This is a genomic window from Luteibacter flocculans (assembly GCF_023612255.1).
In the GTDB taxonomy this organism is placed as follows: Bacteria; Pseudomonadota; Gammaproteobacteria; order Xanthomonadales; family Rhodanobacteraceae; genus Luteibacter; species Luteibacter flocculans.
Genome location: NZ_CP063231.1, coordinates 2573726 through 2631396 on the forward strand (window position 1 = coordinate 2573726; position 57671 = coordinate 2631396).

The 57671-nt window shown below is 64.5% G+C and carries 46 protein-coding genes and 1 tRNA gene (2 of these 47 running past the window's edge); 16 read left to right on the top strand and 31 right to left on the bottom strand.

The annotated features are described in order from the left end of the window. On the bottom strand, window positions 1-423 hold the 5' portion of the coding sequence (gene nusA / locus IM816_RS10895; RefSeq protein WP_072321299.1) for a transcription termination factor NusA. It extends 1092 nt beyond the left edge of the window; the window shows 423 of its 1515 coding nt (coding positions 1-423); the start codon lies at window positions 421-423; the stop codon falls past the left edge of the window. A gap of 45 nt (window positions 424-468) precedes the next feature. Beyond that, a complete protein-coding gene (locus tag IM816_RS10900; protein WP_250338102.1) occupies window positions 469-984 on the bottom strand; it encodes a ribosome maturation factor RimP in 516 nt (171 codons plus the stop codon). Between the two features lie 380 nt (window positions 985-1364). Between IM816_RS10900 and IM816_RS10905 the strand changes: the two genes are divergently transcribed. Continuing rightward, window positions 1365-2009: a GIY-YIG nuclease family protein gene (locus tag IM816_RS10905; RefSeq protein WP_250338103.1), complete on the top strand. Its 645-nt coding sequence runs from the start codon at window positions 1365-1367 to the stop codon at window positions 2007-2009. On the opposite strand, the gene IM816_RS10910 is transcribed toward IM816_RS10905, so the two are convergent. From IM816_RS10910 to IM816_RS10920, 3 genes are all read right to left on the bottom strand, one after another. Then, complete coding sequence (locus IM816_RS10910) at window positions 2006-2539, bottom strand: 2'-5' RNA ligase family protein (protein WP_250338104.1); 534 nt, start codon at window positions 2537-2539, stop codon at window positions 2006-2008. The genes IM816_RS10905 and IM816_RS10910 overlap by 4 nt on opposite strands. Window positions 2540-2581: 42 nt before the next feature. After that, on the bottom strand, window positions 2582-7717 hold the full coding sequence (locus IM816_RS10915) for an RHS repeat domain-containing protein (protein ID WP_250338105.1): 5136 nt from the start codon (window positions 7715-7717) through the stop codon (window positions 2582-2584). Window positions 7718-7974: 257 nt separating this feature from the next. Then, window positions 7975-10476, bottom strand: a complete 2502-nt coding sequence (locus IM816_RS10920; RefSeq protein WP_250338106.1) for a protease pro-enzyme activation domain-containing protein — start codon at window positions 10474-10476, stop codon at window positions 7975-7977. Between IM816_RS10920 and IM816_RS10925 the strand changes: the two genes are divergently transcribed. Beyond that, a complete protein-coding gene (locus IM816_RS10925; protein WP_250338107.1) occupies window positions 10475-10762 on the top strand; it encodes a hypothetical protein in 288 nt (95 codons plus the stop codon). The two genes, IM816_RS10920 and IM816_RS10925, sit on opposite strands and share 2 nt — an antisense overlap. A 68-nt stretch (window positions 10763-10830) precedes the next feature. Here IM816_RS10925 and IM816_RS10930 read toward each other — a convergent pair whose 3' ends face one another. Continuing rightward, a complete protein-coding gene (locus IM816_RS10930) occupies window positions 10831-11709 on the bottom strand; it encodes an AraC family transcriptional regulator (protein WP_250338108.1) in 879 nt (292 codons plus the stop codon). A gap of 162 nt (window positions 11710-11871) precedes the next feature. Between IM816_RS10930 and IM816_RS10935 the strand changes: the two genes are divergently transcribed. Then, window positions 11872-13722 (top strand): glycoside hydrolase family 35 protein, encoded by a 1851-nt coding sequence (locus IM816_RS10935; RefSeq protein WP_250338109.1) that lies wholly within the window; start codon window positions 11872-11874, stop codon window positions 13720-13722. A gap of 9 nt (window positions 13723-13731) precedes the next feature. On the opposite strand, the gene IM816_RS10940 is transcribed toward IM816_RS10935, so the two are convergent. The 5 genes from IM816_RS10940 to grxC form a co-directional block, all read right to left on the bottom strand. Continuing rightward, the gene (locus tag IM816_RS10940; protein ID WP_072321305.1) at window positions 13732-14193 is read right to left on the bottom strand and encodes a YccF domain-containing protein; all 462 of its coding nucleotides are present in this window, start codon (window positions 14191-14193) and stop codon (window positions 13732-13734) included. A gap of 150 nt (window positions 14194-14343) precedes the next feature. Further along, window positions 14344-14420: transfer RNA gene (locus IM816_RS10945), tRNA-Met, on the bottom strand. A 97-nt stretch (window positions 14421-14517) separates the two neighbouring features. Beyond that, entirely contained in the window at window positions 14518-15540 is a 1023-nt protein-coding gene (locus IM816_RS10950; protein WP_072321306.1) for an isocitrate dehydrogenase, read from the bottom strand. A gap of 131 nt (window positions 15541-15671) precedes the next feature. Then, a complete protein-coding gene (locus tag IM816_RS10955; RefSeq protein WP_072321307.1) occupies window positions 15672-16061 on the bottom strand; it encodes a carboxymuconolactone decarboxylase family protein in 390 nt (129 codons plus the stop codon). Then, on the bottom strand, window positions 16061-16330 hold the full coding sequence (grxC, locus tag IM816_RS10960; protein WP_072321308.1) for a glutaredoxin 3: 270 nt from the start codon (window positions 16328-16330) through the stop codon (window positions 16061-16063). The genes IM816_RS10955 and grxC overlap by 1 nt, the downstream gene beginning before the upstream one ends. A gap of 161 nt (window positions 16331-16491) precedes the next feature. Here grxC and IM816_RS10965 point away from each other — a divergent pair, with 161 nt between their 5' ends. From IM816_RS10965 to IM816_RS11005, 9 genes are all read left to right on the top strand, one after another. Beyond that, window positions 16492-18108, top strand: coding sequence for a M48 family metalloprotease (locus IM816_RS10965; RefSeq protein WP_250338110.1), 1617 nt, complete (start codon window positions 16492-16494; stop codon window positions 18106-18108). A 107-nt stretch (window positions 18109-18215) separates the two neighbouring features. Then, on the top strand, window positions 18216-18905 hold the full coding sequence (phoB, locus tag IM816_RS10970; RefSeq protein WP_166698972.1) for a phosphate regulon transcriptional regulator PhoB: 690 nt from the start codon (window positions 18216-18218) through the stop codon (window positions 18903-18905). 76 nt (window positions 18906-18981) lie between these two features. Further along, on the top strand, window positions 18982-20259 hold the full coding sequence (gene phoR, locus IM816_RS10975) for a phosphate regulon sensor histidine kinase PhoR (RefSeq protein WP_425602574.1): 1278 nt from the start codon (window positions 18982-18984) through the stop codon (window positions 20257-20259). 86 nt (window positions 20260-20345) lie between these two features. Next, the gene (gene ppk1, locus IM816_RS10980; RefSeq protein ID WP_250338111.1) at window positions 20346-22442 is read left to right on the top strand and encodes a polyphosphate kinase 1; all 2097 of its coding nucleotides are present in this window, start codon (window positions 20346-20348) and stop codon (window positions 22440-22442) included. Continuing rightward, window positions 22439-23584: an MGDG synthase family glycosyltransferase gene (locus tag IM816_RS10985; protein ID WP_250338112.1), complete on the top strand. Its 1146-nt coding sequence runs from the start codon at window positions 22439-22441 to the stop codon at window positions 23582-23584. Before ppk1 ends, IM816_RS10985 begins: the two co-directional genes overlap by 4 nt. Beyond that, on the top strand, window positions 23581-24087 hold the full coding sequence (locus IM816_RS10990; protein WP_072321312.1) for a hypothetical protein: 507 nt from the start codon (window positions 23581-23583) through the stop codon (window positions 24085-24087). The genes IM816_RS10985 and IM816_RS10990 overlap by 4 nt, the downstream gene beginning before the upstream one ends. Window positions 24088-24258: 171 nt before the next feature. Next, complete coding sequence (locus IM816_RS10995) at window positions 24259-25776, top strand: Ppx/GppA phosphatase family protein (RefSeq protein WP_072321313.1); 1518 nt, start codon at window positions 24259-24261, stop codon at window positions 25774-25776. 72 nt (window positions 25777-25848) lie between these two features. Continuing rightward, complete coding sequence (locus IM816_RS11000; RefSeq protein WP_250338113.1) at window positions 25849-26574, top strand: peptidylprolyl isomerase; 726 nt, start codon at window positions 25849-25851, stop codon at window positions 26572-26574. Beyond that, complete coding sequence (locus IM816_RS11005) at window positions 26571-27308, top strand: UDP-2,3-diacylglucosamine diphosphatase (RefSeq protein ID WP_250338114.1); 738 nt, start codon at window positions 26571-26573, stop codon at window positions 27306-27308. The genes IM816_RS11000 and IM816_RS11005 overlap by 4 nt, the downstream gene beginning before the upstream one ends. A gap of 227 nt (window positions 27309-27535) precedes the next feature. On the opposite strand, the gene IM816_RS11010 is transcribed toward IM816_RS11005, so the two are convergent. The 5 genes from IM816_RS11010 to folC form a co-directional block, all read right to left on the bottom strand. Then, window positions 27536-28336 carry a ferritin-like domain-containing protein gene (locus tag IM816_RS11010; protein ID WP_250338115.1) on the bottom strand — a complete coding sequence of 267 codons (801 nt, stop codon included), beginning with the start codon at window positions 28334-28336 and terminating at the stop codon, window positions 27536-27538. A 37-nt stretch (window positions 28337-28373) separates the two neighbouring features. Beyond that, entirely contained in the window at window positions 28374-29852 is a 1479-nt protein-coding gene (purF, locus tag IM816_RS11015) for an amidophosphoribosyltransferase (protein ID WP_250338116.1), read from the bottom strand. A 12-nt stretch (window positions 29853-29864) separates the two neighbouring features. Further along, window positions 29865-30500, bottom strand: a complete 636-nt coding sequence (locus tag IM816_RS11020; RefSeq protein WP_250338117.1) for a CvpA family protein — start codon at window positions 30498-30500, stop codon at window positions 29865-29867. Between the two features lie 34 nt (window positions 30501-30534). Beyond that, window positions 30535-31572: an SPOR domain-containing protein gene (locus tag IM816_RS11025; RefSeq protein WP_250338118.1), complete on the bottom strand. Its 1038-nt coding sequence runs from the start codon at window positions 31570-31572 to the stop codon at window positions 30535-30537. 87 nt (window positions 31573-31659) lie between these two features. Beyond that, complete coding sequence (folC, locus tag IM816_RS11030) at window positions 31660-32937, bottom strand: bifunctional tetrahydrofolate synthase/dihydrofolate synthase (protein ID WP_250338119.1); 1278 nt, start codon at window positions 32935-32937, stop codon at window positions 31660-31662. Window positions 32938-33009: 72 nt separating this feature from the next. Between folC and IM816_RS11035 the strand changes: the two genes are divergently transcribed. After that, a complete protein-coding gene (locus tag IM816_RS11035; protein ID WP_250338120.1) occupies window positions 33010-34167 on the top strand; it encodes a sterol desaturase family protein in 1158 nt (385 codons plus the stop codon). Window positions 34168-34211: 44 nt separating this feature from the next. On the opposite strand, the gene IM816_RS11040 is transcribed toward IM816_RS11035, so the two are convergent. The 7 genes from IM816_RS11040 to IM816_RS11070 all read right to left on the bottom strand — a co-directional run bounded on the left by IM816_RS11040 (window position 34212) and on the right by IM816_RS11070 (window position 43174). After that, complete coding sequence (locus IM816_RS11040) at window positions 34212-35519, bottom strand: adenylosuccinate synthase (RefSeq protein WP_072321321.1); 1308 nt, start codon at window positions 35517-35519, stop codon at window positions 34212-34214. 50 nt (window positions 35520-35569) lie between these two features. Further along, on the bottom strand, window positions 35570-36439 hold the full coding sequence (hflC, locus tag IM816_RS11045) for a protease modulator HflC (RefSeq protein ID WP_072321322.1): 870 nt from the start codon (window positions 36437-36439) through the stop codon (window positions 35570-35572). Beyond that, the gene (hflK, locus tag IM816_RS11050) at window positions 36436-37569 is read right to left on the bottom strand and encodes an FtsH protease activity modulator HflK (protein WP_250338121.1); all 1134 of its coding nucleotides are present in this window, start codon (window positions 37567-37569) and stop codon (window positions 36436-36438) included. The genes hflC and hflK overlap by 4 nt, the downstream gene beginning before the upstream one ends. Window positions 37570-37734: 165 nt before the next feature. Beyond that, on the bottom strand, window positions 37735-39042 hold the full coding sequence (gene hflX / locus IM816_RS11055) for a ribosome rescue GTPase HflX (protein ID WP_250338122.1): 1308 nt from the start codon (window positions 39040-39042) through the stop codon (window positions 37735-37737). A gap of 91 nt (window positions 39043-39133) precedes the next feature. Next, on the bottom strand, window positions 39134-39394 hold the full coding sequence (hfq, locus tag IM816_RS11060; RefSeq protein ID WP_072321325.1) for an RNA chaperone Hfq: 261 nt from the start codon (window positions 39392-39394) through the stop codon (window positions 39134-39136). A 114-nt stretch (window positions 39395-39508) separates the two neighbouring features. After that, complete coding sequence (gene miaA, locus IM816_RS11065; RefSeq protein ID WP_250338123.1) at window positions 39509-40462, bottom strand: tRNA (adenosine(37)-N6)-dimethylallyltransferase MiaA; 954 nt, start codon at window positions 40460-40462, stop codon at window positions 39509-39511. Between the two features lie 558 nt (window positions 40463-41020). After that, window positions 41021-43174 (bottom strand): S46 family peptidase, encoded by a 2154-nt coding sequence (locus tag IM816_RS11070; protein WP_250338124.1) that lies wholly within the window; start codon window positions 43172-43174, stop codon window positions 41021-41023. 161 nt (window positions 43175-43335) lie between these two features. Here IM816_RS11070 and tdh point away from each other — a divergent pair, with 161 nt between their 5' ends. The 3 genes from tdh to kbl all read left to right on the top strand — a co-directional run bounded on the left by tdh (window position 43336) and on the right by kbl (window position 49316). Then, window positions 43336-44370: an L-threonine 3-dehydrogenase gene (gene tdh / locus IM816_RS11075; RefSeq protein WP_177257376.1), complete on the top strand. Its 1035-nt coding sequence runs from the start codon at window positions 43336-43338 to the stop codon at window positions 44368-44370. A gap of 83 nt (window positions 44371-44453) precedes the next feature. Continuing rightward, window positions 44454-48044 carry a DUF748 domain-containing protein gene (locus tag IM816_RS11080; protein WP_250338125.1) on the top strand — a complete coding sequence of 1197 codons (3591 nt, stop codon included), beginning with the start codon at window positions 44454-44456 and terminating at the stop codon, window positions 48042-48044. A gap of 72 nt (window positions 48045-48116) precedes the next feature. Next, window positions 48117-49316, top strand: coding sequence for a glycine C-acetyltransferase (gene kbl, locus IM816_RS11085; protein WP_250338126.1), 1200 nt, complete (start codon window positions 48117-48119; stop codon window positions 49314-49316). Between the two features lie 70 nt (window positions 49317-49386). On the opposite strand, the gene IM816_RS11090 is transcribed toward kbl, so the two are convergent. The 8 genes from IM816_RS11090 to nuoH form a co-directional block, all read right to left on the bottom strand. After that, complete coding sequence (locus tag IM816_RS11090) at window positions 49387-50151, bottom strand: pseudouridine synthase (protein ID WP_250340745.1); 765 nt, start codon at window positions 50149-50151, stop codon at window positions 49387-49389. Between the two features lie 853 nt (window positions 50152-51004). Further along, complete coding sequence (nuoN, locus tag IM816_RS11095; RefSeq protein ID WP_250338127.1) at window positions 51005-52465, bottom strand: NADH-quinone oxidoreductase subunit NuoN; 1461 nt, start codon at window positions 52463-52465, stop codon at window positions 51005-51007. Between the two features lie 13 nt (window positions 52466-52478). Further along, a complete protein-coding gene (locus IM816_RS11100; RefSeq protein ID WP_072321330.1) occupies window positions 52479-53990 on the bottom strand; it encodes an NADH-quinone oxidoreductase subunit M in 1512 nt (503 codons plus the stop codon). Between the two features lie 14 nt (window positions 53991-54004). Further along, on the bottom strand, window positions 54005-56050 hold the full coding sequence (nuoL, locus tag IM816_RS11105) for an NADH-quinone oxidoreductase subunit L (RefSeq protein ID WP_250338128.1): 2046 nt from the start codon (window positions 56048-56050) through the stop codon (window positions 54005-54007). A gap of 4 nt (window positions 56051-56054) precedes the next feature. Beyond that, complete coding sequence (nuoK, locus tag IM816_RS11110) at window positions 56055-56360, bottom strand: NADH-quinone oxidoreductase subunit NuoK (protein WP_072321332.1); 306 nt, start codon at window positions 56358-56360, stop codon at window positions 56055-56057. Further along, complete coding sequence (locus IM816_RS11115) at window positions 56357-57010, bottom strand: NADH-quinone oxidoreductase subunit J (protein ID WP_072321333.1); 654 nt, start codon at window positions 57008-57010, stop codon at window positions 56357-56359. Before IM816_RS11115 ends, nuoK begins: the two co-directional genes overlap by 4 nt. A gap of 19 nt (window positions 57011-57029) precedes the next feature. Next, complete coding sequence (gene nuoI, locus IM816_RS11120; RefSeq protein ID WP_072321334.1) at window positions 57030-57521, bottom strand: NADH-quinone oxidoreductase subunit NuoI; 492 nt, start codon at window positions 57519-57521, stop codon at window positions 57030-57032. A gap of 6 nt (window positions 57522-57527) precedes the next feature. Continuing rightward, window positions 57528-57671 carry the 3' end of an NADH-quinone oxidoreductase subunit NuoH gene (gene nuoH / locus IM816_RS11125; RefSeq protein ID WP_250338129.1) on the bottom strand. The gene runs 879 nt beyond the window's last position, so only the last 144 of its 1023 coding nucleotides appear in the window; the start codon falls outside the window, past its right edge; its stop codon occupies window positions 57528-57530.

Genomic DNA, 57671 nt, shown 5'->3' on the forward strand with positions numbered 1-57671 from the left:
GACGCGATCGCGGAACGCATCGACCACCTGCTGGCGCTCGGCTTCGCGAACGCGCTGCACGATCACCTGCTTCGCCGCCTGCGCTGCGATGCGGCCGAACTCGGCGTTCTCGATCTGGTGTTCGATCCAGCCGCCAACCTCGGCGACTTCGTCTTCGCCGGCTTCGTCCTGCGCGTCCATCAGGCGGATCTGGTAGGACGGATCCTCCATCTCGCCGTCGTCGGCAATGATTTCCCAGCGACGGAAGGTCTCGTAGTCGCCGCTGTTGCGGTCGATCTCGACCCGGATATCGGGATCCTCATCGGGGTAGCGCTTCTTGGCGGCCGAGGCCAGCGCCGCTTCCATGGCTTCGAAAATGACTTCGCGCGGCACGCCTTTTTCATTGGCGACCGCGTCGACTACCAGCAAAAGTTCTTTGCTCATTGCCGCTACTCCCGTAAGGATGCCCCGTGGCATCCCATCGTTACGTTATTTGGGTTTCTTTCCGCCCAGCGTGGGCTTCGGCTGCGGCGCATAGCCGAGGGCCACCCAGTCGGGAACCACGCGGGCGCTTTCGACGTCCGCATGCTCGAATTCGAATCTGCCTGCCTCGCCCTCGACCACGATGCGCTCGCCGTCGACTTCGACGACGTTGCCCTTGAGGCGTCGGCGCCCATCGATCGGGGCCTTCAGCAGCACCTTGACCTCCTGGCCATGCACGCGAGCGAACTGCTCCGCCGTGAACAGGGGGCGGTCGATACCGGGAGAGGAAACTTCCAGTACATAGTTGCCCGGGATCGGGTCTTCAACGTCCAGGAACGCCGAGAACTCACGGCTCGCGGCTTCGCAGTCGTCGACCGTGACCTCGCGCTCGCCACCCTGCACGTCGAGATAGACGCGCAAGGTGCTTTGCCCGCCGGACGGGAGAAACTCGATACCCAGTACCTCGAGGCCGAGATCGGCCACGATGGCGGAGAATCGTTGTGAAAGTGCGTTGGTATCCACGTTACCTGCGGTTTTTCCAGTCGCCAGAAACAAAAAAAGGGCGCGAACGGCCCATTCCTTTCGTCGCCGATGTATCCCGACACTTTCCTCCAACGGGCTTGTGCAATGCCTTGATGGCGCTCACAAAGTGCCGCAGAACGCCTCCGTGCGCCCAACAAAAAAGCCTCACGAGGAGGCTTTCTTGTAAAAAGAAAGTTCCTGAAGCGCGCTGCATCGGCCGAGACCGTGGTGAACGCCACTTAAGATTCACGGATTCTATCGCGTTTTTCTTCGTTCGCGCAAGGCGGAGGCCGATCCCATTGCACTGCCCAGGCTAACCCGCGACCGCGCGGCGTGGGTCCGTCCACATGCCTGAGACAGGCGCCGCGGATACTTTCCGCATGTCCGACGACACACCCTACCCCCGATTCGCCAGCCGAGGCCGGGCCTTCGTCTATGTATTGCCATGCCAGGACGAGGATCTGCTCAAACTCGGCTTCTCGCGCGATCCGTTTACCCGCTTCAGCACCCTCCATCGCCGTTTTTACACATTCTTCGATCTCGACCGCGGCCTGCTCGTGGATACCGACAGGGTCGTGACGGCGCGGCGCATCGAGCGGACATTGATCGAGGCTTTTCGCGCCGACCGGGCCATGGCACCCCTGGTCGTGCCCACAGCGGCCGGCGGGCACACCGAGTGGTATCGCGGTGCCTACGACCGGGTGCACCTTCTCCTGAACGAATTGGCCGGGGTGGACGGCTTTCCGCTGCACGAGGGCCTGCGCCCGTGGCTGCGGAGTCACCTGATGGCCCGCGCCGACCTGCTGCACGACTGGTCGCTGCGCATCGTCGAGACCCTCGACTGGGCCAGGCACAACGCGCCCGACGATCCCGGCGCTGCTCGCCTCACCCGCGCCCTGCTCGATACCTGGACACTGTTCGAGGCGGCCGGCCTGGACATTCGCTCGCTCGTTCCGGGGTCGGTCAGTCAGTGGTACGACCACGGGGATCACCGACGTCTCTTTGGCCGGTCCGGCCTCGCTTAGGCCGGACTCCCGTGGCGGCCTAGTTCCGCGACGAGCCGCGTTCTCCAGCCGTCAGGGCCGCGCTCCATCGCATGCACCTGCCGCACCTCGCAGGACACAGGGCCGTGGGCATGCAAACGCTCTTGCACGGTAGCCGCGATCGCGTCTCGATCACGGCGCACATCGCGCGCCACGGAAACATGCGGCACGTAGTCGGGAAATTCGCGGTCCCGGCGCGGCGATTCGGGGAACGCAAGACGAAGCGCCGCGGCCAGCGAGGCGATAGCCTCCACGGGAGACGGAGCGAGCCACACTGTGGACGGAAACATACGCACCGCGTCCAGATGGAATGACAAAGGCTGGCGCACCGCCGCGACCGTGCGCAATCGTTCCTCGATAGCCGGCGTGATGTGTTCGCTGTCGAGAAAGGGATAAACCAGGGTGATGTGCGCGCCAAGGCCTTTCTTTGCCGCTGGATCGAGGCGCGCACGCAGGTCGCCGACGAGAGGTTCGGCCTCGGAGACCATGAGTGCCAGCAGCGTGCGGCTCATGCGAAGAGCCTATACCGCTGCGGGCACTCATGCCTATGGTCCTTACCGGAACCTGAGCCGACTCGTCCGACTCCGCATCCTCCCAGCAAGCGATGTACCCAGATCGTACTGACCACCGAGCGATTGTACGGGGACGCCAACCGTGCCATCGGCGTCAGCTAAAGCCTTGGCGGTCGCTTGATCGTCGAAAACACCTGCGCTGCCTAGGGCACTGCCAACTCCGTCGATCATTGCCCCGACGACCTCGCTGCCATAAGGCTTCAAGCTCACGAGCAACCTGGCGTTCGCCGAAGTCGCTGCGCCCGCGGCTGGAGCTGCCGCCCACAGCGATGAACGAGAGGGCTGCGATTTCTTGGTAACCGAATCCTCACCGAGGCTAGGTAAAGAGCCAAGAGTCAGCTCTACGGTGGCGCGACCTACGTCGCCTGAGAGTACCTGGGTGCGAGCCGTCTTGGCGGCATTGCGAGCCGCAACTGTCGTCGTGTCCTTGGCAACGCTCTGCGTCCAGCGATTCCCATTCCGCGTGAGCGCGCCCACCTTACCCAGGCCAGCCCGCAAGCCTGCCGCCGCGGAGCCCACGCTCATGCCGAACGCTATCCAGTTCAACGTCGAGGCCGTCGCGGGATCGCTGTCGCTCACGATGATCGCGGCGATCCCGATGCCCGCCGACGCGACGGCGAGCGTGACCGCAATACTCACCAACACGAGCGAGGTTCCTCCGGTGAAGACTGTGCCTGCGACGCCCACGACACCCCAGGCAAGCGCCTCTCCAATCTTGACGGTTTTATTCAGCCAATCGGGACCACGTTGCTGAATCCGTGCCATCAGCATTCCTACAGGGGTATAGGAATGCACTGTGTTGATCGCATCACCTGCCCATTGAAGTGCAGACTTCAACCAACCGAAGGCATGGCCACTGGGGTCTTGGTAGTTGATGGGATCCCCTGCGCAGTAACCATAGGGATGCATGCCGCCCACTCCGTAAGGGCTCTCACTATCGGGGGCATTGAACTGCATATGACCGGGCGCATACCAACGATAACCCTGCCCAAGCGGGTAGCGATCCGTTGCGCCATCCACGTCCCGATACGCGCCCTGGAAGCCTAACAGCGAATCTGTCTCATCCGAACTGTGCTCGCCATAGGCGGTATAAGCATGATGCTTGAATGTCTTCGCCGTGCGGTCGTACGTCACCAGTACCGTGCCATCTGTATCGCACAATTCAAACAACGTGCGATCCACGCTTCCAAGCTTCACCCGTTGGATTGAGCAGGCCGCACTACCTGCGTAAAAGTAACGCCCTGCATCCCCCTGGCCGTGTTCGCCCCGCAGGTCCATGCCATCGAAGACTAGTTGACGTTGATCCGTCGCCGCTCCGCTACTTGCCAGCCGGTCCATGCCGTCATAGGTGTAATAGCGTGACCCGGCTCGAATCAGCCGCCCCATCCAGTCGTAATCATAGGTCTTGCCCTGCGCATCGCGCGTCAAGCGCCCGCATGCGTCGTACGTAAGCTCCACGGACCGCTTGCCACCGACCATGTAGTCGTCGTGATCATGCGTAACGCCGACCAGGCGACATCCGCTCGCATCGTAGCTGTATTTGCTGCTGCAGGTAGCGGTGCCGAAGCGGGTCACGCACATAACTACATTACCGAGTCCGTCATAAGTAAACGCCTGCGAGTCGATCGGCTTCCCCTTGGGATTCAGCGGCTTCCACAGACCGGCCGTTGTGCATCCGCCCAATCGATCAAACTTATCGTAAGTAAACGTCTTCGACGCCAACTCCTTCACACCATTCGTCAAACGCATGGAAAGCAACCGGCTACGTGCGTCGTACTCGCGCTTCAACGTCAACACGGTGGTGCCGGGCAACGTAAACGTACGGCTAACCTCGCGGTACATCGCGTCGTACGCATAAGCTACCTGCGCCTTTTCGCCAGCATAGGAGACTTCCTCCAACGACAACATGCTTGCAGCGTTGTATGCGTGCGTAGTCTTGATGTCGGTACCACGTTGAGTCGACGTGCGCTGGCCCGCGGCGTTATATGTATAGGTCACTTGCCCGCCGGTCGCATCGACCTCGCTAAGAATGCGTCCACCGAGAGACCGAACTGCCCGGATTTCGCGCACAGAACCCGATGCCAGGGTTACCTTCTCGGTCGTCGGCCATTCGTTCAGGTCATGGTTGAATGCGAGCTCGGTGGCACCTTCTTTCACCGTCGATTGCCTTGTCGCACCATGGACGTAACTGAGCGACCTGCTCTTGCTGCCATTCCCGTCTGAACCGCTAACCTTAGACGTTCGGTATCCAAGCTCCTTGATGTAGTCATACGTCAAACGGGTCCCGTCCGCCCTCGTGATGGTTCTTGGCGCCGGCGCAACCCCTTCGTAGGTCATGCGTTCTCGAACTCCCGCACGGGTGATTGAGGTCACACGTCCCCATACATCCAGCTCACGCTCGCTGATCCGGAGTACATAATCGGCACTTGGATTGGGGCTTTTCGGGAAGCCCGTGTCCTGAAAGTCGATCGACTTGCCAGCGCTGAAGCGGTCCCAATCTTCCCCTGCATCGAAGAAGGCCACTGAAACGGGCTCGGGATTTAAAAAGTCACCGGCGCGATATTCATAAGCAACAATGTGCTCAAGCCTCTTGCTCGATGGTTTCAGCTCGCCGTCCCACCACTCGCGCTTTGACACGTCGCCGCCACCCGTGATCGGGAAGGGTGCGGCCGAAATGGGACATTTTTCACGAAGTCTCCGGCGAACCGCTGTTACACGGCCAAGGCCATCGTATTCGGTAGCTACTTCTTCGCCCCCGTCGTCATGACCCGTCACCACACCGGATAACCTACCTTCGCTATACGAATAGGCCTCGCCCATAAAGGCACGCCCTTCGGCATCAAGCCATCGGATACAGGCGACCTGGTCGTCAGGTCGATAGAACGTACGCTTGCGATGCTTGTCTGTCTGCTTTCCTTCCCACTCATCACGCACCAGGAAGATAGGATCGAACTCGTCGAACTCGACGCGGCCGTCGCTGTAGGTTCGGCGTGATTCTTCATTCCAGTCGTCGTACCCGAAGGAGCATACTTCTTTAATCGCCACCTTACCTGCAGCATCAAACGACGTTATCGTCGCCCTCCGCCCCAATTCGTCGTACTCCACTGACGACACTGTGTTCCATGCGCCCCCCTCATAGACTTCTTCCTTGATAATATTGTCCCTGCCGTCTGACTCCGCCGCACGCTTGCGGCCGTCAGCTTCAGTTATCTCCATGCGACCGAGAACCGGATACGTATAATTAGTGACTTCGCTATACGCCGTCCCCTTGCACGCCGTTCGGCTGGATAGCCTCCCCGCACGGTCGAAGGCATAAATAGTGGTGTTCCCACACGCATCGACCTCGCTCAAGCATCGCCCGCTGAGGATGCTTACGGACTTGGAGGTTGAACGCGATTCGCCTCCGCGACTGCAAGTCGTGGTAATCGTCATCGACGTTCCATTCAAACTGTATTCGTAGGCCGTAGATGAAACGTCACTTCCCAGCGAGTAACCTACTTCTAGGCCCTGAACAACCTGCTTCACGAGGCCTCTTCGATACCCATCAGAAAAGTAATCAGTCTCCTGACATATGGCTGAGTCGCCAGCACACAACTTGGTCCTTACATAGACCACCTTTTTTCTATTGAGACCGTCAACCGCCGAATGTCTGCTCTCGCGCCCGACCTGACGCATAGTTAGGTCGGCATTCAATTTCTTCACGTCGTCTTCGACAGGCATACTCTTGCCCGAAGACAGATAATCGTCGGCCAACGTTCTCTCCTCGACCAGGTAGGCATCGAGAAAGTCACCTTCCGGCGCATAGTCGAAGTATGTTTTATTACATTTCGAATGAATGAACTTTAGCGTCGATCCTTCGAAATAGCTATTTGAGTACTCCGTTCGACTCACCCCGGATCGAGAGAAACAAGTCTCTGTCGTCCTGGCCGAACAAGGTCCTGGAGCCTCCGGAAATTGATTTTTTTTCGTGCTGTAGAAGCCCACCGAAGTGGATTTAAACTTCCTTTCGAGCGTACTCACGCCCCGGGTGGTTGTCTCGCTGACCATTGTGTAACTGCTGTCGTACACGTACACGGTCTTTCTTCCACCCGAAGTCGCCACCTCTGTGACCGTCGTGGTGTATGCCGCGCTGGGATCTTTCTCGTTCTGGCTGTAGGCATATGTTGTAACCATGGGCTTTCCGCCAGCGCGCGGCGTAACCGTATAACGACTAACGCATGGCAGATAGTTCAACTTGGAATCCTCTTCGAACGTCCGCGTTTCCGGCACGTACTCCACCTGTTCGGTTAGACCGTCGAACGTACGGATGCTGTTGAGAAGCCATCCGCAAACATCGTCATCGATGTAGGTGAGTTCACAGTTGAACGCCTCCCCCTCAGGTGGAGTGATTGCCCTAAGCGCAACGTTTTCGATGGTCAATACATAAGTAAGCTCATCGTCCGACCCGAACCAGAAGGTAATCAGAACAAGGGATGGCGCCCAGTCCGGCTCGTATTCCAAGGAAACGAGTTGGCGAGCCGCTTCCGCCCTGACAGGTGCAGGGTCGGCAGCGTGCACAGGCATGTCGTTACGGATGCCAGTGAGACGAATCTGATACTCGACCGCGTAGTCAACCCCCTGGGGAACGACTATCCAGGACAGCGCAACGTAGCGGCATCCGTCGGTCGTCAATCGTACCGGTACCCATATGCCGCTTTTGGGCTGCGACCGGAGCGTCTCTACCCGACCATCCTTGTATTCAACCTCAATTGCCCCATCGCTCTTCCACCGCACGATCACCGATGCAGTCTTCAGATCTTTTTTGGATTCAACGCTAAGCACCTCCCCTGTATGCAGGGTCAGCTTTCCGCTCTTCTCGTGATATGTAGTGAACGCAAACGACCAACCATCGCCAAGGGCGGAAGCATTGTTGACGACCGGGCTATAGAACAGACTCATGTCGATCGCGGGCCCAAACCCGAGATTGCCTACTATCCTGGGCAACGGAACGCACGCCTCGAATAGGCCGGTGCGCGGCTGCACGTTGTTTCGCTTCTCCGTTAGACTGTTGAAAATCGCGTCACTCTCGTAGTCGCACGGATCTTTCCCCATCTGGTTGTGAGACTCACCGAAATGCATGACCGTCCTCCTTGGCTTCCCCTCACTGCAACGACAGTGAGTTGGCTGTGAGCCAGCATGCGCCGCGGCGGCGTCGACCGATCCAGTCCATTCGGTGTAGGTGCATCTCGCAACACTTGAACAATCGAAGCACCACCCTATCGCGTGCCGAATAACCACTACCGCAATAGAGCAAATGCTGAGAACGCCCTTCTTGGCAGCTGAACAAAAAAAGGGCCGCCCCCGCGGGGGCGGCCCTTTCCTTCTCACCTCAGTTTTCAGTTCGTCCAGGTGGCCTTCAAGGTCACGCCGGAGAACGCGCTATAGCCGTTGAGCATCACGTAGTAGGTACCCGTCTGCGGCGACGATGCCGTGCAGCTCTCGGTGTTACCCGTGACATACGGTCGGCAGTCATAGCTGGACGTGGTCGGCTGCGCGCCGAACTTCACATACAGGTCGGCGTCACCGGTGCCACCCGAGATCGCGATCTTCAGGTTGGTCGCGCCGGAGGGAACCGCCACGGTGTAGTAGAGCTTTCCGTTCTTGGCGGCCGACAGTCCGGTGACGGCTACGCCGTTCTGCAGCACGTTGCCGCCACCACCGGACGAGCTCACCGTCACCGACGAGGTCTTCGTGTTGGTGGCACCCGCGTTGTCGGTCACCGTTTCGCTGACGCTATAGGTACCGGCGGACGTGTACGTATGGCTGGGATTGGTGGCCGTGGACGTTGCACCGTCGCCAAAGTTCCACGAGCGCGAGGCGATGCTGCCGTCGCTGTCGGACGAACTGTCGGTGAAGGTGGCCGTGAGGCCACTGGTGACGACGCTGAAGTTCGCCACCGGCGCAGCGTTCGTACCGCCGCCACCGCCCCCGCTGACCCAGTTCGCCTGGGCGTAAGTGTTGAGCTTGCCGATGTCGAAGCTGCCGAAACCGGTCGCTTCGTCGAAGCCGGTCGTCGCCGTATAGCCGTGGTTCTGATAGCCGTTATTGCCCGACGTCACGTCATGCAGCAGCGAGGTCTGCGTCGGGAACGCCTGGTAGAACTTCGACGCCGGGAAACCGATGGCGTTGTTTGCCGCCGATTCGATGCGCGCGAAGGCACCCACGAACAGAGGCGATGCGAGGCTGGTACCACCCACCTGCTCGGTGGTGCCATTGACGACGATCAGCGCACCGGACGACGAGGCCGCGTCGAACGCAACGTCGGGACCGACACGTTTCGTCGAGCTGGTGACTGACGACTGCCACGATGGCGCCGTCTCGTAGAGGCTGGTGCCACCGCCGGTCGCCCACAGGCGCTGGTTGTTGTCGCCCTGGCTGGGGGCGATGGCGGACAGACCTTCGTTCCAGACCGTCTCACCCGTCCACGACGTGCCGCTGGTGGAGAGCTGCGTGCCGCCCACCTGGATCACGTACGGCGAACTGGCAGGCTCGCTCACGGAGTAATGCGTGAGATCGATCTTCACCGTGCCCGCCGAGTTGGCGACGTAGCCCGGCGACCCGGAGGTCGGATCGGACGACCACTGATAGACGCCCGCGTCGCCGGCAGCTACCGAGAAGGTCTGCCCCTGTGCCACGGCCTGCTGGAAGATCGCGTCGTCGGCAGCCTGCGTACCCGACTGCTCGGCAGCCGTTTCGTCTTCGCCCAGCGACACGTTGATGAGCTTCGCCACGTTGTCCGTCACGGCACGGTTGAAGGTCGCCGTGATGCCCGCGTTGGTGATGCCGCTGGAGCTGGAGTCACCATTGGCCGAGGTATAGAAGATCAGCTGCTTCACGGCGCCAGCGATACCGACGATATCCTGACTGTCCAGCGACCACTCACCGTTCGAGTCGGGATCGTTGGCGAACGTACCGCTGCCGACCTTGGTAATGGTGGAGTTCACCGTCGGCAGGCCTGCGCTGGCAGTGAAACTGTTGAGGTCGGTCACCGTCTGCGTGATCGAACCCCAGGTGATGATGCCCACTGCGGTGTTGCTCGCGGTTGGTACGCTGCTGCCGCCATAGATCGCCGCGAAGTCCTGCGGATGGTGCGCAGCGACCGCGGACGCGGCCTGCGTACTGCTGGCGGGGCCGGGCACGGTGACGTCCTCCGGCTTGTACACGTGGTGCAGCGGATGCTTCACCGACACGTTCTGCAAGCCGAGCACGGCATTGACGGAATCGCCCAATGCGGCAGGCACAAGGGCCGGCGCGTCGTTGGCGAAGAACTCGCGCCCATTGGCGTTGAAGCGCTTGATGGACGTATGGAAACCGTTGACCGCGGCACCTGCGTTGCCGTCTGCGGAGACAAGCAGGCGGTTCGGCGCTACGTCGATGTTGGTGAAGCCCGCCTGCTGCAGATGCGCGACGACCGCGTCGACCTGTGCCTGAGTGGGCCCGAAGCGCGCGCTGAACTGCTCAGGGGTGAGGAACTTGCCGTAGAGCGGGTTGCCCGGCGTCGTAACGGCAGCAAGGAAAGCCTGCAACTGGTCGGGATTGCGCAGTTTCAGACTGACCGCGACATGTAGGGGATGATCGGCCGGCATCGCCGTGACCGCGGCGGCATCGATGTGTGGCGAACCTGTCATATTCAACGCATAGCCTGACGCCGTCGGCGTGGCTGCCGTGGACGACGTGGCAAGTGCCTGCGTTGCCGCGACGGGAAGCATGGCCGCCTGAGTATGCGTGGACACCCAGGCGTCCGCCGCGTGTGCGGAGAGCGACGACATCGCCAGTGCGATGGCCGCGGTCAGTACCGTCTTGCGAGTGATCCCTGAAGCAAAAGCATCGATCTTCATGATTGATCCTTCCATTAGCCCGTGGATTGCCGCCGCCGAAGCGGAAGCGCTGACACTGCAAGCGCAACGTAAGGAAACGCGTTCCCGCCGTCCGAGCGATGCTCGGTCGTTGATTTCGCAGGAAATTACGATGCCCCCATCGTTACGCCTCTTTGCTCCCCCTGTTCATCGAGGAAGCAATGCGCGTGCTTTCGTCAGGCTTTCATCGAAGTTAAACGCGGCGCGAGCAATCCCAAGATCTGCGACGTATGCCGCAAAAGCGCACAATCCTTTATCAATGGATTGACGATCGCGCGCGAATTCACCGCCGGATGGCAGACGACGGGTTCGCAAGTTGTTGCGCACGCATCAGACTCAGCGCTGCGGCGAGAGCGGCAGGAAGATATCGGTGATCGCTTCGTGTTCGGGCACATCGGGGAAAAACGCGATGCGTTGCAGGAACAACGGCGCATCGCGAGGCTCCTCGCCGCTGACCGACAACCAATCACCATAAAGAAACCGAATGGCGTCGCCGAGCAACGCATCCGACCCCGTATGCCGGAGCACCGCGCAGCGACCGCCTTCCAATAGCGCGGCATCAACACCCTCACCGTCACCCGGTGGCTCGATGCATGACACGCAGAGGTCGATGCGATAGTCCTCTGGCCGCGTGGTATCCGGATCGTAGTAGAGCACATTCCAAGTCGCGCTCTTTGCAGGCGAGAGACCATGCGCCTTGCGCCATGCAATGAATCGACGGATCGATTCGCCTACACGTTCCGGTGGCCCCACATGGGAAAGGCAGGCCACCGCGGTCGCGGGAAAATCGACGATGCGCACGTCGTCCATCCGCTGTGTCTCGGGCATGTGGAATCTCCTTACGTCGTCGAGTTCGTGCCAGGCGGTGGCCCAGACGCGCCAGTCGGGCGCCTCGCGAAACGCCGAGGGCGATTGCCCGAGCCGTTGTCGAAAGGCGCGGGAAAACGCTTCTGCGCTGTCGTAACCGGCGTCCAGTGCGATCTCCAGCAGGGAGACGTCCGAACGAAACGCCGCCTGCCACGCAGCGCGCTTGAAACGCGTGAGCTGCACGTAGCGGTGCAAGGACACACCAGTCAGCGCGGCAAAGCGGCGATGGAAATGATGGCGCGAATAGAACGCCACGTCGGCCAAGGCATCGAGCGAGAGGTCGCCGTCGAGGTGGCGGTCGATGTGGTCGAGCACGCGGCGGAAACGTTGTGAGGTCGGGTCGGTCATGGGACGAGAGCCTAACGGGAGCACTGCGCGGATGCCTGATCGATCTTGCGTTTATCGGCTGCCAGAACGCGGCAGGGCGGCCTTTCATCGTGTGACGCAATCGGCTTGCGACAGTCACGCCGGGCTCTGTACCTTCGGTGGCTACCCCAAGTGGAGGCTGCCGTGAATCGCCTGAGCGTGCTCCTGTCGACCTGCATGGCTGCGTCGGCCGCCCTCTTCTCTGTGCCGGCACTCGCTGCCACGCCACCGCATTTCGCCATCCAGGGGGATCAATTTCTCCTCGACGGCAAGCCATACGTCATTCGCTCCGGGGAGATGCACTACCCGCGCATCCCACGCGCGGACTGGCGCGATCGCCTGCGCAAGGCACGCGCCATGGGACTCAACACCATCACCACCTACGCCTTCTGGAACGTCAGCGAGCCCGAACCGGGCAAGTTCGATTTCAGCGGTAACAACGACATCGCCGCCTTCGTGCGAACGGCCCAGGAAGAAGGCCTCAACGTCATCGTGAGGCCCGGCCCGTTCGTCTGTGCGGAATGGGAGTTTGGTGGTTTCCCGGCATGGCTGCTACGTACGCCGGGCCTTCGAGTGCGTTCGTACGACCCGCGCTTCCTGGCCGCCAGCGCAGCATGGTTCAAGCGCCTCGGTCAGGAATTGGCGCCACTGATGAGCACGCGCGGCGGCCCCATCCTGATGATGCAGGTGGAGAACGAGTACGGTTACGTCGGCAACGATCGCGACTACATGGAAGCGATTCGCAAGCAGATGATCGACGCCGGCTTCGACGTTCCCCTGTTCATGTCGAACGGTCCCGGACCGACCTGGATGAGCCGCGGATCCCTGCCCGGCCTCGTCTCCGTCATCAACTTCACCGGCGACGCGAAGAAGACCGAGCGCGCCTTCCTGCGCTCGGCGCCCATGATGCACGACATGCCGAAGATGGCCGGCGAATACTGGAGCGGCTGGTACGACCGCTGGAGCGAGCCGCACAAGACGCGCAGCACCGAGGAAGTCACCAGCGCTGTCGGCTGGATGCTCGATCGCGGCATCTCGTTCAACCTGTACATGATCGACGGCGGCACCAACTTCGGCTGGATGAACGGCGCGAACAACGACGACGCCAAGTACCTGCCTGTCACCACGAGCTACGACTACGACTCGCCCATCGACGAGGCGGGCCGACTCACGCCGAAATACGGGGCGCTGCGCAAGGTGATTCAAGCGCATCTACCCAAAAGCGAACCGCTCCCCGAACCGCCGGCGTCCTCGCCGACCATGGCGATACCGCGCTTCGAGTTGCACGAGGCCATATCGCTGCTCGACGCGCTCCCGTCGCTGTCCAAGCCGCAGACCAGCCTCGTGCCGCACGGCATGGAAGCGTTCGGGCAGAACTACGGACTGATCCTTTATCGCAAGCGCCTGGATGCCGATACCAAGGGCACACTGGACGTCAGCGACGTGCACGACTACGCCACCGTGCTTGCGGATGGCCGCCCCCTAGGCACGCTGGATCGCGTGAAGCAGGAACACGCGATGCCGGTCGATCTTCCCGCGGGCAGCACGCTCGACCTGCTGGTGGAGAACATGGGCCGCATCAATATCGGCCCGGGCATGGAGGACGACAACAAGGGGATCACGTCCGCGGTGCAGGTCGATGGCATGGACATCACCGGATGGACGGTCTATCCCCTACCCCTCGACGATCTCTCCGGCCTGGTCTTCAAAGCCGACGCCGCGCCGGATGATCCGGCTTTCTGGCGCGGCAGCTTCGAGATCGCCAACGTTGCCGGCACCTTTCTCGACATGCGCGACTGGCACAAGGGCAACGTGTGGATCAACGGCCACCATCTCGGCCGATTCTGGAACATCGGCCCGCAGCAGACCCTCTATGTGCCGGCGTCGTGGTTGCGCAAAGGTCGCAACGACGTGGTCGTGCTGGAGATGCAGCCCGGCGGCTCGCATGCGATCGTCGGGCTCAAAGACCCCGTGTTCGGCACCGCGGCGCAGTAAGCGTCCGCGTCAGGCGATCCCGCGCGACCTTAGCACCGCCGCTTCCGCGTTCATCCGTCGCGACGCGGAGGCGACGTCGGTGCTGACGATCGTCTTGCCGATCGGCGCCAGCGCAATACCCGCCAGCTTCAGATGCTGCACGCCGAACGGAATGCCGATGATCGTCACGCAGCACGCGATGGCGGAACACACGTGCCCAATCGCCAGCCAGATCCCGGCGAACACGAACCAGACGATGTTACCGATCGTGCCCAGCGGACTGGTGCCGATGTCGCCCCGCCCTGAAAGCTCACGGCGATCGATCGCTTCCTTGCCGAACGGAAAGAACGCGAACTGGCCGATGACGAAGCACGAACGCGCCCAGGGAATGCCGACGATGGTGACGAGTGCCACCAGCCCCGCCAACCACCAGCCGAGGCCCATGACCAACCCACCGAATACAAACCAGATGATGTTCCCGATCGCTCTCATGTATCGCTCCTTGTCTTGGTAGTGCCAAAGCTAGAGGGGCGCGGGTCCGGCAAACAGTGCCGAACGTTGGGCGACCAAGCCCCGGCGCCAAGCAAGCGCCCAACAAAAAACGGCGCGATCTACGAGAGATCGCGCCGTTAAAGTTGAAACTGGTAGCGGGGGCAGGATTCGAACCTGCGACCTTCGGGTTATGAGCCCGACGAGCTGCCAGACTGCTCCACCCCGCATCAGAGTCAGCAAGTATATGGACGTGGCCAGATTCTTGCAAGCACTTTTGTGACGATACGTGGAAAAAATGATTCACATATCGTTTGCAACGAAGGATCAGGCCGTAGTGCGAATGCGCTCGACGATGGCGTCACCGAACGTGTCGGTGGTGCCGGTGCCGCCCACGTCCGGCGTGGTGCGGTCGCGGGCGTCCATCACGTCGCGGATGGCGCTGCGCAGACGGGTCGCCTTCGCCACCATGTCGAGGTGGTCGAGCATGTCGGCAGCGGCAAGCAGCAGCGCGCAGGGGTTGGCCTTCTTCTGACCGGCGATGTCCGGTGCGGAACCGTGCACGGCTTCGAAAATGGCCGCGTCCTTGCCGATGTTGGCGCCCGGCGCGAGGCCGAGACCGCCGACGAGACCGGCGCAGAGGTCGGAAAGGATGTCGCCGAACAGGTTGGTGGTGACGATCACGTCGAACTGGTACGGGTTCATCACCAGCTGCATGCAGGCGTTGTCGACGATCATCTCGCTGAATTCGAGGTCGACGTAGTCCTTGGCGACTTCACGCGCCACGTCGAGGAACAGGCCCGACGAGGTCTTCATGATGTTGGCCTTGTGCACGGCCGTGACCTTCTTGCGGCCCTTCTTGCGCGCCATTTCGAACCCGTAGCGGCAGATGCGCTCCATGCCCGGGCGGGTGTTGCGGATGACCGAGACGGCCACCTCGTTCTCGCCCTCACCCTCGCGCGTCTGGCCTTCGGCCATGTACGCGCCCATGGTGTTCTCGCGCACCGTGATGATGTCGATATTCTCGTAGCGCGCCTTGGTACCCGGGAAGCTGATCGCCGGGCGGACGTTGGCGTAGAGATCGAACTTGCGGCGCAGCGTGACGTTGATCGAAGTGAAGCCACCGCCGATCGGCGTGGTCAGCGGGCCCTTCAAGGCCACCTTGTGCTTCTCGATGGCGTCGAGCGTGGCCTGGGGAAGCAGGTCGCCGTGCTTTTCGAGCGCCACCACCCCCGCATCCACGTAGTCGTAGGTAAGGCCGCAGTCGAGCGCGTCGAGAACGCGGATCGTTGCGTCCATGATCTCGGGGCCGATGCCGTCGCCGGGGATCACGGCAATGGTCTTGCTCATGGGGAAAACTCCTGAAGGGAAGCGGGACGCGGTGCGCGCCGAAAGACGCGCGAGGGGAAGAAAATCGCCCAATTATCGGCGATCCGGCCCACTTCCTTCAAGGTTTGCGCCGCCGCAGCGGCGCGGGCGACTCACGCGGCGGGATGATCCGCGCACGCGGCAGCGTCGGCCGGGGCGTCGGCTTCCAGCGAATCGAGGAAGTCCACGGCGCGGCGCAGGTGCGGGATCACGATCGATCCGCCCACCACGAGCCCGACGCTGAACACCTCGAAGAACTCGTCGCGCTGCACGCCCGCTTCCTTGCACTGGGCCACGTGGTAGCTGATGCAATCGTCGCAGCGGAGCACCATGGAGGCCACCAGGCCCAGCATTTCCTTCGTCTTTACGTCCAGCGCGCCGGGACGGTAGGTCTGCGTGTCGAGCGCGAAAAAGCGCTTCACGACCTGGTTGTCCTCGCTCAGGATGCGCTCGTTCATCCGCTTGCGGAATGCGGTGAACTCCTCCACGCGATCGCCGGCCATCAGTGCGTCGCCTCGAGGATCTCGGCAAGACGCCCGCTGCGGTCGGCCGCGGCGAGGTCGTCGAAGCCGCCCACGTGGGTGCCGTTGATGAAGATCTGCGGCACGGTGCGGCGGCCACCGCTCTTCTCCAGCATGACGTCGCGCTGGGTGGGATCGGTGTCGATGCGCACCTCGTTCCAAGCCAGGCCCTTGGCCTTCAGGAGGTTCTTGGCAGCGACGCAGTAAGGGCAGACGGCGGTGGAATAGATGGTGATGTCGGGTGTGGACATGGCGGAGATCTCGGAGAGGCCGAATGGCGGGAAGATGACGGCCGAAAGCGAATTTTACAAGGAGGTGACGAACCCCGCTCGGTGTTCGCGGTCGAAGCCATCCCAACGCGTTCCGCGTGGAAGGCATCTCTTCATTTGGTGATGGTATCGTCCCTCGACCTATGCGCCCGTCCCTCCCCCGTCTCGCCGTCCTCGCCGCCGCCACCCTCGCGACCCTGGTCGCCGGGGCCCAGGACGCCATTCGCCTGCCAGAACTGGGCAGTTCCGCCAATGCCTTGATCAGCCCGCGCGAAGCCGACGAGTACGGCGCGATGATGCTGCGCCAGATGCACGCGCTCGACCTGACGGTCGACGACGCCCTGCTCGACCAGTACATCAACGACCTGGGCTACCGTCTCGTCGCCGCCAGCGACCGCCCGAAGGACCATTTTTCCTTCTTCATCGTCCGCGACACCCAGATCAACGCGTTCGCCGCACCCGGTGGCTACATCGGCGTCAATGCCGGCCTGATCAACATCACGGAAAGCGAAAGCGAGCTGGCGGGCGTGATCGCCCACGAAATCGGCCACATCACCCAGAATCACCTTTATCGGGCCTTCGAAGATTCGAAGAAGAACGCCCCGCTCATGGCCCTGGTGCTGCTCGGTGCCATCGCCGCTGGCGCGGGCGGCGGTGCGGGCGATGCCGCCCCCGCGGTGCTGATGGGCGGTCAGGGCCTGCTGCTCCAGCGGCAGATCAATTTCACCCGCAAGGACGAAATCGAAGCCGACCGCGTGGGCATCCAGACGCTCGCCAACGCCGGCTACGATCCGGACGCCATGGCCGACTTCTTCGGCCGCATGCAGGACACCATGCGCGTGGGCGAAGGCGAGGAAGCCCTGCCCGCCCTGCTCCAGACCCACCCGGTGACCCTCGCGCGCATCAGCGATGCCAAGGCGCGGGCCCGCGTGCTCGAAGAACGTCAGGCGAACAAGCCGCGCCTCTCCACGATCGACAAGGCCACCTGGGAGAAAAGCACCGCGCCCGTCCTGTTCGTGAAGGATCCCACCGCCCTGGTCGGCACGGCCGGCAAGGTGGCGAAGGACAGCGTCGGCGACACCTATGCCCTGATGCGCGAGCGGGTACGGGTGCTCTCGGGCGACGCCCAGCGCCTGGCGACCTATTACGCCACCAATCTCAAGCGCAAGGATTTCGACACCGCGGCCAACCGCTATGGCTACGCCCTGACCCTCATCCGCACCGGCCACGGTGCACAGGCGGTGGAGCAGCTCCAGCCGCTCCTGGCGAGCCAGCCGGGGAACGTGGTGGTCCGCCTTGCTTTGGCGGATGCCTACGAGGACGCTGGCCGGCACGGCGACGCCATGGCCATCTACAAGGCCCTGCACGACAACTCGCCGCGCAATCGCGCAGTGGCGCTGGGCTATGCCAAGGCCCTGGCCAACAGCGGCCGTGCGGAGGATGCCCGCACCGCGGCCACGATGCTGCGCCCCATGCTCGACGACAGCGACGACCCGGAAATCTTCCGCACCTTCGCCCGCGCCAGCGAGCGCTCGGGCGATTCGGTCCGTGCCGCGGAAGCCTACGCGGACAGCGCGTATCTCTCCGGCCGCCCGTTCGATGCGATGGAGCAACTGCGCCGGCTGCTCAAGCGCGACGATCTCGATTATTACCAGCGCTCGCGCATCCAGGCCCGCATCAGCGACCTGACCCCGCTGCTGATGGAACTGCGCAAGCGCCGCATCACGACCGACGACAATCCGGACGGCCGCAGCCAGTAATCGGGCCCGGACGCCGGCTTCCGGCACGCCATTGTGACGATTGTCATTGCCGTGTAACACGGCAGGGCTGCAATATGACGGTCACAGGCCATCCGAGCGGTCCCAGCGTGCACAAACGCATTCTCATCGTGGAAGACGAAGCTTCGATTCGCGACATGGTCGCCTTCGCGCTTCGCAAGGCGGGTATGGACGCGGCGCATGCCGCCGACGCCCGTGCCGCGCAAATGGCCATCTCCGAGCGCGTGCCGGACCTGATCCTGCTCGACTGGATGCTTCCGGGCACCAGCGGGCTCGAACTGGCCCGTCGTCTGCGCCGCGAGGAACTCTCGCGCGAGATTCCCATCATCATGCTCACCGCGCGCGGCGAGGAGATGGATCGCGTCAACGGCCTGGAGGCCGGCGTCGACGACTACGTCATCAAGCCGTTCTCCACCCGCGAGCTCATCGCCCGCATCAAGGCCGTGCTTCGCCGCAGCCAGGGCGACGACGGCTCCGGCGTGGTCGAACTCGGCGGCCTGCGTATCGACGGCCCGGCGCACCGCGTGTTCGCGGGCGAAGACGCGGTGCCGATCGGCCCCACCGAATACCGCCTGCTGTTCTTCTTCATGACCCACCCCGAGCGGGTCTACTCGCGCGCACAGCTGCTCGACCATGTCTGGGGCGGCAGCGTCTACGTCGAAGAGCGGACTGTGGACGTGCACATCCGACGCCTGCGCAAGACGCTGGAGCCATGGAAGCTCGACGACATGGTGCAGACCGTTCGTGGCGCGGGCTACCGGTTCTCGTCCAACACCTAGTTATTGGCGGGCCAGTAGGTATCGGCGGGCCAGCCGCGCTATGGTGCGACTCACCAGACCGTTACCGGCCGTGTCCATGCCTGATCGTTTTCTTTCCACCTGGCGGTTGCCCGCCGCGTGCGCCGCACTGCTCCTGGCAGGCGGCGGCGTGGGTGCGCTCGCCGGCACGCCTTGGCTTGGCGTGACGATCGTCGCGCTGGCGGAAATCGTCGTCCTGCTGTCGCTGTTCCGTCACAAGTCGGGGCCAATGTTGCAATCGTCCGCCACGCCCCACCCTGAGCATGACCGTCTGATGACTCGCACCCGCCGAATCGCATCCCGCCTGCGCGACCTGCGCAGTGCGGCCGGGACCCTTCCCGACGCCGTGGTCCTGCTCGACCACTCGCTGCACGTGCGCTGGTTCAACCATGCCGCGGAAGAACTCCTGGGCCTGAAGCGGCCGCGGGATCGCGGGCGGACGCTGGCAGACCTGCTGCGCAACACGGAACTCGCGGACTGGCTGGCCGATGGGGCCCGCGAACCGCTGAACGATGTGACGGCCCCGGGCCATCCCAATCGCCACGTCACGGCCACGCTGCTGCCCTTCGGTAGTCGGCAGCGGCTGCTTCTGGCGCGCGACACCAGCCATCTCACGCGGCTGGAGCAGATCCGTCGCGACTTCGTCGCCAACGTGTCGCATGAACTGCGCACACCGCTGACGGTGATCCACGGCTACCTTGAACTGCTTGATCCCGAAGACGTGCCCGAGCTCGCGCCCGTACTCGACGAGATGCGCGCGCAGTCAAAGCGCATGGGCCAGATCGTGGAAGACCTGCTGACGCTGTCGCGTCTCGAAACGCAGGAGCACGTGGCCGACGAGCAAGTACAGATGGCCCCGCTGCTGGCCAGCCTGCGCAAGGAAGCCGAGGCGCTCAGCCAGGGCCGGCACACCGTCTCGCTCGACATCGCCACCTCCTACGACCTGCTCGGATCGCCCAAGGATCTGCACAGCGCCTTCTCCAACCTCGTGAGCAATGCCGTGCGCTACACGCCGACGGGCGGACGCATTGCCATCCGCTGGGCCGAGGCCGAGGATGGCGCGCAGTTCTCCGTGCAGGATTCCGGCTTCGGCATCCCCGCTGCGCACATCGCTCGTCTGACCGAGCGCTTCTATCGCGTTTCGTCCAGCCGCTCGCGCGACTCGGGCGGTACGGGCCTGGGCCTGTCGATCGTGAAGCACGTGCTCAACCTGCATCAGGCGCGTCTTTCGATCGAAAGCGAACCGGGCAAGGGCTCCACCTTTGCCTGCATTTTCAGCAGCGAGCGCTTGCTCGACGGCACGCGGTTGCAGGAAGTGGCCGGGCTGCATCCTTGACAGCGGCCGCGCCGCGCCAGCCGATGCAGCACAGGTTGCTGCATCGCCGCTTTTCGGCATGATCACGGATGAGCCACCATCGCGCCATGAACGGACCCCCGGAACGCATGATCCAGCCTATCGACCTCGGTGCCCCCGAGCTCTACATCAACCGTGAACTGGCCGCGCTGGAATTCAACTTCCGCGTGCTGGCGCAGGCACGCGATCCCGATGTTCCGGTGCTTGAGCGGCTGCGCTACCTGACCATCGTCAGCAACAATCTCGACGAATACTTCGAGGTGCGCGTGGCGGTGCTCAAGCACAAGCATGCGCTGGGCGCGGCCATACCGGGCGCCGATGGTCTTTCATCCACCGAGATCCTCACGTGCATCCGCGAACGCGCGCTGGAGCTGTTCTCCGAGTTGTTCGCCATCTGGCGCAACGAACTGCTTCCTGCGCTGGCTGAGGAGGACATCCGCTTCCTGACGCGTGACGACTGGAGCGACAAGCAGCGCCGCTGGCTGCAAGGGTATTTCCAGAACGAGATCATGCCGGTGCTGTCACCGCTCGGTCTCGATCCCGCCCATCCGTTCCCGCGCATCCTCAACAAGACACTGAACCTGGCCGTGGTGCTGAAGGGCCGCGACGCCTTCGGTCGCGAAGGTCACATGGCCCTGGTCCGCGCGCCACGTTCGCTGCCGCGCATCATTCACCTGCCTGCCGAAGTGTCCGGCGGCGAAGGCGACTTCGTCTTCCTCGCCGAAGTACTCCAGGCCTTCGCCGACGAGATCTTCCCTGGCTTTCAGGTGTGCGCGGCGTACCAGTTCCGCGTCACGCGCAACAGCGAGCTGACCGTCGAGGAAGCGGACGTGGAAAACCTGGCCCGCGCCTTGAGCGAAGAGCTGGCGGGCCGTGGCTATGCGCGACCGGTGCGCCTTGAGGTGGGCGAGGACTGTCCGCGCGCGATCACGGAGATGTTGATCGCGAACTTCCAACTCGAGGAAACGGACGTCTATCGCTGCGAGGGCCCGGTGAACATCATCCGGGCGGGCGTCATCTACGATCAGCTCGATCGGCCCGAACTCAAGTTCCCGCGTTTCACGCCGCGCCTGCCGCCCGTCTTCGAGAAAGGCACGAACGAGTTCGACGTACTTGGAACGCGCGACGTACTGCTGCACCATCCTTACGAATCGTTCGTTTCCGTGGTGGAGCTGCTGCGCCGGGCGTCGCAGGATCCGGGCGTGCTGGCGATCAAGCAGACCCTGTATCGCGCGGGCAAGGATTCGCCACTGGTCGACATCCTGGTCGAGGCCGCCCGCAACGGCAAGGACGTGACCGTGGTCGTCGAGCTGCGCGCGCGCTTCGACGAGGAAGCGAACATCGGGCTTGCGAACCGTTTGCAGGAAGCCGGCGTGCAGGTGGTCTATGGCGTGGTGGGCTACAAGACGCACGCCAAGATGCTGTTGATCGTTCGTCGCGAGAACGGCGGGCTGCGCCGCTACGTGCATCTGTCCACCGGCAACTACCATCAGGGCAACAGCCGCGGCTATACCGATATCGGCCTGATGACGGCCGATCCGGAGATTGGCGAGGACATCCACAAGGTGTTCCAGCAACTCTCGGGCCTGGGCCCGATGATCCAGCTCAAGCGTCTTCTGCATTCGCCGTTCACGCTCTACTCCAGCGTGATGGGCAAGATCGAGCGGGAAACCGAGCATGCGCGCAACGGCCGCCCCGGGCGCATCGTCGCCAAGCTCAACGCACTGAATGAGGCCCACGTGGTGGAGGCGCTGTATCGTGCCTCGATGGCGGGCGTGCAGATCGACCTCATCATCCGCGGCGCATGCACGTTGCGCCCCGGCATCCCCGGAATCTCCGAGAACATCCGCGTACGCTCCATCGTCGGACGTTTCCTCGAGCACAGCCGCGTCTACTGGTTCGGCAACGACGGCGAACCGGAACTGTATTGCGCCAGCGCCGACTGGATGGAACGCAACCTCATGCGTCGTATCGAGATCGGCGTGCCGATCCTCGATCCCGCCCTGGCGAAGCGCGTGTACGACGAAACGCTGGACAACTACCTCCGCGACAACACACAGGCCTGGCTTCTGGGCAGCGACGGACGCTATACGCGCAGCCACCCGGCCAAGGGCGAGGCACCGCACAACGCGCAGCAGGCGCTGCTCGTGGCCTACAGCGGATGACGCGGCGGATTCTCCTGCTGTCTGTGTCGGCCGGCGCAGGGCATGTGCGCGCCGCGGAGGCACTCGATGCGACAGTGGGTGCGCTCGCCGCGCAGGGTGCCGACATCGAGGTTCGGCATCTCGACGTGATGGACTATGTGCCGTCGAGCTTCCGGCGCATCTATGCCGACTTCTATCTGCGCCTCATCACGCGGCATCCGCAGTTGTGGGGCATGCTCTACCGGATCACCGACGACACCCGGCCCGAAGCCGTGACCCAGCGCATGCGCCGCACGATCGAGCGGCTGCATACGCGGCGGTTGCGCGCCGCTATCGCGCAATTCGCGCCGGATGCGATCGTCTGCACGCATTTCCTGCCCGCCGAAATGCTCATGCGCCAGATCCGCAAGGGACGCATCAGCACGCCCGTCTGGTTGCAGGTGACCGATTTCGATCTGCATCGGATGTGGGTCATTCCGGAAATGACCGGCTATTTCGCGGCGAGCCCGGAGATTGCGCACCGCATGCGTACCGTGGGGCTGCCCGCCTCCCGCGTGCATACGACAGGTATCCCTGTGATGCCTGCGTTTGCCGAGACGCACGACCGACGTGCGCTCGCCGCGACGTTCGGCCTGGACCCCGCCCAACCGACCTATCTGGTCATGGGTGGCGGCGCAGGCGTCGGCGCGCTCGATGTGTTGGCCGAAAAGCTGCTCGCCACCGGCGAAGGGTTCCAACTCGTCGTGCTGGCTGGCCGCAACGCCGCTGCGCTCGAACGCCTGCGCGCGCTCGCCGCCACGCGCTTCCCCGGTCGGCTGTTCCCGCACGGCTTTACCGCCCACGTGGATCGGCTGATGGCGTGCTGCGATCTGGTGATTACCAAACCCGGCGGCCTAACGACGTCCGAATGCCTCGCGATGGGCCTGCCGATGATCGTGAACGCGCCCATTCCCGGCCAGGAAGAACGCAACGCCGACTACCTGCTGGAACAGGGCGCCGCGTGGAAGGCGATCGATGCCGTGGCGCTGGCGTGGCGCGTGGGCGAACTGCGCGCGCAGCCCGCGCGGCTCGCCGCCATGGCGGCGAATGCGCGGGCGATCGGCCGGCCGCATGCGGCCCGCGACGTGATCGATACCGTGCTCGCGCATCTGGACGGTGCATGAGTCATTCCCCGCGTCGTCGTGTCGCCGCCGTTGTGTCGACCGCCCTGTATACGCTCCTGCTCGCCTTTTTCTTCGCCCACGTCGAAATCGAGATCGAGGGGTCGCACGGATGGGCCACGAGCCTGCCGACCTGGCGCATCGAACATCACTGGCTGCTCGACCTGCTTTGGGGTGGCCGTCCGATGACGGGCTATCACGCCTGGGTCTTTCCGTTCATCGCGCTGGCCTTTCATTTCCCCATGGTCTTCCGGGGCTTCTGGAGCTGGCGTGCGCAGGTTCGTGTTCTGGCCTGCGTGATGCTGTTCTGGGTGGCCGAGGACGGCCTCTGGTTCGTGCTCAATCCCGCATTCGGCCTCGCCCGGTTCACTCCAGAAAACGTGCCGTGGCATCGCCACTGGTGGGGACCGGCGCCCACCGATTACTGGGTGTTCGGCTTTCTTTGCATCGTCCTGTTCGTGCTTTCGGCGTTGCCGAAGTCTCGTCCCGTCTCAGGTCCTTCCTGAGTCGCCATCTTGTGGGAGCCGCCATGGCGGCGAGAAGCCCACGAAGCGGTGTAGCCGAATCACTCCAGGCACGCGAAGATGAAACGGTGAGGCAAGTTTCCCTCGCCGCTATAGCGGCTCCCACCCAAAGCGCGCCTACCCTCACCCATCCAGCCATGCCAGAATTCGCCGATGGCACCGACCGCTAAATCCCAGATCAACGAAGGCGAACTGCTCGCCGCCGTGGACCTCGGCTCCAACAGCTTCCACATGGTGGTTGCGCGCTACGAACACGGCGAGCCACGTGTCATCGACCGCCTGCGCGATCCCGTACGCATGGCGGTGGGCCTGCGCCCCGATGGCACGCTGGACGCCACCCATCGTTCTGCAGCCCTCGCCAGCCTGGCCCGCTTCGGCCAGCGCATCGCGGGCATTCCCGCGCTGCATGTTCGTGCGGTGGCGACCAATACCGTGCGCCGGCTCGCATCGCCGCATGCGTTCCTGTCGGCTGCCGAGGCCGCCCTGGGCCATCCGGTGGAAATCGTCTCCGGTCGCGAAGAAGGTCGCCTCATCTTTCTTGGCGCTTCGCACGATCTCCCAGCGTCGCGCGATCCCCGCCTGGTGATCGACATCGGCGGCGGCAGTACCGAATTCATCATCGGACGCGGCACCGCGCCGATCCTCACCGAGAGCGTGCAGGTCGGTTGTATCGCGTCCACGATGCGCTTTTTCCCGGGCGGAAAGATCACCCGCAAACGCTGGCTGCGTGCCCGTCGAGAGATCGGCGTGCTGCTGCAGCAGTTCTCCGAGGATTACCGCGAAGCCGGTTGGGCCGATGCCTACGGGTCTTCCGGCACCGCCAAGTCCATCGGTTCCGTGGTGCGCGCGATGAAGCTGTCCGACGACGGCATCACGCCGGATGCGCTGGCGGCAGTGCGCGAGGCCTTGATCGAACAAGGCGCCTCGGGTGCCCTGAAATTGCCCGGCCTGGCCGAGGATCGCGCGGAAGTCTTTGCCGGCGGCGTCGCCATCTTCGAAGCCGCCTTCGAGGCGCTCGGCATCGAACGCATGCGCGTGTCGGAAAGCTCGATGCGCGAAGGTCTGCTCTGGGATCTCATCGGGCGTTCGGCCGGTACCGATCCGCGCATGGCGAGCATCGATTCTCTTGCCAGCCGCTACGGCGTCGATCGCGCACAGGCGCGGCGCGTGGAAACCACGGCGCTGTCGATCTTCGACCAGTTGGCCAAGGTCTGGAAGCTGGACGACGACGCGCGCGAGTGGCTCTCCTGGGCCGCGCGCGTGCACGAACTCGGTCTCGCCATCGCGCATAGCCAGCATCAGCGCCATGGCGCGTACATCCTGCGTCATGCCGACCTCGCCGGTTTCTCGCGGCAGGAACAGCAACTGCTGGCGGCCATCGTCGAATCGCACCGGCGCAAGCCCGAGAAGTCGGTGATCTCGGCGTTGCCCGTGCGCTATCGCGTCCTGGCAAGGCACATCATCGCCATCCTGCGGCTGGGCGTGTTGTTCCGTCGCGCGCGCCGCGCTGAGGCACTGCCGCGCATCCGCGCGGTGGCCACGCGCCAGCGCCTGCGGCTGTCCCTGCCCGCGGACTGGCTCGACCAGCATCCGCTGACGGAGGCCGACCTCGATCAGGAACGCGAGCCACTGGCCGAGCTGGGTCTGGAACTGGAGATCGTTACCGAGTGAAGGGCTGACGACGACCGGCGGGCAAAGGGGGGTATCATGGCGAGATCGATTCACCGTCACGACCGGTCACCCATGCTCAGAGCCGTACTCGCCAGCGCCCTACTCGCCCTGCCCGCCGCCGCGATGGCGCAGCAGCCGACCAAGCCAACGGCACCGCCTCCGTCTTCGGTGGAGCACCCGCGGGTCAACATGCACACCAGCCAGGGCGACTTCACGCTGGAGCTGTTTCCGGAAAAGGCGCCCAAGAGCGTCGCCAATTTCCTCCAGTACGTGCGCGACGGCTTCTACGACGGCACGGTGTTCCATCGCGTGGTCAACGGCTACATGGTCCAGGGTGGTCTCTACAGCCGCGACCTAACCCAGCGCCGCACCCGCGCCGCCATTCCCAGCGAAGCCGACAACGGCCTGTCGAACCTGCGTGGCACCGTCGCCGTGGCGCGCGGCACCGACCCGAACTCCGGCACCTCGCAGTTCTTCGTGAACCTCGTCGACAATCGCCGGCTCGACTACGTCAGCAACCAGAGCAGCCTGACCTGGGGCTTTGCCGTGTTCGGCCGGGTCGTGTCAGGCATGGATACCATCGACAAGATCGCGGCGTTGCCGACACGGGCCCAGGGTCCGTTCGTGGGCGACGTGCCCAATCCGCTCGTCATCATCGAATCTGCCAGCGTCGTCGGCGAGGAGAAGGCTGCGGCGCCCGCCGCCGCACCGGCGAAGAGCACGGCGGAACCGGCCAAGACCAGCGGGCCGCCGAAGAAGACCGACAAGAAAACCGAGTCCGCGAAGAAGCCCGCATGACCACGCTGTTCATCGCGGATCTGCACCTCGACGACGCCCGGCCCGACATCACCGCACTGTTCGAACGGTTCCTCGCCTCATCCGAGGCCCGATCGGCCAAGGCGTTCTACATCCTCGGCGATCTGGTCGAAGCATGGATCGGGGACGACGACGACGCCGAACTGCCTGCACGCATCGCCGCGGCGACGCGTGCACTGCGCGATGCCGGTGTGCCGGTGTACTTCATGGTCGGCAACCGCGACTTCCTGCTCGGCGAAGCCTTCGCCGAGCGCGCCGGTATGACGCTGCTCGACGACGGTACCGTGCATGAGATCGAAGGCGCGCCCACGCTGCTGATGCACGGCGACGTGCTCTGCACGGACGACGCCGAATACCAGGCCGTGCGCGCGCAGGTGCGCACGGCCGCATGGAAGGCGCAGATTCTCGCCATGCCGCTGGAAGCGCGCCGTGCATTCGCCGCCAAGGCGCGCAGCGACAGCAAATCGCGCACGGGTCAGACCGACGAGACGATCATGGACGTGAACCAGGGCGCCGTCGAAAACGCCATGCGTACTGCTGGCGTGCGGCGGCTCGTCCACGGTCACACGCATCGCCCTGCCGTCCACGATTTCGCGCTCGACGGGCAGCCCGCCCAGCGCATCGTGCTCGGTGACTGGTACGACCATGGTTCGGTATTGCGCATCGACGGGCCATCGGTCGAACTACGCGGCCTGACGGTGCCGATGCCCTTGTAGGAGCGTCATGGCGGCGAGGCAAGCCCCCATCGCCAGCAGGCTGGCTCCCACCGGCACGTTTCCATCGATTGGTGGGAGCCACTCTAGTGGCGATAAGCCAACGAAGCGGTGTAGCGGTGAGGTAAACCCATCGCCACCAGGGTGGCTCCCACCAGCAAGCCGCCCCTCGCCGCCATGACGCCTCCTAGAGGCAGACGAATACAAGCCGGATCAGAGGCTCAACCACCTCAGCCCAGCGTACCCAGCCAGACCAGTTCGGACTCGGAGAAACCCGCCTCGCGGCGCGCGTCGAGATTGAACGGGCCACGCAGCGATCCGTTCATGTAATCGGTCAGCAATTGCGCGAAGGTCGCTTCCGGCTCGATGCCGTCGCGGGCGCAGCACCAGTGAAACCAACGCGTACCCGCCGCCACGTGAGCCACCTCTTCGCGCAGGATCACGTCAAGGATCGCCACCGTGCGATCGTCGCCCTGGTGGCGCAGGCGCTCCATCATGCCCGGCGTAACGTCGAGCCCGCGCGCTTCCAGCACGCGAGGCACGAGCGCCATGCGCGCGGTGTCGCTGTGCGCCGTCTTTTCCGCCATTTCCCACAGGCCGTTGTGCGCGTCGAAATCGCCATAGGCATGGCCGAGCTCGGCGAGCCGCCCCGTCAACATCGTGAAATGCCGCGCCTCGTCGTTGGCGCACGACGCCCAGTCGCGATAGTAGGCGTCAGGCTTGCCGCGGAAGCGATAGACCGCATCCCAGGCGAGGTCGATGGCGTTGAACTCGATGTGCGCGATGGCATGCACGAGCGCCGCGCGGCCTTCGGCCGTACCGAGCCCGCGTTGGGCCAGTTGCCGTGCCGGCACGAGGCGTGGACGCGACGGACGTCCAGGCGGCCCGATCGGCGCAGCCGGTGGCGACGACGCATCGGGCGTGAGCGTGCCGGCCTCCAACGCGGACCATGCCTCAAAGGTCAGACGCACCTTCTCGGCCGGGTCGGTGGCTTGGAGGCAACGGTGGGCGGCAGCGTGCAGGTCGTTCATGCAGTGTGGCGGCACGCTTGGCGTGCCGCCCAGGTGGCTACGCGCTGCGGCGTTCGTTCTTCGCTGCGTCGGAGCGCATCGCTTCCTGCTGTTCGAGGAAGGCCGCTTCCACGCCGGTCACGTACTCGCCCGAGAAGCACGACGTATCGAACTTCGTTAGGTCTTCGTTGCCGTCGGCCACGGCCCAGATCAGATCGTCCAGATCCTGGTAGATCAGCCAATCCGCGCCGAGCGCCTTCTCCACTTCTTCCACCGTACGGCCGGCCGCGATCAACTCCGAGGCGGCAGGCATATCGATGCCGTAGATGTTGGGGAAGCGCACCGGCGGCGCCGCCGAAGCGAAGTACACGTTCTTCGCACCCGCGTCGCGAGCCATCTGGATGATCTGCTTCGATGTGGTGCCGCGAACGATGGAATCGTCCACCAGCAGCACGTTCTTCTTGCGGAACTCGAGATCGATGGCGTTGAGCTTGCGGCGCACGGATTTCACCCGCTCGCCCTGCCCCGGCATGATGAAGGTACGGCCGATGTAGCGATTCTTGACGAGCCCCTCGCGCATCGGCACGCCCAGTGCCTGGGCCAGCGAACTGGCGGCAGTGCGCGACGTGTCGGGAATGGGAATCACGGCGTCGATGCCGTGATCGGGGCCGCGCTCGCGCAGGATCTTCTCGGCCAGCTTTTCGCCCATGCGCAGGCGCGCCTTGTACACCGAGACGTCTTCGATCATCGAATCGGGACGCGCGAGATAAACGTATTCGAAGATGCACGGCGCATGCACGGCGCCTTCCGCGCAGCGCTGCGCATGCAGCTCGCCACCGTCGGTAATGATGACTGCCTCGCCCGGCTCGATGTCGCGCACGCGCTTGAAGCCCAGCACGTCCAGCGCCACCGACTCGGAGGCGACGGCGTACTCGCGGCCTTCCGGCGTCACGCGCTCGCCGAGCACCAGCGGACGGATGCCGTTGGGGTCGCGGAAGGCGATCAAGCCGTAGCCGAGCACGAGGGCGATGCACGCGTAGCCGCCCCGCGCGCGCCCATGCACACGCGATATGGCCTTGAACACATGCTCGGGCGTGAGGTCGCCGCGATCGTCCACCTGCAGTTCGTGCGCCAGCACGTTGAGCAGCACTTCGGAGTCGGAGTCGGTGTCGATGTGGCGGCGATCGTCCTCGAACATCGCCTTGCGCAGGGCCTCGGTATTCACGAGGTTGCCGTTGTGGGCAAAGGCAATGCCGTAGGGCGAGTTGACGTAGAAGGGCTGCGCTTCTTCCGTACCTTCGGAGCCTGCCGTGGGATAGCGGCAGTGACCGATACCGATGCGCCCACGCAGCTTGCTCACGCCCGCCGAGTTGAAGACGTCGCGGACCAGGCCATTGCCCTTGTGCAGGCGCAGGCGTGCGCCGTCCACGGTGGCGATGCCAGCGGCGTCCTGCCCACGATGTTGCAGGACGGTCAGGCCGTCATACAGGGCCGATGCCACTTCCGTGGTACCGACGATGCCGATGATTCCGCACATGGGTGTTGCCTTCTACAAAGGGGCCGCCGTGGACGCGGCGGCAGGGTGAGCATTCGGATGTTGCGAGGGCTGCGCGGGCGTCGCCAGGTCGCGCAGTTTCATCAAATCGTCCCGACTGGGCAATGACACATCAGGCATCTTCATGTTTCGCAGCGCCTCGGGCGGGTGCATGTAGCTGCGCACATTCGATGGCACCTGCTGACCCAGCCATGCCGCCGGAGCGGCGAACTGCGGCAGCATGGCGGACTCCCGCCATAACGGCTCGTTCGGCAACGGCGTGAAGTTCAGCAGGAACACCACGCCACTCACGATGAGCACGCCGCGCGCCAGACCGAACAACATGCCGAACAGGCGATCCATGCCGCCCATACCGGTGCTCGACACCAGGCGCGAAATAATGAACCGAAACACCGCACCGACCAGCAGCACGGTGATGAAGCAAAGACCGTAGCCAATGGCCATGCGCGCCGTCGGCAGCGATACGCTGCCTTCGAGGTAGGTCGCCACGACCGGACCGAACAACCACGCGATCCAGAACGCCGCCACCCAGATCACCAGCGAAAGCACTTCGGAAATGAGGCCGCGTGCCAGGCCGATCAAGACCGAGAGGAACAGTACGGCGAGGATGACGTAATCGGCCCAGTTCACGTGCTACTCCGGCTGCGCGAGCGGTGGCGGGCCGTTACGGCGCCGTGACGACGACGCCGTCGAGACCGACCTTGGCCTTGATCTGGTCCTTGAGGCGCACTGCGTCGTCGCGCTGCGTCTGCGGCCCGGCGCGCACGCGCCAGAGCTTGCCGCTGCCCGCGGCGACGCTGTCCACATACCCCGGAATGCCCGCGGCGCGCAGCTTGTCGCGCAAGCGCGTGGCATCGGCCTCGCTGCTGACGGCGGCGACCTGCACGGCGAAACCGCCTGCGCGGGGGGCGGCGGCGGGCACCGCAGGGCTGGCGGCAGGCGTCGCCGCCGGGGCGGTCGCCGGACGCGGCGCGGGCGCCACGTCGGCGGCCTGCGTCTCCGGTTTGGACGACAGGCTGGCCGGCGCACCCGGCACCGCGGCGACGATCTTCAACCGGGCCGCTTCGGCTGCCGCACGCGTCTCGAAGGGGCCAGCGGTGACTCGGGTGAGCGACTTGCCGGCCTGCGTGGTGGCGGCCGTGCTGACCGGGTAGCCCAGCGCCTTCACCTTCTGAACCAGGGCGTCCGCCTTGGCGTGATCGGCGTAGGCACTGAGGTTGATGCTGTAGCTGCCGCGCGCAGCGGTACCTGCCGGCAGCGCGGGAGCGGGAGGCGTCGCGGCGGGCACGGTGGCCGGCGCCGGCTTGGCGGCAGGCTTCGTAGCCGCGGCCACGGCGGGCTTGTTGGCGGCAGCAGGCGTGGCGAAGTCTTCCGGCAACGCATCGGCCGGCTTGCGGGTTGCAATGTCCACCGAAGCCAGGCGATTGCCATTGCCCGGCGTGACGACGGCGGCCGGCGCGGAGGCTGGCGTCGCGGGCGGCGTGGCGGGCGTGCTTCCGGCGGCCACGCCGTTCGCGGGCGGCGTGCCGGCGGGGGCGACGTCCAGCGTGCGTGACTGCAGTTCGCGATCCGGTGCCGGCGGAATGGCGAGGCTGACCGTCTGGTCGGCATCGGTCTTCGGCGGCGTGCTGGGGAACATCATCGGCAGGAACAGGACCGCCAGCGCGATCAGGACGGCGGCACCCAGCAGGCGTGTTTTCAAGGAAGGCTCCATACGACCGGCGCTATGCGAATCACAGCGATTATAACCGGCAATGGGCCCGCCCCGGAGGATGGCGCGAGGCGGCGTTCACATGGCTCGGGACAAGGCAGCCGCAGCCACGAAGAACGAACCGAACAGCAGCACCGTGTCGTTCTCGTCAGCCGCCTCGCGCGCCGCCGCCCAGGCCGTGCCGACGTCCGCATACGTCGAGGCGGGTGCGGCAGGCAGCACGGCGGCAAGCGTCGCTGCGAGAGCGTCCGCTGCGAGGCCACGCGGCGTGTCTCGATCCAGGCCTGCGATGAACCAGCGATCGATGCGGGCCCCCATGGCCTCGACCACGCCCGCGACGTCCTTGTCCGCCAGGGCGCCATAGACAGCCAGCACGCGGCCCGACGAAGGCCGCGCGTCGAGCCATGCCGCCAGCGCGCGTGCAGCCTGCGGGTTGTGGCCGACATCGACGAGGGTGAGCGGACGATCTCCGATGCGTTGCAGGCGGCCTGAAACGCGCACGTCCAACAGCGCGGTACGCAGCGCCGAAGGCGACACGTCGACCCGCGTGCCGAGGGCATGGATCGCGGCGAGCGCCGTGGCGGCATTGGCGAGCTGCACGGGAGCGGCAAGCGCCGGCAACGGAAGCGTGATCGCGGTGCCGTCGCGATGGCCCCACGACCACTCCCCCGCCGTGGATGCGTTCGCGGACTGCGCCCAGAACGCTTCGCCTGCCCGAACGATGTCGGCCCCGATGCGACGCAGCGCGTCGAGCAAACCCTGCGGCGGCGCCAGCTCGCCGACAATCACGGGACGACCGCCCCTCGCGATACCCGCCTTCTCGCGACCGATGCTGTCGCGATCGTTGCCCAGCCAGTCCTGGTGGTCCAGGTCCACGGTGGTCACGACCGCGACGTCCGCATCGACGATATTCACCGCATCGAGCCGACCGCCGAGCCCCACCTCGAGGATGGCCACGTCGACCGACGCACGGGCGATGAGATCGATCGCGGCCAGCGTGCCGAATTCGAAATACGTCTGCGGGATGGCCCCGCGCGCGGCCTCGATCCGTTCGAAGGAGGCCACCAGCGCCTCGTCGGAGACGTCGTTACCGTCGATGCGAATGCGCTCGTTGTAGCGAAGCAGATGTGGGGAGGTATAGCAGCCGGTACGGTAGCCGGCGGCGCGCAACATGCCTTCCAGCAGCGCCACGGTGGAACCCTTGCCGTTCGTACCGCCGACGGTGAGCACGATGGGGGCCGGTCGCGGCGCGCCCATGGCTTCCCACACCGCGCGGACGCGATCGAGGCCCAGCGCGATGTCGCGCGGATGCGTGCTTTCCTGGTAAGCGAGCCATTCGGCGAGTGTGCGGGTCATGCCAGTTTCTTTGCGTACGAGGGGGCGGAGATTGGCACGCCGGAAAGCCCGACGAAAGAGGCGCGACGCTTAATGGTGCGACCGGTCGCACGCATGGCGACCATGGCGAAGGTAGACGGCATGTTCCCGGGTTGGGCCCACCTTGTCGATTGGACGAGCGCACACGCGATCGTTCCGTTTCTCGGGCTGCTGCATCTGACGGGCCTGGCGGGGGATCCTCGCGAGATCGCCGAGGCCATCCTCATTTCGATCCTGCAGGTGCTGATCATCGCCTGCCTGTTCCGTCCGCTGGAGTCGTTGATGCCGGCGGAACGCTGGACCGATCGACGGCTGACGCGCGTGGATTGGCAATACACGCTGATGATGCTGCTGGGCATCTTTCCGATGTTCAGCTACCTCGTGCTGACCCCGATCAGCCATCTGTTCGGCGGCGATGACGATGGCACGACCACGGCGTCGGGCATCGCCTTGTGGATACCCGGCTTGAACGGCCATCCGCTGTTGCTGTTCCTGGTCTACTACGCCATCTACGACCTCGTGTACTACTGGATGCATCGTCTGCAGCACGCCTTGCCGTGGTGGTGGGCGCTGCACAGCATGCATCACAGCACGCGGCAGATGAGCTGCTGGACCAACGATCGCGGCAGCCTCGTGGATGGTTTCCTGCAATCGATGGTGCTGGCGGCGGTGGGCCTGTTCATCGGCGTGGCGCCGACCGAATTCGCCTGGCTGATGCTGCTCGGCGAACTGGTGCAGAACTTCTCGCACGCCAACGTGCGGGTGCGCTTCGGGCCGGTGCTCGACCGCGTCCTCGTCTCGCCCGTGTTTCATCGCCTGCACCACATGCGTGTCGATCCCGACCGCCCGACGCTGCACGACTGCAACTACGGGCAGGTCTTTGCGATCTGGGACACGCTTTTCGGCACGGCACTGCATGGCGAACCCGTCCGTCCGACCGGCGTGGGCGATCCGATGGTGGATGCGGACAACGACAAGGGCCTCGTCGGCCTGCACTGGGCGGCGTTGCGTCGCTTCTGGGGTGCGGTGACCTGTCGCGCGGGCTGGCGGCTCGGAGACGTGGCCTTCAGCGAGGCCCATCGGCCCATTCCCGTGTCGGAACTCGACCTGCATGCACTGGAAGGGATGCACGCGAGTATGCCGAGCACACCGGCGGCAATATCGATAACGGTGGAACCTTCGACGGAACAAACGAGAACCGCCTCGGCGTGACCTTGCGTCACACCGAGGCGGCGAGTCGTCTCACGCGTTGACGATCAGCAGCTGCCGTCGTCGCCGAACGGGTCGTCCAGGATGATCGTGTCGTCGCGGTCGGCACCGGTGGCAACGAGCGCCAGCTTGCAGCCGGACAGTTCTTCCACCGCGCGCAGATAGGCGCGCGCCGCAGGCGGCAGCTTGTTCCAGTCGCGAATGCCCGCGGTGGATTCTTCCCAACCCGGGAATTCCAGATACACCGGCTTGCACTCTGCCCAACCGTCGGCATCCAGCGGAGCGAGCTCGCGACGCTTGCCGCGGTATTCGTACGCAATGCAGACCTTGATCGACTCGAGACCGTCGAGCACGTCGAGCTTGGTGATGGCGAGGCCGTCGATGCCGTTGATCTGCACCGCACGCTTCAGCGCCACGAGATCGATCCAGCCGCAGCGACGCGGACGACCGGTGCTGGCACCGAACTCGTTGCCCTTCTTGCGCAGCAGTTCGCCCATGTCGTCGTTGAGTTCGGTCGGGAACGGACCGCCACCGACGCGCGTAGCGTAGGCCTTGCAGATGCCGAGCACGTAGTCGATGTCGCGCGCGCCCACGCCCGTACCGGCAAGCGCACCGCCCACGGTGGTGTTCGACGAGGTGACGTACGGGTAGGTACCGTGGTCGATGTCGAGCAACGCGCCCTGCGCGCCTTCATAAAGAATGTTGCCGCCATCGCGACGGACGTCGTGCAGGATCGTCGCCACGTCGTCCACCATCGGGCGCAGGTACTCGCCCCAGGTCAGCGCCTCATCCAGCACGGTCTGGTAATCGACCGGCTCAGCCTTGAGCCACTGGGTCAGCACGAAGTTGTGATACTCGACGGCAGCCTTGACCTTCTCCGGCAGCTCGTGCGGATACATGAGGTCGGCCACGCGGATCGAACGGCGCGCAACCTTGTCCTCATACGCCGGGCCGATACCGCGGCCGGTGGTGCCGATAGCCTTGGCGCCCGAGGCGACTTCGCGCGCCTTATCGACGGCGATGTGATACGGCATGATCAGCGGCGTGGCCGGCGAGATCTTGAGGCGCGGACGCACGTCGACGCCCTGCCCTTCGAGTTCGGCGATCTCGCTCATCAGCGCGGCCGGCGACAGCACGACGCCGTTGCCGATCAGGCAGAGCGCGTCGTCGCGCAGGATGCCCGACGGGATCAGGTGGAGCACCGTCTTCTTGCCCTTGATCACCAGCGTGTGGCCGGCGTTGTGGCCACCCTGGAAGCGCGCGACCGCGCCAACGCGCTCGGTGAGGAGGTCGACGATCTTGCCCTTGCCCTCGTCGCCCCATTGCGCGCCGAGAATGACGACTGACTTGCCCATGTGATGGTTCTCTTCGTTGCGGTTGCCCTGGCGGGCGATGTGGATCGGGTTCAGCGCTGGCGGCCGGGGCCGTCGTTGAGGTAGCGCAGGAATTCGGAATCGGGCTTCAACACGAAGGTGCCCTTGCCGTCCGCGAACGCCTTGCGATAGGCCGCAAGGCTGCGATAGAAGGCGAAGAACTCGGGATCCTGCCCATAGGCCTGCGCGTAGATCGCCGCCGCCTGTGCGTCGCCGTCGCCGCGCACCTTGGTGGCATCACGGTTGGCATCGGCCAGCAGCACCTGCTTCTGGCGATCGGCATCGGCGCGAATGGTCTCGGCGCTCTCCTGGCCGGTGTAGCGCAGTTCGTTGGCGAGCTGCAGGCGCTCGGCGCGCATGCGCTTGTAGACCGATCCGCTGACTTCGTCGGGAAGGTCGATGCGCTTGATCCGCACGTCGACGATGGCGATACCAAGGTTCTTGCGAGCCACCGCGTCGGTCTGCTGGCGCACGCGCTCGGTGATGTCCTTGCGGCCACCGGCAATGAGGTCTTCCAGCGGGCGCGCGTTGAACTCGTAGCGCAAAGCGTCCTTCACGATCGGCGTCAGGCGCTGAGTGGCCTGGACCTGCTCGCCGGATGTGGCACGGTAGAACGCCGCGTTGTCGGCGATGCGCCACTTCACGTAGAAGTCGACGTTGACGCTCTTCTTTTCGAGCGTGAAATAGCGCTCGGGTTCGGCATCGAGGCTGAGGATGCGGTTGTCGAAACGCATCACCTGCTGCACGACCGGAATCTTGAAGTGCAGACCCGGCTGGTAATCGGCACGAACGATACGGCCGAATTGCAGGAGCAGCGCGTTCTCGCCTTCCTTGACCACGAAGACGCTGTTGAAGCCGAGCAGGACGAGCGCGACGACGATGAGGCCGGAAACGATCTTCACTGGGCGCTCCCCTGCGGCTGGTTCGGATTGGCGGCGTCGGTGGTGGCGGACTGAATGACCGTGCCCACGCCGGGCACGTTACGCACGGCGCCATTGGCTTCCACCGGCAACTGCACGATGTTCTTGCCGTTGCTGCCGTCGATGACCTTCGGATTGCCGGCCATCACTTCCTCGACGGTTTCGAGCCAGAGCCGGCGACGGGTGACCTCCGGCGCGGCGCGGTATTCCTTGAGCAGGAGGTTGAAGCGCTCCGCGTCGCCGTTGGCGCGCGCAATACGCTCGACGCGATCCGCCTCGGCTTCGGCAGCGATGCGCGCGGCGTCGCCACGCGCCACAGGCACGACCTGGCTTTCGTAGGCACGTGCCTTGTTTTCTTCGCTCTGCTTGTCTTCGCGCGCGGCGTTGACGTCGTCGAACGCGTCCTTCACTTCCTTCGGCGGCGAGACGTTCTGGAAGCTGACGCCCGTGACGAGGATGCCTGCATCGTACTTGTCGAGCGTGGCCTGGAGGATGTCGCGCGTCTGCTGCTGCAGGGTTTCCTTGGCGGCCGGCGCTACACCCGCCACGGGTGCCTGCGCCGGCGCAGGCGTGTCCACGCCCGGCGTGGTCAGGATGTTGTCCATGATGTTCGCGCCGACGACGGAGCGAACGGCGGCTTCGGCGGCGTTATGGATGGTGTTCTCGTCGCGATCGGCATTGGAATACAGAAACTTCCGCGCGTCGGACACCTGGTACTGCACGTTGAAGTCGATGGCGATGATGTTCTCGTCGCGGGTGAGCATCGACACGTTGTCGGACACCGAACGCACCTGGGTCGTTTCGACCTTGGTCACGGTTTCCACCGGGCTCGGCGCCTTGAGGTGGAAGCCGGGCGGCAGGATGCGCGAGAACTGGCCGAAGCGCAGCACTACGCCGACCTGGCGCGCGTCGATCACCGTGTAGCTGGAGACCAGCAACCAGGCCACCGCGAACACGAGCACGATGGTGAACACGCCACCGCTGCCTGCGCCGAATTTCCCGAGCCGGGCCTTGATGCTCTTGATCGCGCCGTCGAGATCGGGTTTGCGCCCGTTCGACCGGTTGCGATTCCAGGGGTCCTTCTGGCCGTTGCCGGGTTCGTTCCAAGCCATGGGCGACAGTCTCCTTCGGGGACCGGAGGGTGGGTGGCTGGCAAGCCTTGGGGTGGACCCGCCGCGGCGGGACAAAGACGTCGGGAGCGCGAACACCCGTCGCCGCGGCCATTCCGGCGCGCAAACGACGTGAATTCTACCAGATGGCTGCGATCGAATGCTCGCTCAGTGGTCGGCCTGATCCTGGCCGATCAGCTCGCGCAGCGAGCCCGAATGGGCGTCATCGCCTACCAGGGGCGCCAGCACGGAGCGCGGGGCGTCGATGTCGAGGTGCCAGCCAAGCTCGTCGACCTGCTCGGCGGCGATCGCTCCGGCGGCCTTGAGCCGCGCATGCAGGCGTCCCGCACTGAGAGGAAGCTCAAGTCCGGCCCGGATGCGTTCGCCGCCGAGCAGTTCGCCCAGCGCCACCCGCAGACCATCGAGTCCGGCGCCGGTCGCCGCGGAGAGCCAGACCTGCCGCGGTTTGCCGTCGTCGCCGCGGTCCACGCGGGGTTCGGTCTCGACGAGATCGACCTTGTTCATCACGGAGAGCTGCGGGACGTCGCCCGCGCCGATTTCCTCAAGGACCGAATTCACCACGCGGGCCAGCAGCTCGCGTTCCTCGTCGGCGGCGTCGCTCACATGAATGAGCAGATCCGCATCGCGGGCCTCGGCCAGGGTCGCGCGGAACGCCGCCACGAGATCGTGCGGCAGCTCGCGGATGAAGCCGACGGTATCGGCGATCACGGCAGGACCGCAGGACAGGCCATCGATCTTGCGCACGGTCGGGTCCAGGGTGGCGAACAACTGGTCGGCCGCATACACGGCGCCCGCGGTCAGCGCGTTGAACAAGGTCGACTTGCCCGCGTTGGTGTAACCCACCAGCGCCACGCGCGGCACGGTATTGCGCAGGCGCGCACGACGCTGCTGATCGCGCTGGACCTGCACCTTTTCGAGGCGCTTGGTCAGCATCTTCACCCGCTCGGCGAGCAGGCGACGGTCGGTTTCGAGCTGCGTCTCACCGGGGCCGCGGTTGCCGATGGCACCGCCGCGCTGCGCGTCGAGATGGGTCCAGCCCCGCACCAGCCGCGTGGCGAGGTGCTTCAACTGGGCCAGTTCGACTTCGAGCTTGCCTTCGTGGGAGCGGGCGCGCTGGGCGAAGATGTCCAGGATGAGCCCGGCTCGATCGACGACGCGGGCCTTGAGGTGCTTTTCGAGGTTACGTTCCTGCACGGGGCTGAGCACGTGGTCGACGAGGACCAGGTCGGCCTCCAGGGCGCGGACCGCTTCGGCGACTTCGTCGGCCTTGCCGCTGCCGATGTAGAACCGCGGATTGGGCGCTTCCACGCGCGCGGGAATGCTGGCCAGGATCTCCGCGCCGGCAGACCTCACCAGCTCGGCGAATTCCTCGCCCCGGCGGACCGCATCGCCTTCGCCGCGGGAATGCGGCAACACCAGCACGGCGCGATCGCCTTTCTTTTGTCTATCGAACACTTAGCGGGATGCCTCAGGGGTATGAAGAAGGAGTGCGCGCCGCCTCGGCGTACGCGCACTCCATCCTACATGGGATTCCGCTGCGGCCCCCTCAACCCTCGCCGTCACCCGACCCGGCGTCGGCATGGTTTTCATGGCCGCCGACCCGGACGTTCCGGCTGGGGACCACGGTGGAGATGGCGTGCTTGTAGACCATCTGGCTCACCTGGTTGCGCAGCAGCACCACGAACTGGTCGAACGACTCGATCGTGCCCTGCAACTTGATGCCGTTCACCAGATAGATGGCGACCGGCACGCGCTCGCGACGAAGCGCATTCAGAAACGGATCCTGCAACGACTGCCCTTTGGACATTCTTCTTCTCCCCTACGCCTCTCGTACGGGTCCGGGTAAAAAACGCCAATGGCGCCCCGGCCCAAGTGCTTTGAATCTTAACTGCTTTTAAATGCCCGCAGGAAGCGTTGACCGTCACGGTCTCGGCATTCCCACGAACTGCGCCACCGCGCGGGCCACCTCGGGCGTCGGATCCCCCCGATCCGGGTCGAACGTGCGGGCGTCATACTCGCTGCGGAGCCAGGTGACCTGGCGTTTCGCGAGCTGACGAGTGGCATAGATAGCACGGTTCCGGAATGTCGTGGCGTCGCCCTCCCCCTCGAGGTACTCCCAGGCCTGCCGATAGCCCACCGCGCGGATCGCCGGCAGGTCGGCATGGAGGTCGGCGCGCCGCTTAAGCTGGCGTACCTCGTCGAGGAAACCCGCCGCCAGCATCTCATCGAAGCGCCGAGCGATGCGCTCGTGGAGCAACGAGCGGTCGTCCGGAAGGAGCGCCAGCTTCAGCACCCGCCATGGAAAGCGCTGCACCGTCCCCACCTGCTGGAGTTCGGTGAGCGGTCGCCCGGTGAGGGTCATGACCTCGAGGGCACGCTGGATCCGTTGGGCGTCGCCCGGCCGGATTCGTGCACCTGCGACGGGATCGAGTGCCGCCATGCGCGCATGCATGGCAGTCCACCCGATGCTCGCCGCCTCCGCGGCAAGGGTCTGCCGCAGGGCGGGATCCGCCTCAGGCAGATCGGACAGGCCGCGCTGGAGCGCCCGAAAGTACAGACCCGTGCCGCCGACCAGCAACGGCACGTTACCCCGCTCTCGGATGGCCTCCATCGCTACCAGCGCATCCTCGCGGAAGTCGGCCGCCGAATACGGCTGCGCCGGATCGCGAATGTCGATCAGCGCATGGGGATAACGCGCCAGCGTCACCGCATCCGGCTTGGCCGACCCGATGTCCAGGCCACGGTACACAAGCGCCGAATCGACGCTGATCAGTTCCACCGGGAAGCGATCCGCGAGGGCACAGGCGAGCGCGGTCTTCCCCGAGGCGGTGGGGCCCATGAGAAAGATGGCGAGGGGGCGAACGTCGGCAGGCATCCTGCGAGGTTAACGCAGCCGCGACCCAACGGTGATCAAACCGTAAGCAGCAAAACGCAAGTGCCTGCCACGCAAGGCGCAAGTGAAGTTGTCCACAAGCTTATGCAGCGGGTATCCACATTCGCTGTGGATATCGCGAGCTCGTATCGCTCGCGCCGAGTGGTCACGACATGACCAAGCCGATGCAAGTACGCGCCACGCAAGGGCGAAAGGAAGTTGTCCACATGCTTATGCAGCACGTATCCACATTGGCTGTGGATATCGCGCGCAGCGCAGGAGTCGTACCGGTGTGGTCACGGCGTGACCAACGCAATGCAAGTACGTGCCACGCAAGGGTGAAACGGAGTTGTCCACATGCTTATGCAGTGCGTATCCACACACGCTGTGGATATCGCGGCACGCGTATCGAGGCAGTGGCGCGTGATTGACCAGCGCAACGCAAGTGCGCGCCACACAACGCGCATTCGGACTTGTCCACATGGTTATGCAGTCGGTATCCACACACGGTGTGGATAACCGCGCATGGACGGCGCAACGCCCTCCATGCGCCTCGGTGCGTTACTTCGCCGGCACGCCCAGCTCGCGCAACAACGCAGGCGACGGATACACCTTGTCGATCAGCCAGCGCATGTAGCGCATGTCCACATGGATCGCGCGCTTGTAGCGCGGGTCGTACATCCAGCTCGCGCTCACGGCTTCCCAGTTGCTGTCGAAGTTCAGGCCGACCATCTGGCCTTTCGCATTGAGCACCGGGGAACCGGAGTTGCCACCCGTGGTGTCGAGATTGCTCAGGAAGTCCACCGGCATGGCGCCGGTCGCAGGATCGGCGTAACCCGCGAAGTCACCCTTGCGAATCGCGTCGAGCAACGGCTTCGGTGCATCGAAGGGTTCCATGCCCGTGTTCTTCTCGACGATGCCGGCAACCGTGGTCATGGGCGCATAGGCCACGGCATCGCGCGCGATCAGCGGCGTGACCTTGCCGTAGCTCACGCGCAACGTGGAGTTTGCATCGGGATATACGGCCTTGCCCTGCGCTTCGCGATACGCGACGAGGGCCTGCATGTACGCCGGGCGCAGGCGAAGCAGATCGCCTTCGCGCGTCTTGCGTTCGTCGTCGATGCGAAGCAGCGCGGGGCGAAGTGTCCGCGCCGCGACGAGCAATGCGTCGTGGCTGCCATCGATCTCAGCCGACGTGGCCGCGAACAGGCGCGTGCGCTCGGCCTCGTCGCCCAGCTTCGTGTCCGCATAGATCCGGTCGAGCGCCTTGACCAGCTCGGCGGGCGTGCGTCCGAAAACCTTGTCGAGTTCCGGCAGCCGCTGCGCGTCGGGCAATGCCTGGTAGCGCGACAGCACCGACGTGAGCAGCGCCTTTTCCACGCGAAGATCGTAGCGACGCTGGATCTGCTTGAGCTGGCTTGCGATCAGCTCCTCGTCGCGCTTCTGATAGCCAGCCTCGCGATCGGCGTCCGCCTTCGGTCGTTCGACCGCGAGACGATCGAGCGACAGCGCGCCGCGCAGCAGTTGCGTCTGCGACGAGAGCAGGCCCACCAGGAAGTCGCGCTCGCGCACGTCCTTGCCCTTGGCAATCACCGCCATGACCTGATCGATCTCGGGTTGCAACGCGGCGCCTTCCGGGCGCTTCTTCAACCAGGCGAGCATCGCCGCTTCGTCCTCGCGGCGAACGGTGACGGCATCGCTGCGACGCAGGCCTTCCAGTTCACCACTGAAACGCTTGATGCCGTTCTTCAAGGTCTGCAACTGCGAGGCATAGCGAATGCCGGCGTCCTTGTCGGTCTTGCCCTGGGTCTCGATGACGTCCTGCAACGCCTTCAACACCGACACGGCCGTGGGCAGGCGCCATTCCACCTGATCCGCGAACTCGGCGGCGGTGCGATGGCGATAGGTGATGCCCGGATAGCCGGCCAGCATCACGAAATCGCCTTCCGCGACGCCGTCGGTCGCAAGCGACAGATGAGACGGCGGGTGATAGGGCTTGTTGTCTTTCGAATAGTCCGCGGGCTTCCCGTCCGGGCCGACGTAGGCACGCAGGATGGTGAAATCGCCCGCATGGCGCGGCCAGACGAAATTGTCGACCTCGTCGCCGTAGTTGCCGATCGCGCGTGGCGGTGCATACACCAGGCGGATGTCGCGCAGTTCCAGTTGCTTCACGAGATAGAAGTCGCGCCCATAGAACATGTTGGCGACGCTGCAACGTATGCCCTCTTCTTTCTCGCACTCCGCGACCATCGACTTGCTCACGGCGTCCACCGCGTCGTAGTACGCCCGCCCTTCCTTGCCCTTAGCCGCGGCGAGCACGCGATCCGTGACCTTGTCGAAGCCGACCGTCACGCGCAGCCGGTAGTCCGGATTGGCGGGCAGCTCAGCCGCACGGTCGGGCGCGACATAGCCGTTCGTGATCAGGTCGCGGTCCGGCCGCGAGTTGTACTGGATGACACCGAAGGCCACGTGGTGATTGGTGACCACCAGGCCATCGGCGGACACGAAGGAACCCGTGCCCCCACCAATCCGGACCACCGCATTGAGCGGCGCCCGGGTGAGATCGGCCAGGGCGGCCGGGTCGCCCCGGAACCCCGCCTCCTTGAGATTCTTCGCAATCTGAGGGAGCTGCGACGGCAGCCACATCCCCTCGTCGGCCTTGGCGTCCAGCGCCAGCGCCACAGCGGCGCCCAGCATCATGGTGCGGATTCGCATCGTTCGGTTACCCCTTCTGGATCGTGCGGTGCGCACTGACCATAGAGGGGGCTCTGTACCGCTGGCAATGCCGCGATGCACCACGGGCAGCACCTGCCACGGCATATAATGGTGGTTTGGGTCCGCGCCGCGGGCCTTCCCCGCACGGAACCCGAGACCCCATGCAGCAGACGATGAAGGCGCTGGTCAAGCGCAAGCCCGAGCAAGGCATCTGGATGGAAGAAGTGCCGGTGCCGCAGGTCGGCCCGAACGAAGTCCTGATCAAGGTCGAGAAGACCGCCATCTGCGGCACCGACCTGCACATCTACAAGTGGGACGAATGGTCCCAGCGCACGATCAAGCCCGGCCTGACCATCGGCCATGAATTCGTCGGCCGCGTCGCCGACATCGGCCCTGGCGTCACCGGCTACAAGATCGGCGACCGCGTCTCGGCGGAAGGTCACATCGTCTGCGGCCATTGCCGCAACTGCCGTGCGGGTCGCCAGCATCTGTGCCCGAACACCATCGGCATCGGTGTGAACCGCAATGGCGCGTTCGCGGAATACATGACCATGCCCGCCTCGAACCTCTGGCCGATCCCAGACCAGATCCCGTCCGAGCTGGCGGCGTTCTTCGACCCCTATGGCAACGCGGCGCACTGCGCCCTGGAGTTCGACCTCATCGGCGAGGACGTGCTCATCACCGGCGCTGGCCCGATCGGCATCATCGCCGCCGGCATCGCGAAGCACGTGGGCGCGCGCAACGTGGTCGTGACCGACGTCAACGATTACCGCCTCAAGCTCGCAGCGGACATGGGCGCCACGCGCGTGGTCAACGTCGCCAACCAGTCGCTGAAAGACGTGGTGAAGGATCTGCACATCGAAGGCTTCGACGTGGGCCTGGAGATGAGCGGCAATCCGCGCGCCTTCGGCGACATGCTCGAATGCATGTACCACGGCGGCAAGATCGCCATGCTCGGCATCATGCCGCGCGGTGCGGGCATCGACTGGGACAAGGTGATCTTCAAGGGTCTCACCCTGCAGGGCATCTACGGCCGGCGCATGTACGAGACCTGGTACAAGATGACCCAGATGGTCCTGACCGGCTTCCCGCTGCAGAAGGTGCTCACCCACCAGATCGCCATCGACGACTTCCAGCGCGGTTTCGATCTCATGGATGCCGGCCAGTGCGGCAAGGTCGTTTGTTCCTGGACGTGACGTGATCCACATCGCCTGACCGTCCTCCCGCGATCCCCGACGGGTACACTGCGTCGGGGGGTCACGTGTGCGGGAGCGGCGGTATGGAAACGCTGAAGGCGAAGGCAAGGGTTCACTGGGGGAGAGAGCGCGAGCGTGCGCTGTCGGTGTATCGATCGCATCGGGCCCGGCGCATCGCGGCGGGCTTTCTGATCGCCATCGTCCTCTTCGGGTTGCTCGGATTCTTCGCCGCGCCACCGCTCATCCGTTCGCAGCTTGCCTCACGCGCCAGCGCAGCACTCGGTCGCCCCGTCACGATCGGGCAGGTGCACCTGAATCCGTTCACGCTTGCGCTCCGCATCGACCGCCTGCACATCGGCGAGCGCGACGGCAAGAGCGCCTTCGTCGACGTCGATCAGCTTGTCGCCAATGCCTCGTGGGCATCGCTCTTCCGTGCAGCACCCATTCTCGACGCCGTGACGCTGCAAGGGCCGCATATCCGGCTGCGCCGGGATGCACCGCAGCGCTTCAATATCTCGGACCTGATCGACCGCTTCGCCGCGAAGCCGGGTGAACCCGATACCGGGCCGGCGCGTTTCGCCGTGTCCAATATCGCCATCCACGATGGGCAGGTGGATTTCGACGATCGCGTGTTGAACGCCACTAACCGCGTCGACCACATCGAACTGGGTGTGCCGTTCATCGCCAGCCTCCCCAGCGACACGGACATCTTCGTCCAGCCGCTGCTCGCCATGAACGTGGATGGCAGCCCGCTGCGCGTGCAAGGCCAGACCAAGCCCTTCGCCAGCAGCAGGGAATCGCTGGTGAGCTTCCGTCTCGATCACCTCGACCTGCCGCGCTATCTCGGCTTCGTGCCCACACCGCTGCCGGTCGCCGTGCCGAGCGGCAAGCTGTCCGGCTCGCTCGATCTGCGCTTTGCGATGACGAACGACGCGCCGCGCGTGATTCTCAGCGGGCGGCTTGCCGTGGACGATCTGCAGGTAAACGACGCCAGCGGCACCACGCTGCTGGCGCTCGGCCACGGCGATGCCGAACTGACGGCACTCGAACCGCTTACCTCGCGTTATCGCCTCGCCACCGTGTCACTCGATCGACTGGGCCTGCGCTATGCACGCTTGCCGGGTGGCCGCAGCAACATCGATGCACTCGCTGGGTCGGCGCGCGCCGGACCTGGCGCACCACCCGCATCGAACGCGCGCCCGACCGACGTACGCATCGACACGCTGCGCTGGCACAACGCGCATGTCGAATACGCCGATCTCGCGGCACCATCGCCGGCGCATCTCGTGCTCGACGATCTTCACGGCAGCCTGCGCGGACTCAGCACAGTCACTGCGCCGATCGCAACGCTGGACGCGGCCGCGCGCATGGCCGATGGCGACGTCGCTACGCAAGGCAAGCTCGACCTCGCCGCACAGCACTACACGGGCGCGCTGTCGCTGAAACGTGTGTCGCTCGCCAGGCTCATGCCACTGGCTCCCCCACTGCTCGACGCGGACGTCGATGGCGGCAGCATCGATGCCAACGGCACGCTGGCCCTCGATTGGCACGACGCGGTCGCCGTGCGGATGACCGCCGCAAAGGCGCGACTCGATGGCTTTCGCCTCGTTCCTCGCAACGGCCGCGCATCGCCGGTGACCTGGACCTCCATGGCGGCGTCCATCGCCTTGCTCGACCTAAGTAGCAGCGAAGCGCGCCTCGATCAGCTCACGCTCGAAGGACTCGCCCTCGACGTAAAGCGTCTCGCCAACGGCAGCCTCGATCTGGCGGGCATCGTCACACCCTCTCCCGCGCTGCCAGCCAAGGCATCGCCTTCCACGGCATGGCGCTGGAGCATCGGGCACGTCGGGCTCAGCCAGGGCTCGCTCGCCTGGCGCGATGCGAAGACGCGCGACGCCCGCGATCCGGTGACCTTGCGCGCTACGTCGCTCGCCATCGACGGCTTGTCGGACGACATACGCCGCCCCATCACGATCGCCTTCGATGGCGCCGTCGGCGAGGGAACCCTTGCCATCGATGGGCAGATAACGCCCCAGCCCCTCGATGCGAAGCTGACCGTGAAGGCCACGCGGCTGGACGTGGCACCGCTGCAATCGCTGGCGACCGTACCGCTCAACGTGCGTGTCGGCAGTGGCTTGCTGAGCCTCGATGGTCAGGTGCGTTACAGCGCCCGCGGCAACGGCGCACCCGAAGTCGCCTACCGTGGTCAGGCCACGCTCGGTCGGGTACGGGTGCTCGACAAGCTCACCAACGAGGACTTCGTCCGTTGGGCGTCGCTCAGTGCCTCCGGCCTCGCGGTGCAGTTGGGCGCAGGCGCGCCGCACGTCGCCATCGAAGGCATTGCGCTCGACGATTTCTATGCGCGGGTCATCGTCAACGCCAACGGTCGGTTGAACCTGCAGGACGTGGTCGCCAGCCCCGAAGCACCCGGCGCCGTGTCGGTCACGCAAGCCCAGGCCGAGCCAGCGCCGACGAAGGCGACCGTGACGGAAGCCCCGAGCGCACCTGCGGCGGATATCCGCATCGGCCAGATCAGCCTCACGAAGGGACGGCTGAACTACACGGACAACTTCATCAAGCCGAACTACACGGCCGACGTGACGCAGTTGACCGGCAAGATCGGCGCCTTCGGTACGGCCGGCGGCCCGCCAGCCGAGCTGACCTTGCGCGGGCAGCTCGACGAAAACGCGCCCGTGGACATCACCGGCACGATCAACCCGCTCACGCCCGTGGCCTTCCTCGACATCAAGGCCACCGCGGAAGGCATCCAGCTCGCCAACCTGTCGCCCTACTCCGGCAAGTACGCCGGCTACCCGATCACCAAGGGGCGGCTGAACGTGGACGTCCATTATCTGCTCGACCAGCGCAAGCTGACCGCCGACAACCACATCTTCATCGACCAGCTCACCTTCGGCGACCGCATCGAGGGCCCAGGCATCAGCCATCTGCCGGTGAAGCTCGCCGTGGCGCTGCTCAAGGATTCCCAAGGCCGGATCGACGTTCGCATTCCGGTCTCCGGCTCGTTGGACGATCCCCAGTTCAGTGTGGGAGGACTCGTCTGGCGTGCCATCGGCAACCTCATCGTCAAAGCGGTGACCTCACCGTTCCGGCTGCTCGCCTCGATCGGAGGCAGCCGGGAAGACCTGGGCTACGTGGAGTTCGCGCCAGGCTCGGCCGTGCTGGACGCCGCCGCGCAGGACAAGCTGGCCCAGATCGTGAAGGTCCTCACGGACAAGCCGTCCATCAGCCTCGACATCGTGGGCCGGGTGGATCCGGACAAGGACGAGTCCGGCCTGCGCCGGGTCATGGTGGACGACCTGGTGGACCAGGAGCGGGCGAACGACAAGGGCGACGACACCACGCCACCCGCGGCCGAGGAACAGGAAAAGTACCTTGAGCGCGCCTACCGCCACGCCTCGTTCCCCAAACCGAAGAACCTGATCGGCCTGACCAAGTCGCAGCCGCCGGAGGTGATGCGCGACCTCATGGAGACGAACATGCCCGTCGACGCGGACGCCCTGCGCCATCTCGCCGAGCGCCGTGCCAACGCCGTACGGCAGTGGCTCCAGGGCAAGGTCGACGACAAGAGGGTTTTCGTGGTGGCGCCAAAGACCGACGCGAAGGGGATCGACGACGGGGGCCGCACCACGCGGGTGGATTTCGGACTTCACTGACACGCACGCCAGGTTTTATCCCTCGGCCGTAGGCCTCACAATCGGCGGATTCCCCGTCCCGGAACCCACGCCATGTCATACCCCGGCCAGAACCGCTTCGCCAGCGAACTCGAATCCATCCGCGAACAGGGCCTGTTCAAGTCCGAGCGCATCATCGTCTCGCCGCAGTCGGCCGAGATCGAACTGGAGGACGGGCGCAAGGTCCTGAATTTCTGCGCGAACAACTACCTCGGCCTCGCCGATCACCCCGAGGTCATCCAGGCGGCCAAGGACGCGCTGGACACTCACGGCTTCGGCATGGCGAGCGTCCGCTTCATCTGCGGCACGCAAGACCTGCACAAGACGCTGGAACGCCAGATCGCCGAGTTCTTCGGTACCGAGGACACCATCCTCTATGCCGCCTGCTTCGACGCGAACGGTGGGCTCTTCGAGCCACTGCTCGGCGAAGAGGACGCCATCATCTCGGACGCGCTCAACCACGCGTCGATCATCGACGGCATCCGCCTGTGCAAGGCCAAGCGTTTCCGCTACGCCAACTGCGACATGGCCGATCTCGAAGCGCAGTTGCAGGCTGCCGATGCCGCCGGCGCGCGCACCAAGCTCATCACCACCGATGGTGCGTTCTCCATGGACGGCTTCGTCGCGCCGCTCGACGAGATCACCGCGCTCGCACGCAAGTACGGCGCATTGGTCCATATCGACGAATGCCACTGCACCGGCTTTCTCGGCGACAACGGCCGCGGCTCTGCCGAGCTGCACGGCGTGATGGACAAGATCGACATCTTCACCGGCACGCTCGGCAAGGCGCTTGGCGGCGCACTGGGCGGCTTCACCACCGGCCGCAAGGAAGTGATCGAACTGCTGCGCCAGCGGTCACGCCCTTACCTGTTCTCCAACTCGCTTCCGCCACACGTCGTCGCCGCCGGAAGCAAGGTGTTCGAGATGCTGGCCGCCGCGGGCGACCTGCGTGAACGGGTCAAGGAAAACACCCGCTACTTCCGCGAGAAGATGACCGAAGCCGGTTTCGATATCCGTCCGGGTCAGCACCCGATCGTGCCGGTGATGATCTACGACGCCAAGCAGGCCCAGGCCATGGCCTCGGCGCTGCTCGACGAAGGCATCTACGTCACCGGTTTCTTCTTCCCCGTGGTACCGCAGGGCAAGGCACGCATCCGCACGCAGATGAGTGCGGCGCATACGCGCGAGCATCTGGATCGCGCCATCGCCGCGTTTACGAAGGTGGGCAAGCAGCTCGGTGTGCTGAAGATCTGATCGTCGCGAGCGGTGTCGCGCTGCGACGCCGCTCATTCATGTGTGCCTTGGATCGAAGCGTCGGCGCGCCTCAGCGCCGACGCAGCTGCGCCACTTCGTCGTCGCTGAGGTGGCGCCACTGACCTTTTGCCAGCTCACCGAGCGTCAGCTCGCCGATGGAAACGCGGACGAGCCGCTGCACCTCGAAACCCAAGGCGGCAAGCAGACGGCGAATGTGGCGATTGCGCCCTTCGTCGAGCGTCACTTCGAGCCACGCGGTGCGCTCGCCACGGCGGAGCACTTCGACCGCCTGCGCGCGCAACAGAGCGCCCTCGTCCGTCACGCCTTCGAGCATGGCCGCCAGCGTCGCTTCGTCGGGATGCCCCACCACCTGCACGTGATAGGTCTTGGGCACATGGGTCACCGGGTCGGTGATGCCCGCCGCCCACACCGTGTCGTTCGACATCAGAAGCAAACCTTCGCTGGCCTTGTCGAGTCGGCCCACGGGCCCGAGCCAAGGTAGGCCAGCACCTTCGATAAGCGAATACACCGTGTCGCGTCCGCGTTCGTCCGAAGCCGAAACCACGATGCCACGCGGCTTGTTCAAGGCGATGTACACCAACGAAGCCGCTTCCGTCGTGGCATCGTCCAGTTCGATGCGCTCATGCCCGGCGATGGGGAACTCCGGGTCGCGCACGAGACGCCCATCGACACGTACCCTGCCCTCGCGCACGAACTTCTCTCCCTGGCTGCGCGAACAGATCCCGCGCTTCGACAGCACACGCGCCAGCCCATGAACCGGACCCGTTGAACGGCGCGTACGAGAGACAGGGAAACGAGGAGGACGAAAAGGCATTTCGGCAGGATAACGCACGCATTCGGGCTCGGCGATGTAGGTCTCGGCTTCACCGCTTCGTTGGCTTCTCGCCGCCATGGCGGCTCCCACAGTAGGGGCGCTGTTTTGGGAGCCGCTACAGCGGCGAGGGAAAGCTTGCCTTGAAGTTGGGTGATCTGGCGATGGGAACTTGCCGGTGGGAGCCAGCCTGCTGGCGATGGGAACCTACCTCGCCGCTACACCGCTTCGCTGGCTTTTCGCCGCTGTAGCGGCTCCCACAGTAGCGGCGCTCTTGTGGGAGCCGCCATGGCGGCGAGGAAAAGCTCGCCTTGAGGTTGGGTGATCTGGGCGATGGGGACTTGCTGGTGGGAGCCAGCCTGCTGGCGATGGGGACCTACCTCACCGCTACACCGCTTCGTTGTCTTCTCGCCGCTGTAGCGGCTCCCACAGTAGCGGCGCTCTTGTGGGAGCCGCCATGGCGGCGAGGAAAAGCTTGCCTTGAGGTTGGGTGATCTGGGCGATGGGGCCTTGCTGGTGGGAGCCAACCTGCTGGCGATGGGGACCTACCTCCCCGCTACATCGCTTCGTTGGCTTCTCGCCGCTGTAGCGGCTCCCACAGTAGGGGCGCTGTTGTGGGAGCCGCCATGGCGGCGAGGGAAAGCTTGCCTTGAAGTTGGGTGATCTGGGCGATGGGGACTTGCTGGTGGGAGCCAGCCTGCTGGCGATATGGACTTGCCTCACGGCTACACCGCTTCGTTGGCTTTTCGCCACCAGGGTGGCTCCCACCCTTGCTTCGTTGGTGACTCATCGCTTTAGCGAAAAAAAAGCGCCTGCATAAGCAGGCGCTTTTTCAAACACACTTAGCTCGCAACGATCAGCTCGCGAATGCCTTCTGGCACCAGGCCAGCAACGGCGCCCAGGTGAAGCCGAGGACCAGCAGTGCGAGCGCGTTGATGGACAACACCCAGCGAGCCGGTGCATCGGCCGTGGCGCGGACGTCCGTGCCTTCGGCGGGCTGGTCGAAGTACATCACCTTGACCACGCGCAGGTAGTAGTACAGGCCGACGATGGCGAAGACGGCGCCGACCACGGCCAGCCAGATCATGCCGGCATCGATTGCGGCCTTGAGGACCAGCAGCTTGCCGAAGAAGCCGAACAGCGGCGGCACGCCAGCGAGCGAGAACATCACCAGCAGCATCATGAAGGCGAACCACGGCGAACGCTGGTTGAGGCCGCGCAGATCGTCGATCTCCTCGCACTCGAAGCCCGAGCGCGACAGCACGAGAATCATGCCGAACGCCGCGGCGCTGGTGAGCGCATAGCTCACGGCGTAGAACATCGACGCCGAGTAGCCTTCCGGACCGGCGTTGACCAGACCGAGCAGCAGGTAACCCATGTGCGAGATGGTCGAGTAGGCCAGCAGGCGCTTGAGGTTGGTCTGCACGATGGCGACGAGGTTACCGATCGCCAGCGACAGCACGGCCAGTACGGCGAGCATGAGCTGCCACTGCGGGGCCAGACCCGACGCACCGCCCGCGATGTCGCCCATGCCGGTCGAGAGCAGACGGTAGGCCATGCCGAACGCGGCCAGCTTCTGCGCGGAACCGATGAAAACGGTAACGGCAGTCGGCGAGCCCTGGTAGACGTCCGGAATCCACATGTGGAACGGCGCGGCGCCCAGCTTGAAGCCGATACCCACGATCAGGAAGACCAGCCCGAACAGCATCAGGGTCTTCCACTCGGTACCGACGATCGCGGCGTGGATCGTATGCAGGTCGAGGCTGTGCGTGGCGCCGTAGATCATGGACATGCCGTAGAGCAGCATGCCCGAGGCCAGCGCGCCCAGGACGAAGTACTTGATCGCCGCTTCGGACGACAGACGCGAATCGCGATTCAACGCCACGAGCGCATACGACGACAGGGTCAGCAGTTCGAGGCCCAGGTACACCGTGACCAGGCTACCCGCAGCAACCAGGAACATGATGCCGACCGTGGCGAAGATCGTCAGCGTGTAGAACTCGCCGAACGGGATGGCCCGTTCCTTGAGGTACGGCCGGGCGTAGACGAAGATCACTGCGGTAATCAGCAGCGAGAACAGCTTCAGCACCTCGGACACGCCGTCGCGGACGAACATGCCGCTGAACGCCGTGACCGACGACGCCGGCTGGCCGTCCACGACCAGGAAGGCGCCAACCAGCAGCACGAGGATGGAGAGCCAATGGATCGCGCCCTTCTGGCCGGGCTTGAGGTACGCATCCAGAAGGAGCAGCACGCAAGCCGCGACCACGAGGTAGACCTCGGGAAGCAGGATCAGGATGTCGTTGATACTCGGCATGGATAGTTCCCGCTCAGACTTTGGTGATGGCCAGTTGCTCGACAATACGAGCGACCGACGCATCCATCAGGTGGACCAGCGGCTCCGGCCAGATGCCGAGGACCAGCACACCGGCGGCGAACGCGCTCAGCATGAAGATCTCGCGACCGTTGACGTCCGTCAGCTCCGCCACGTGCTTGTTCTTGATGTCACCCCACAGCACGCGCTTCACCATCCACAGCGTGTAGGCAGCGCCGATGATGAGCGTGAACGCGGCGAACAGTGCGATCCACGGGTTGGCGCTGAACGAGGCCAGGATGACCATGAACTCGCCGACGAAACCGCTGGTACCCGGCAGGCCGCTGTTGGCCATGGCGAACAGGACGTAGAACGGAGCGAAGATCGGCATCACGTTGATGACGCCGCCGTAGTCCTTGATCTGGCGCGTATGCATGCGGTCGTAGAGCACGCCGATGCAGCTGAACATGGCGCCGGAAATGAAGCCGTGCGAGATCATCTGCACCATCGCACCCTGCATGCCCAGGCGGGCGGCGTCGGGATTGTTGGTCTCACGCACCAGCAGGAAGGCGATGAAGATGCCCAGGGTCACGAAACCCATGTGCGCAATGGACGAGTACGCCACCAGCTTCTTCATGTCCTGCTGGACCAGCGCGATGTAGCCGATGTAGCAGACCGCGATCAGGCTGAGCACGATCACCAGCCAGGCGAACTGATGCGAGGCATCCGGCGTGATCGGCAAGCTGAAGCGCAGGAAGCCGTAGCCACCGATCTTCAGCATGACCGCCGCCAGCACCACCGAACCGCCGGTGGGCGCTTCGACGTGGGCGTCCGGCAGCCAGGTATGCACCGGCACCATCGGCACCTTGATCGCGAAGCCCAGCAGGAAGGCGAAGAACAGCCAGCTCTGCTCGGTCAGCGTGAGGTGCACGTTCGCCATGTCCGACATCGCGAAGCTGCCGCCGGTCTTGTGATACAGGTAGATCAGGCCGATCAGCATGAAGATCGAGCCGAAGAACGTGTAGATGAAGAACTTCAGCGTGGCATAGACACGGCGCGGTCCACCCCAGATACCGATGAGGATGAACATCGGGATCAGCATGGCCTCGAAGAACACGTAGAACAGCAACGCGTCCGTGGCGCAGAACACGCCGATCATCATGCCTTCGAGAATCAGCATGGCCGCCATGTACTGGTGCGGCTTGTTCTGCACCACTTCCCACGCGCCCACGATCACGAGGATCTGGACGAACGTGGTGAGGATGATCAGGGCGACGGAAATGCCGTCGACGGCCAGCGAGTAGTTGATCCCCAGCGACGGAATCCAGCTCATGGATTCGGTCAGCTGGAGCGTACCGGTGCTGGCGTCGTAGGCAGGCAGGAGGGCGAGGCTGGCCGCGAAGGTGGCAACCGCCACCAGCAGCGAGATCCATCGGGCGGCGCCGGGCCGGCCATTGCCGGCCAGCAGCACCGGGATGGCGCCGACGACCGGGAGCCAGATCAGCAGGCTGAGCAAGTGATTCGACATAGAGCTCGTTTCCCTTATTGCCCGATCAGCCAGTACCCGCCGAGGAGCAGGATAAGACCGAGGATCATGGCGAACGCGTAGTGGAAGAGGAATCCGGACTGCAGGCGGCGTGCGCCACCGGCGATGCGCTGCACCAGGTGGGCCGAGCCGTTGACGATGGCGCCGTCGATGATGGCGGTATCGCCCACCTTCGACAGACCTTCGCCCAGCTTCACCCCGCCCTTCGCGAACACCGCGAAGTAGAGTTCATCGATCCAGTACTTGTGGTTGAGCAGCTCGTACACCGGCTTCAGCGCGTTCTTCGCCTTGTCGGCAACGGACGGGTTGAAGAGGTACACGTAGGTGGCGACGACGAAGCCCGCCAGTGCCAGCCAGAACGGCGCCGCGGTGAAGCCGTGCAGAGCCATGCCGAGGGCGCCGTGGAACTCGTGGCCGACTTCGGCAAGCACATTGTTCACTTCGTTGACGTAGATGGCCTTGCCGAACCAGTCGCCGAACAGCATCGGACCGACGGTGAAGAAGCCGATCAACACCGACGGAATCGCCAGCAGCACCAGCGGCACGGTCACCACCCAGGGCGACTCGTGCGGCGCGTGAGCCAGCACGCCCGGCTTACCGTGGCCGTGGTCGTCGTCATGGTGGTCGGCGTGCGCGTCATGGCCGTGACCATGCGCCTTGTGCTCCACGGTGAAGCGCTCCTTGCCGTGGAAGGTCATGTAGAGCAGGCGGAAGCTGTACAGCGAGGTGACGAACACGCCCGCCAGCACGCAGAAGTACGCGTAGCCAGCACCCCAGCGATGCGACTCGCCGACGGCCTCGATGATCGCGTCCTTCGAATAGAAGCCCGAGAAGAACGGCGTACCGGCGAGCGCGAGCGAACCGATCCACATCGTGATCCAGGTGACCGGCATGTACTTGCGCAGGCCGCCCATGTAGCGCATGTCCTGCTCGTGATGCATGCCGATGATGACCGAGCCCGCGCCGAGGAACAACAGCGCCTTGAAGAAGGCATGGGTCATCAGGTGGAACACGGCGCCGCTATAGGCGGAGACACCGAGCGCCACCGTCATGTAGCCGAGCTGCGAGAGCGTCGAGTACGCGATGACGCGCTTGATGTCGTTCTGCACGATACCGATCAGGCCGGTGAACAGCGCGGTGGTCGAACCGATCACGAGGATGAACGACAGCGCGGCATCCGTCAGTTCGAAGATCGGCGACATGCGCGCGACCATGAAGATACCGGCTGTGACCATCGTCGCCGCATGGATCAGTGCCGAGATCGGGGTCGGGCCTTCCATCGAGTCCGGCAGCCACACGTGCAGCGGAACCTGGGCCGACTTGCCCATGGCGCCGATGAACAGCAGCACGCCGATGACGGTCGCGGCATCCCACGCGTGATTCTGGGTGATCTGCAGGGTCTTGCCGACCAGTTCCGGCGCGTGATTGAACGCAGTCTGATAGTCGAGCGTGCCGAGGAAATACAGGATCGCCGAGATACCGAGCAGGAAACCGAAGTCGCCCACGCGGTTGACCAGGAACGCCTTGAGGTTGGCGAAGATCGCCGTGGGGCGCTTGTACCAGAAGCCGATCAGCAGGTACGACACCAGGCCCACCGCTTCCCAGCCGAAGAACAGCTGCATGAAGTTGTTGCTCATGACGAGCATCAACATCGAGAAGGTGAACAGGGAGATGTAGCTGAAGAAGCGTTGGTAGCCCGGGTCATCCGACATGTAGCCGATGGTGTACAGATGCACCAGCAGCGACACGAAGGTCACCACCACCATCATCATGGCAGTGAGGCGGTCGACCATGAAGCCCACGGAGGCGTGGAAGCGGCCGATCTCGAACCAGGTGTAGATGTCCTGGTTGAAGTTCTGTGCGCCGCCCCAGACCAACTGGAAGAGCACGTAGAACGACAGGCCGCAGGCGATCGCCACGCCGAGGATGGTCGCGGTATGCGCCCCTGCCCGGCCGATCACCTTGCCGAACAGGCCGGCCAGGATCGAACCCACCAGCGGTGCGAGGGCGATCGTCAGCAGGATTGAAAGCGAGAGACTCATCGGATCAACCCTTCATGCTGTCGATTTCGGCGACGTTGATCGTGCTGCGATTGCGGAACAGCAGGACCAGGATCGCCAGGCCGATGGCGGATTCCGCCGCGGCCACGGTGAGAATGAAGAACACGAACACCTGGCCGCCCACATCGCCGAAGAAGCGCGAGAAGGCCACGAAGTTGGTGTTCACCGCCAGAAGCATCAACTCGATCGCCATGAGCAGCACGATCACGTTCTTGCGGTTGATGAACAGGCCGGCGACGGCGATGCAGAACAGGATCGCGCCGAGGACGATGAAATGGGAAAGCGTGATCACGGAGCGTTCTCCTGCGGCGGCACGACGACCGGGGCCGGGCTGACGGAAGCCATCTTCTCGCTGGCCACCTTGACCACGCGGACGCGATCGGCGGCGTTGACGGCCACCTGCTGCGCGGCGGTCTGGTAACGCACGCCCGGACGATGACGGAGTGTCAGGGCCACGGCGGCGACGATACCCACGGTAAGGATCAGCGCGGCGATCTCGAACGGCAGCAGGAATTCCGTGTACAACGCCTGGCCGAGCCAGGCGACGTTGGAATCACCGGCCGGGTTCGGGCCGAGCGTGTGAGCGTGCATGGCACGGACGCCGATCATGGCCAGCATCTCCACCAGCATGACCACGGCCACGACGATGCCCACCGGCAGGTAGCGGATGAAGCCTTCGCGGACCGCCTCCTGCTTGATGTCGAGCATCATGACCACGAACAGGAACAGCACCATCACCGCGCCGACATAAACGACGACGAGGGCGATGGCGAGGAACTCGGCTTCGGCCAGCAGCCAGACGCAGGCCATGCTGAAGAAGGTCAGCACCAGCGAGAGTACGGCGTGAACCGAGTTCTTGACGGTAATGACCATGAGCGCGCCGATCACGGCCACGCCACCGAAGAGGTAGAAACAGATGAGTTGAAGCAGGTCGTTATTCATCGCATAGGTCTCCGGGCGCTCAGCGGTAAGCCGCGTCCTGAGCGCGGGCGGCAGCGATGTCCTGCTCGAAGCGGTCACCGATGGCCAGCAGCTGGCCCTTGGTCACCACGTTCTCGCCACGGTGCTCGAAGTGGTACTCGTGCACGTGCGTCTCGACGATCGAATCGACAGGGCAGCTCTCTTCGCAGAAGCCGCAGAAGATGCACTTGAACAGATCGATGTCGTAGCGCGTGGTACGACGCTGACCATCTTCCGGACGCGGTGCCGAGTCGATCGTGATCGCCAGCGCGGGGCACACCGCCTCGCACAGCTTGCACGCGATGCAGCGTTCCTCGCCGTTGGCATAACGGCGAAGCGCATGCAGACCGCGGAAGCGGTTCGACTTCGGGATGTGCTCCATCGGGTAGCGCATCGTGTACTTCGGCTTGAACATGTAGCGCATGGTCAGCGCCATGCCCTGGAACAGTTCGATGAGCAGAAGGCTCTTGAAATAGTGGGTTACGCGGGACATGACTCTTTAGGCTCCCGTACCGATGTGGACCCAGCCGAAGTACTTCATGCAGCCGGCGACGAGGACCCACACGATCGTGATGGGAATGAAGACCTTCCAGCCGAGACGCATGATCTGGTCGTAGCGGTAACGCGGGAAGCTGGCGCGGAA

What these genes read in the sequence shown, in the direction of transcription:
- IM816_RS10905 (WP_250338103.1), top strand. Translation starts at nt 1,365, where the DNA reads ATGTCCGACGACACACCCTACCCCCGATTCGCCAGCCGAGGCCGGGCC.
- IM816_RS10940 (WP_072321305.1), bottom strand. Translation starts at nt 14,193, where the DNA reads ATGAGAGCGATCGGGAACATCATCTGGTTTGTATTCGGTGGGTTGGTC.
- IM816_RS10990 (WP_072321312.1), top strand. Translation starts at nt 23,581, where the DNA reads ATGAGTCATTCCCCGCGTCGTCGTGTCGCCGCCGTTGTGTCGACCGCC.
- IM816_RS11040 (WP_072321321.1), bottom strand. Translation starts at nt 35,519, where the DNA reads ATGGGCAAGTCAGTCGTCATTCTCGGCGCGCAATGGGGCGACGAGGGC.
- IM816_RS11115 (WP_072321333.1), bottom strand. Translation starts at nt 57,010, where the DNA reads ATGAATAACGACCTGCTTCAACTCATCTGTTTCTACCTCTTCGGTGGC.
- IM816_RS10955 (WP_072321307.1), bottom strand. Translation starts at nt 16,061, where the DNA reads ATGGCCGGCGATCGCGTGGAGGAGTTCACCGCATTCCGCAAGCGGATG.
- kbl (WP_250338126.1), top strand. Translation starts at nt 48,117, where the DNA reads ATGTCATACCCCGGCCAGAACCGCTTCGCCAGCGAACTCGAATCCATC.
- IM816_RS10995 (WP_072321313.1), top strand. Translation starts at nt 24,259, where the DNA reads ATGGCACCGACCGCTAAATCCCAGATCAACGAAGGCGAACTGCTCGCC.
- IM816_RS11035 (WP_250338120.1), top strand. Translation starts at nt 33,010, where the DNA reads ATGGTGCGACCGGTCGCACGCATGGCGACCATGGCGAAGGTAGACGGC.
- IM816_RS11070 (WP_250338124.1), bottom strand. Translation starts at nt 43,174, where the DNA reads ATGCGAATCCGCACCATGATGCTGGGCGCCGCTGTGGCGCTGGCGCTG.
- IM816_RS10965 (WP_250338110.1), top strand. Translation starts at nt 16,492, where the DNA reads ATGCGCCCGTCCCTCCCCCGTCTCGCCGTCCTCGCCGCCGCCACCCTC.
- IM816_RS10925 (WP_250338107.1), top strand. Translation starts at nt 10,475, where the DNA reads ATGATTGATCCTTCCATTAGCCCGTGGATTGCCGCCGCCGAAGCGGAA.
- IM816_RS10950 (WP_072321306.1), bottom strand. Translation starts at nt 15,540, where the DNA reads ATGAGCAAGACCATTGCCGTGATCCCCGGCGACGGCATCGGCCCCGAG.
- IM816_RS11000 (WP_250338113.1), top strand. Translation starts at nt 25,849, where the DNA reads ATGCTCAGAGCCGTACTCGCCAGCGCCCTACTCGCCCTGCCCGCCGCC.
- nuoL (WP_250338128.1), bottom strand. Translation starts at nt 56,050, where the DNA reads ATGAGTCTCTCGCTTTCAATCCTGCTGACGATCGCCCTCGCACCGCTG.
- IM816_RS10985 (WP_250338112.1), top strand. Translation starts at nt 22,439, where the DNA reads ATGACGCGGCGGATTCTCCTGCTGTCTGTGTCGGCCGGCGCAGGGCAT.
- IM816_RS10930 (WP_250338108.1), bottom strand. Translation starts at nt 11,709, where the DNA reads ATGACCGACCCGACCTCACAACGTTTCCGCCGCGTGCTCGACCACATC.
- IM816_RS10920 (WP_250338106.1), bottom strand. Translation starts at nt 10,476, where the DNA reads ATGAAGATCGATGCTTTTGCTTCAGGGATCACTCGCAAGACGGTACTG.
- IM816_RS10915 (WP_250338105.1), bottom strand. Translation starts at nt 7,717, where the DNA reads ATGCATTTCGGTGAGTCTCACAACCAGATGGGGAAAGATCCGTGCGAC.
- IM816_RS11010 (WP_250338115.1), bottom strand. Translation starts at nt 28,336, where the DNA reads ATGAACGACCTGCACGCTGCCGCCCACCGTTGCCTCCAAGCCACCGAC.
- purF (WP_250338116.1), bottom strand. Translation starts at nt 29,852, where the DNA reads ATGTGCGGAATCATCGGCATCGTCGGTACCACGGAAGTGGCATCGGCC.
- nuoI (WP_072321334.1), bottom strand. Translation starts at nt 57,521, where the DNA reads ATGTCCCGCGTAACCCACTATTTCAAGAGCCTTCTGCTCATCGAACTG.
- grxC (WP_072321308.1), bottom strand. Translation starts at nt 16,330, where the DNA reads ATGTCCACACCCGACATCACCATCTATTCCACCGCCGTCTGCCCTTAC.
- nuoN (WP_250338127.1), bottom strand. Translation starts at nt 52,465, where the DNA reads ATGCCGAGTATCAACGACATCCTGATCCTGCTTCCCGAGGTCTACCTC.
- IM816_RS10910 (WP_250338104.1), bottom strand. Translation starts at nt 2,539, where the DNA reads ATGAGCCGCACGCTGCTGGCACTCATGGTCTCCGAGGCCGAACCTCTC.
- tdh (WP_177257376.1), top strand. Translation starts at nt 43,336, where the DNA reads ATGCAGCAGACGATGAAGGCGCTGGTCAAGCGCAAGCCCGAGCAAGGC.
- IM816_RS11080 (WP_250338125.1), top strand. Translation starts at nt 44,454, where the DNA reads ATGGAAACGCTGAAGGCGAAGGCAAGGGTTCACTGGGGGAGAGAGCGC.
- IM816_RS11090 (WP_250340745.1), bottom strand. Translation starts at nt 50,151, where the DNA reads ATGCCTTTTCGTCCTCCTCGTTTCCCTGTCTCTCGTACGCGCCGTTCA.
- IM816_RS11100 (WP_072321330.1), bottom strand. Translation starts at nt 53,990, where the DNA reads ATGTCGAATCACTTGCTCAGCCTGCTGATCTGGCTCCCGGTCGTCGGC.
- ppk1 (WP_250338111.1), top strand. Translation starts at nt 20,346, where the DNA reads ATGAACGGACCCCCGGAACGCATGATCCAGCCTATCGACCTCGGTGCC.
- hflK (WP_250338121.1), bottom strand. Translation starts at nt 37,569, where the DNA reads ATGGCTTGGAACGAACCCGGCAACGGCCAGAAGGACCCCTGGAATCGC.
- folC (WP_250338119.1), bottom strand. Translation starts at nt 32,937, where the DNA reads ATGACCCGCACACTCGCCGAATGGCTCGCTTACCAGGAAAGCACGCAT.
- miaA (WP_250338123.1), bottom strand. Translation starts at nt 40,462, where the DNA reads ATGCCTGCCGACGTTCGCCCCCTCGCCATCTTTCTCATGGGCCCCACC.
- IM816_RS11005 (WP_250338114.1), top strand. Translation starts at nt 26,571, where the DNA reads ATGACCACGCTGTTCATCGCGGATCTGCACCTCGACGACGCCCGGCCC.
- phoR (WP_425602574.1), top strand. Translation starts at nt 18,982, where the DNA reads ATGCCTGATCGTTTTCTTTCCACCTGGCGGTTGCCCGCCGCGTGCGCC.
- hfq (WP_072321325.1), bottom strand. Translation starts at nt 39,394, where the DNA reads ATGTCCAAAGGGCAGTCGTTGCAGGATCCGTTTCTGAATGCGCTTCGT.